The organism is Coralloluteibacterium stylophorae, from assembly GCF_018122625.2.
GTDB classification, from domain to species: domain Bacteria; phylum Pseudomonadota; class Gammaproteobacteria; order Xanthomonadales; family Xanthomonadaceae; genus Coralloluteibacterium; species Coralloluteibacterium stylophorae.
In genome coordinates this window covers 395458-451957 of the sequence record NZ_JAGQFT020000001.1, presented here as the reverse complement: position 1 = coordinate 451957, position 56500 = coordinate 395458, and the positions used below count along the sequence as shown (strand labels likewise).

At 72.7% G+C, this 56500-nt stretch carries 49 protein-coding genes (2 of these 49 running past the window's edge); 25 read left to right on the top strand and 24 right to left on the bottom strand.

Annotated features, from left to right (window positions below):
• Both KB893_RS02005 and trxB read right to left on the bottom strand, forming a co-directional pair.
• Positions 1-390, bottom strand: partial view of a GNAT family N-acetyltransferase gene (locus KB893_RS02005; RefSeq protein WP_213173356.1) — the beginning only. 801 nt of this gene lie to the left of the window's left edge; only the first 390 of its 1191 coding nucleotides appear in the window; its start codon is at positions 388-390; its stop codon lies off the left edge, out of view.
• A gap of 10 nt (positions 391-400) precedes the next feature.
• On the bottom strand, positions 401-1366 hold the full coding sequence (trxB, locus tag KB893_RS02000; protein WP_211926972.1) for a thioredoxin-disulfide reductase: 966 nt from the start codon (positions 1364-1366) through the stop codon (positions 401-403).
• A 206-nt stretch (positions 1367-1572) separates the two neighbouring features.
• Between trxB and KB893_RS01995 the strand changes: the two genes are divergently transcribed.
• The 5 genes from KB893_RS01995 to crcB all read left to right on the top strand — a co-directional run bounded on the left by KB893_RS01995 (position 1573) and on the right by crcB (position 7646).
• Positions 1573-2640 carry an alanine dehydrogenase gene (locus KB893_RS01995; RefSeq protein ID WP_211926973.1) on the top strand — a complete coding sequence of 356 codons (1068 nt, stop codon included), beginning with the start codon at positions 1573-1575 and terminating at the stop codon, positions 2638-2640.
• A gap of 44 nt (positions 2641-2684) precedes the next feature.
• Positions 2685-5018 carry a DNA translocase FtsK gene (locus KB893_RS01990; RefSeq protein ID WP_211926977.1) on the top strand — a complete coding sequence of 778 codons (2334 nt, stop codon included), beginning with the start codon at positions 2685-2687 and terminating at the stop codon, positions 5016-5018.
• 83 nt (positions 5019-5101) lie between these two features.
• Complete coding sequence (lolA, locus tag KB893_RS01985) at positions 5102-5764, top strand: outer membrane lipoprotein periplasmic chaperone LolA (RefSeq protein WP_211926974.1); 663 nt, start codon at positions 5102-5104, stop codon at positions 5762-5764.
• A 119-nt stretch (positions 5765-5883) separates the two neighbouring features.
• A complete protein-coding gene (locus KB893_RS01980; protein ID WP_211926978.1) occupies positions 5884-7170 on the top strand; it encodes a replication-associated recombination protein A in 1287 nt (428 codons plus the stop codon).
• 74 nt (positions 7171-7244) lie between these two features.
• A complete protein-coding gene (gene crcB, locus KB893_RS01975; RefSeq protein WP_211926975.1) occupies positions 7245-7646 on the top strand; it encodes a fluoride efflux transporter CrcB in 402 nt (133 codons plus the stop codon).
• 740 nt (positions 7647-8386) lie between these two features.
• Here the strand turns inward: crcB and KB893_RS01970 are convergent.
• Positions 8387-9751: an FAD-dependent oxidoreductase gene (locus KB893_RS01970; RefSeq protein ID WP_213173355.1), complete on the bottom strand. Its 1365-nt coding sequence runs from the start codon at positions 9749-9751 to the stop codon at positions 8387-8389.
• A gap of 11 nt (positions 9752-9762) precedes the next feature.
• Positions 9763-11037 (bottom strand): kynureninase, encoded by a 1275-nt coding sequence (kynU, locus tag KB893_RS01965; protein WP_213173354.1) that lies wholly within the window; start codon positions 11035-11037, stop codon positions 9763-9765.
• Positions 11038-11399: 362 nt separating this feature from the next.
• Between kynU and folD the strand changes: the two genes are divergently transcribed.
• Positions 11400-12272 (top strand): bifunctional methylenetetrahydrofolate dehydrogenase/methenyltetrahydrofolate cyclohydrolase FolD, encoded by an 873-nt coding sequence (gene folD, locus KB893_RS01960; RefSeq protein WP_211926080.1) that lies wholly within the window; start codon positions 11400-11402, stop codon positions 12270-12272.
• A gap of 163 nt (positions 12273-12435) precedes the next feature.
• Here the strand turns inward: folD and KB893_RS01955 are convergent, their stop codons facing one another.
• Positions 12436-13197, bottom strand: a complete 762-nt coding sequence (locus KB893_RS01955; RefSeq protein WP_211926081.1) for a helix-turn-helix domain-containing protein — start codon at positions 13195-13197, stop codon at positions 12436-12438.
• Between the two features lie 85 nt (positions 13198-13282).
• Here KB893_RS01955 and hisS point away from each other — a divergent pair, with 85 nt between their 5' ends.
• From hisS to pdxY, 3 genes are read left to right on the top strand one after another with little or no spacing between them, the layout of a single operon-like run.
• Entirely contained in the window at positions 13283-14662 is a 1380-nt protein-coding gene (gene hisS, locus KB893_RS01950; protein ID WP_211926082.1) for a histidine--tRNA ligase, read from the top strand.
• Entirely contained in the window at positions 14638-14856 is a 219-nt protein-coding gene (locus KB893_RS01945; protein WP_211926083.1) for a hypothetical protein, read from the top strand. Before hisS ends, KB893_RS01945 begins: the two co-directional genes overlap by 25 nt.
• Positions 14857-14908: 52 nt before the next feature.
• Positions 14909-15796, top strand: a complete 888-nt coding sequence (gene pdxY / locus KB893_RS01940) for a pyridoxal kinase PdxY (RefSeq protein WP_211926084.1) — start codon at positions 14909-14911, stop codon at positions 15794-15796.
• A gap of 51 nt (positions 15797-15847) precedes the next feature.
• Here pdxY and KB893_RS01935 read toward each other — a convergent pair whose 3' ends face one another.
• The gene (locus KB893_RS01935; RefSeq protein ID WP_211926085.1) at positions 15848-16336 is read right to left on the bottom strand and encodes an RcnB family protein; all 489 of its coding nucleotides are present in this window, start codon (positions 16334-16336) and stop codon (positions 15848-15850) included.
• A 186-nt stretch (positions 16337-16522) separates the two neighbouring features.
• Between KB893_RS01935 and KB893_RS01930 the strand changes: the two genes are divergently transcribed.
• The 10 genes from KB893_RS01930 (at position 16523) to KB893_RS01885 (ending at position 25784) form a co-directional block, all read left to right on the top strand.
• Positions 16523-16849 carry a YerC/YecD family TrpR-related protein gene (locus KB893_RS01930; protein ID WP_211926086.1) on the top strand — a complete coding sequence of 109 codons (327 nt, stop codon included), beginning with the start codon at positions 16523-16525 and terminating at the stop codon, positions 16847-16849.
• Positions 16850-16904: 55 nt separating this feature from the next.
• Complete coding sequence (gene hisG / locus KB893_RS01925; RefSeq protein ID WP_211926087.1) at positions 16905-17804, top strand: ATP phosphoribosyltransferase; 900 nt, start codon at positions 16905-16907, stop codon at positions 17802-17804.
• Positions 17801-19129, top strand: a complete 1329-nt coding sequence (hisD, locus tag KB893_RS01920; RefSeq protein WP_211926088.1) for a histidinol dehydrogenase — start codon at positions 17801-17803, stop codon at positions 19127-19129. The genes hisG and hisD overlap by 4 nt, the downstream gene beginning before the upstream one ends.
• Positions 19126-20223 (top strand): histidinol-phosphate transaminase, encoded by a 1098-nt coding sequence (gene hisC, locus KB893_RS01915; protein ID WP_211926089.1) that lies wholly within the window; start codon positions 19126-19128, stop codon positions 20221-20223. The genes hisD and hisC overlap by 4 nt, the downstream gene beginning before the upstream one ends.
• Positions 20220-21332 (top strand): bifunctional histidinol-phosphatase/imidazoleglycerol-phosphate dehydratase HisB, encoded by a 1113-nt coding sequence (gene hisB, locus KB893_RS01910; protein ID WP_211926090.1) that lies wholly within the window; start codon positions 20220-20222, stop codon positions 21330-21332. The genes hisC and hisB overlap by 4 nt, the downstream gene beginning before the upstream one ends.
• Positions 21329-21928, top strand: coding sequence for an imidazole glycerol phosphate synthase subunit HisH (gene hisH, locus KB893_RS01905; protein ID WP_211926091.1), 600 nt, complete (start codon positions 21329-21331; stop codon positions 21926-21928). Before hisB ends, hisH begins: the two co-directional genes overlap by 4 nt.
• Entirely contained in the window at positions 21925-22695 is a 771-nt protein-coding gene (locus tag KB893_RS01900; protein WP_211926092.1) for a 1-(5-phosphoribosyl)-5-[(5-phosphoribosylamino)methylideneamino]imidazole-4-carboxamide isomerase, read from the top strand. The genes hisH and KB893_RS01900 overlap by 4 nt, the downstream gene beginning before the upstream one ends.
• Positions 22689-23471 (top strand): imidazole glycerol phosphate synthase subunit HisF, encoded by a 783-nt coding sequence (gene hisF / locus KB893_RS01895; protein ID WP_211926093.1) that lies wholly within the window; start codon positions 22689-22691, stop codon positions 23469-23471. Before KB893_RS01900 ends, hisF begins: the two co-directional genes overlap by 7 nt.
• Entirely contained in the window at positions 23468-24076 is a 609-nt protein-coding gene (gene hisIE / locus KB893_RS01890) for a bifunctional phosphoribosyl-AMP cyclohydrolase/phosphoribosyl-ATP diphosphatase HisIE (RefSeq protein ID WP_211926094.1), read from the top strand. The genes hisF and hisIE overlap by 4 nt, the downstream gene beginning before the upstream one ends.
• 181 nt (positions 24077-24257) lie before the next feature.
• Positions 24258-25784, top strand: coding sequence for a calcineurin-like phosphoesterase C-terminal domain-containing protein (locus KB893_RS01885; RefSeq protein WP_211926095.1), 1527 nt, complete (start codon positions 24258-24260; stop codon positions 25782-25784).
• 10 nt (positions 25785-25794) lie between these two features.
• On the opposite strand, the gene bglX is transcribed toward KB893_RS01885, so the two are convergent.
• The 6 genes from bglX to KB893_RS01855 form a co-directional block, all read right to left on the bottom strand.
• Positions 25795-27978: a beta-glucosidase BglX gene (bglX, locus tag KB893_RS01880; protein WP_211926096.1), complete on the bottom strand. Its 2184-nt coding sequence runs from the start codon at positions 27976-27978 to the stop codon at positions 25795-25797.
• A 96-nt stretch (positions 27979-28074) separates the two neighbouring features.
• On the bottom strand, positions 28075-28557 hold the full coding sequence (locus KB893_RS01875) for a YajQ family cyclic di-GMP-binding protein (RefSeq protein WP_213173353.1): 483 nt from the start codon (positions 28555-28557) through the stop codon (positions 28075-28077).
• Between the two features lie 99 nt (positions 28558-28656).
• Positions 28657-30066, bottom strand: coding sequence for a C13 family peptidase (locus KB893_RS18665; protein ID WP_213173352.1), 1410 nt, complete (start codon positions 30064-30066; stop codon positions 28657-28659).
• A 1-nt stretch (position 30067) separates the two neighbouring features.
• Positions 30068-30796, bottom strand: coding sequence for an acireductone synthase (gene mtnC, locus KB893_RS01865; RefSeq protein WP_211926098.1), 729 nt, complete (start codon positions 30794-30796; stop codon positions 30068-30070).
• Positions 30793-31347: a 1,2-dihydroxy-3-keto-5-methylthiopentene dioxygenase gene (locus KB893_RS01860; RefSeq protein WP_211926099.1), complete on the bottom strand. Its 555-nt coding sequence runs from the start codon at positions 31345-31347 to the stop codon at positions 30793-30795. Before KB893_RS01860 ends, mtnC begins: the two co-directional genes overlap by 4 nt.
• The gene (locus tag KB893_RS01855) at positions 31344-31973 is read right to left on the bottom strand and encodes a methylthioribulose 1-phosphate dehydratase (protein WP_213173351.1); all 630 of its coding nucleotides are present in this window, start codon (positions 31971-31973) and stop codon (positions 31344-31346) included. Before KB893_RS01855 ends, KB893_RS01860 begins: the two co-directional genes overlap by 4 nt.
• A 136-nt stretch (positions 31974-32109) precedes the next feature.
• On the opposite strand from KB893_RS01855, the gene KB893_RS01850 reads away from it, so the two are divergent.
• Positions 32110-33597, top strand: a complete 1488-nt coding sequence (locus tag KB893_RS01850; protein ID WP_213173350.1) for a DNA recombination protein RmuC — start codon at positions 32110-32112, stop codon at positions 33595-33597.
• 189 nt (positions 33598-33786) lie between these two features.
• On the opposite strand, the gene KB893_RS01845 is transcribed toward KB893_RS01850, so the two are convergent.
• On the bottom strand, positions 33787-35298 hold the full coding sequence (locus KB893_RS01845; RefSeq protein ID WP_213173349.1) for an amino acid permease: 1512 nt from the start codon (positions 35296-35298) through the stop codon (positions 33787-33789).
• Between the two features lie 171 nt (positions 35299-35469).
• Here KB893_RS01845 and KB893_RS01840 point away from each other — a divergent pair, with 171 nt between their 5' ends.
• Complete coding sequence (locus KB893_RS01840; protein ID WP_211927921.1) at positions 35470-36021, top strand: NUDIX hydrolase; 552 nt, start codon at positions 35470-35472, stop codon at positions 36019-36021.
• Between the two features lie 52 nt (positions 36022-36073).
• On the opposite strand, the gene yeiP is transcribed toward KB893_RS01840, so the two are convergent.
• The 3 genes from yeiP to KB893_RS01825 all read right to left on the bottom strand — a co-directional run bounded on the left by yeiP (position 36074) and on the right by KB893_RS01825 (position 38135).
• Entirely contained in the window at positions 36074-36637 is a 564-nt protein-coding gene (yeiP, locus tag KB893_RS01835; RefSeq protein WP_211927922.1) for an elongation factor P-like protein YeiP, read from the bottom strand.
• Between the two features lie 73 nt (positions 36638-36710).
• Entirely contained in the window at positions 36711-37481 is a 771-nt protein-coding gene (locus tag KB893_RS01830; RefSeq protein WP_211927923.1) for an SDR family NAD(P)-dependent oxidoreductase, read from the bottom strand.
• 81 nt (positions 37482-37562) lie between these two features.
• On the bottom strand, positions 37563-38135 hold the full coding sequence (locus tag KB893_RS01825) for a GNAT family N-acetyltransferase (RefSeq protein ID WP_211927924.1): 573 nt from the start codon (positions 38133-38135) through the stop codon (positions 37563-37565).
• Between the two features lie 227 nt (positions 38136-38362).
• Between KB893_RS01825 and KB893_RS01820 the strand changes: the two genes are divergently transcribed.
• Positions 38363-39601, top strand: a complete 1239-nt coding sequence (locus tag KB893_RS01820; protein WP_213173348.1) for a polysaccharide pyruvyl transferase family protein — start codon at positions 38363-38365, stop codon at positions 39599-39601.
• Positions 39598-40833 (top strand): glycosyltransferase family 4 protein, encoded by a 1236-nt coding sequence (locus tag KB893_RS18660; protein WP_211927720.1) that lies wholly within the window; start codon positions 39598-39600, stop codon positions 40831-40833. Before KB893_RS01820 ends, KB893_RS18660 begins: the two co-directional genes overlap by 4 nt.
• 10 nt (positions 40834-40843) lie before the next feature.
• Here KB893_RS18660 and KB893_RS01810 read toward each other — a convergent pair whose 3' ends face one another.
• The 3 genes from KB893_RS01810 to KB893_RS01800 form a co-directional block, all read right to left on the bottom strand.
• The gene (locus tag KB893_RS01810; RefSeq protein WP_211927721.1) at positions 40844-41746 is read right to left on the bottom strand and encodes a hydroxymethylglutaryl-CoA lyase; all 903 of its coding nucleotides are present in this window, start codon (positions 41744-41746) and stop codon (positions 40844-40846) included.
• Positions 41743-43740 (bottom strand): acetyl/propionyl/methylcrotonyl-CoA carboxylase subunit alpha, encoded by a 1998-nt coding sequence (locus tag KB893_RS01805; protein WP_246505164.1) that lies wholly within the window; start codon positions 43738-43740, stop codon positions 41743-41745. Before KB893_RS01805 ends, KB893_RS01810 begins: the two co-directional genes overlap by 4 nt.
• A gap of 90 nt (positions 43741-43830) precedes the next feature.
• Entirely contained in the window at positions 43831-44631 is an 801-nt protein-coding gene (locus KB893_RS01800) for an enoyl-CoA hydratase-related protein (RefSeq protein ID WP_211927722.1), read from the bottom strand.
• Between the two features lie 195 nt (positions 44632-44826).
• Here KB893_RS01800 and gyrA point away from each other — a divergent pair, with 195 nt between their 5' ends.
• The gene (gyrA, locus tag KB893_RS01795; RefSeq protein ID WP_213173347.1) at positions 44827-47481 is read left to right on the top strand and encodes a DNA gyrase subunit A; all 2655 of its coding nucleotides are present in this window, start codon (positions 44827-44829) and stop codon (positions 47479-47481) included.
• Positions 47482-47563: 82 nt separating this feature from the next.
• Complete coding sequence (locus tag KB893_RS01790; RefSeq protein ID WP_213173346.1) at positions 47564-48154, top strand: YrbL family protein; 591 nt, start codon at positions 47564-47566, stop codon at positions 48152-48154.
• 10 nt (positions 48155-48164) lie between these two features.
• Here KB893_RS01790 and KB893_RS01785 read toward each other — a convergent pair whose 3' ends face one another.
• From KB893_RS01785 to imuA, 5 genes are all read right to left on the bottom strand, one after another.
• The gene (locus KB893_RS01785) at positions 48165-49088 is read right to left on the bottom strand and encodes an oxygenase MpaB family protein (protein WP_213173345.1); all 924 of its coding nucleotides are present in this window, start codon (positions 49086-49088) and stop codon (positions 48165-48167) included.
• Between the two features lie 9 nt (positions 49089-49097).
• Positions 49098-49748: an OmpA family protein gene (locus tag KB893_RS18655; protein WP_211925952.1), complete on the bottom strand. Its 651-nt coding sequence runs from the start codon at positions 49746-49748 to the stop codon at positions 49098-49100.
• A gap of 662 nt (positions 49749-50410) precedes the next feature.
• Positions 50411-53923: an error-prone DNA polymerase gene (locus KB893_RS01775; protein WP_211925953.1), complete on the bottom strand. Its 3513-nt coding sequence runs from the start codon at positions 53921-53923 to the stop codon at positions 50411-50413.
• Positions 53924-54534: 611 nt separating this feature from the next.
• Entirely contained in the window at positions 54535-56196 is a 1662-nt protein-coding gene (locus tag KB893_RS01770) for a Y-family DNA polymerase (protein WP_211925954.1), read from the bottom strand.
• 7 nt (positions 56197-56203) lie between these two features.
• On the bottom strand, positions 56204-56500 hold the end of the coding sequence (gene imuA / locus KB893_RS01765) for a translesion DNA synthesis-associated protein ImuA (RefSeq protein ID WP_211925955.1). It continues 327 nt past the right edge of the window; the window shows 297 of its 624 coding nt (coding positions 328-624); the start codon falls outside the window, past its right edge; the stop codon is at positions 56204-56206.

Sequence of the window (56500 nt, the reverse complement as noted above, 5' to 3'; positions counted from 1 at the left end):
CAGCAGCGCTGCGCGCGCCTCGCGCGACGCCGCCAGCAGGCGCGGCCCGGTCACCGGGGAATAGGGAATCCCGATCAGCCACTTCGGGTAGTAGTCCAACCCGGCGCGGTCGTAGACGCTGGCCCAGGCGAAGTCGAACACGAACTCGCCGTGCGAGTTGCCCTTCAGATAGCCCGGCGCGGCGGCGACCAGCGTCTCGCCGTCCCACAGCGTGGCGTGGTGCGGCGTCCAGCCCCAGCTCGGGCGCAGGCAGCCGGTCTCTTCCAGGCCGGACAGGAAGGCGTGCGCGAGGAAAGGGTTGCCACCGTCGTGCAGCCCGTCCCACGCCGCGGCCGGGATCTCGGCCAGTGCGGCGTGGGTGCGCAGCGTCAGCGCGCGCGCGGACGGCATGTCCGCACTCTCAGGCGGTCTCGACGATGTCGAGGTCGAGGAACTTCTCGGCGTCGAGCGCGGCCATGCAGCCGAACCCGGCCGAGGTGATCGCCTGCCGATAGACCTGGTCGGCGACGTCGCCCGCGGCGAACACGCCCGGCACGCTGGTCGCCGTGGCGTCGCCGGCCAGTCCGCTGCGGATGGTGATGTAGCCGTTGTTCATCGCCAGCTGGCCCTCGAACAGGCCGGTGTTGGGCGTATGGCCGATGGCGACGAAGAAGCCCTTGACGTCGAGGTCGCGGGTCGAGCCGTCCTTGACGCTCCTGACGCGCAGGCCGGTCACGCCGGCGTCGTCGCCGAGCACCTCGTCGACCTGGTGGTCCCACACCAGCTCGACCTTGCCCGCTTCCGCCCTGGCGAAGAGCTTGTCCTGCATGATCTTCTCGGCGCGCAGGCTGTCGCGCCGGTGCACCAGGTAGACCTTGCGGCACAGGTTGGACAGGTACAGCGCTTCCTCGACGGCGGTATTGCCGCCGCCGACCACGGCCACGTCCTGGTCGCGGAAGAAGAAGCCGTCGCAGGTCGCACAGGCGGAGACGCCGCGGCCCTTGAAGGCCTCTTCCGACGGCAGCCCGAGGTAGCGCGCCGAGGCGCCGGTCGCGATGATCAGCGCGTCGGCGGTGTAGGTGCCGCTGTCCCCGGTCAGGGTGAACGGGCGCTTCGACAGGTCGGCCGTGTGGACGTGGTCGAAGATCATCTCCGTATTGAAGCGCTCGGCGTGCTGTTGCATGCGCATCATCAGGTCCGGACCCTGCAGGCCCTCCGGGTCGCCGGGCCAGTTGTCGACCTCGGTGGTGGTCATGAGCTGGCCGCCCTGCTGCAGGCCCGTGACCATCACCGGCTGGAGGTTCGCGCGCGCGGCATAGACGGCGGCGGCGTAGCCGGCAGGGCCGGAGCCGAGGATGAGAAGGCGGCAGTGCTTCGGAGCGCTCATGTATATAATCGACGGGCAGTTTCGGGAGTCGGATCGGCACCTTCGGAAGCGCTGCGACGCAGCGTGCTTCCGGTGCGATGGTCGATCAGGATGGGGGGCGGCGCCGGTCTAATCAAGGCGCAGACGCTCTGTCCCGCAACCCGCCCCCAGCGCCGCTTCCGCGGCGTTTTTTCGTGTCTGATCCCATCGAATCTCGGAGCAAGAACATGCGCATCGGCATCCCGCGCGAAACCAAGACCCTCGAAGGCCGCGTCGCCCTCGTTCCCGCCGCTTGCGCGGATCTCGTCCGCCGCGGCCACGAGGTGTGGATCGAGGCCCAGGCCGGCATCAAGAGCGGCTTCAGCGATGCCCAGTACGAGGCCGTCGGCGTCAACATCGCTCCGGACGCGGCCGCGCTCTACGAGAAGGGCCAGATGATCGTGAAGGTCAAGGAGCCGATCGAGGGCGACCTCCAGCACCTGCGCCGCGACCATCTGCTGTTCTGCTACCTGCACCTGGCCGCCGAGCCGGCGTTGACCCGGCGCCTGCTCGACATCGGCCTGACCGGCGTCGCCTTCGAGACCGTCGAGCTCGAGGACGGCGCGCTGCCGCTGCTGGCGCCGATGTCGATCATCGCCGGCCGCATCGGCGTGCAGGTCGGCACGCACCTGCTGCACCAGCCCATGGGCGGCAAGGGCAAGCTGCTCGGCGGCCTGCCGTCGACCGAGCGCGGCAAGGTGGTCGTGTTCGGCGCCGGCATGGCCGGCGGCAACTCCGCCGAGCTCGCGGCCTCCGGCGGCGCCAACGTGGTGGTGTTCGAGAAGCGCCAGGACCGCATGGCGCAGATGATGGCGCTGGGTGCCAACGTCACCGCGCTGTATCCGTACGAGGACGTGGTCGCGCGCGAGCTGGCGACGGCCGACATCGTGGTCGGCGCGGTGCTGGTCACCGGTGCGCGCGCGCCGCACGTGGTCACCCGCGAGATGCTCCGGGGCATGCAGGACGGCTCGGTGCTGGTCGACATCTCGGTCGACCAGGGCGGCTGCTTCGAGACCACCCGTCCGACCACCTGGAAGGAGCCGACCTACACCGAGGAAGGCATCATCCACTTCGCGGTGACCAACATGCCGGGCGCGGTGCCGCAGACCAGCTCGCAGGCGATCTGCGCGGCGATCCTGCCGTGGGTCGACAAGCTGGCGGGCGGCGACTGGCGCGGCAACCAGGCGCTGGTGCGCGGCATCAACCTCGACGCCGGTCAGCTGGTGCACCCCGCGCTGCAGGGTATGTCGCTCTGACGGAAGTGCGTAGAATCAACGGGTAAGCGCGACAACCTGAGGTCATCCGATACGTGGCGAGAGCAAGCGCGCAACGCGCACATCCCGGGCAGGAACAACGCCGGACGCTCCTGCGCGAACTGGCGCTGGTAGTGCTGGCGCCGGTGCTGCTCTATCTCCTCGCCAGCCTGGTGACCCACTCCACTGCCGACCCGGGCTGGTCCCGGGCCGGCAGCGTCACCGGCCAGGTCGAGAACTTCGGTGGCCTGGCCGGTGCCTACATCGCCGACGTCGCGTTCTACTTCTGCGGCTACGTCGCCTACCTGCTGCCCTTCGTGCTGGGCGGCATCGCCTGGATCGCGCTGTACGGCGCCCCGGCCGCGACCGACGCCCGCGCCGAACTGGGCCCGGCGCTGCGCCTGATCGGCATCGTCGCCCTGCTGGTGTCGGCGGCGGGGCTGTCTTACCTGCGGCTGCCGGCCGATACCACGCTGCCGGCCGGCAGCGGCGGCATCCTCGGACTGGCGGTGGGCAAGGGCATCGCACGCATGTTCGGCGCGATGGGCGCGAACCTGTTCCTGTTCGCCCTGTTCATGGTCTCGGTCACGCTCGCCACGGGGCTGTCGTGGCTGGCGCTGATGGACCGCATCGGACGCGGCGTATTCGCGCTCGGGCGTCTGTTCGGCAGCCGCATGAAGGAGGCCGGCGAGCGCCAGCGCACTCGTGCCCTGCGCGAGGAGCGCGAGGAAGTGCGCCGGGCCGACACGAGGAAGCGCGCCGCGCGCGAGCCGATCCGCATCGAGCCGCCGCCGTCGCCGGTGGTGGAGAAGAGCGAGCGCGCCAAGCGCGAGCAGCAGATGCCGCTGTTCAACGCGACGCCGGGCGAGGGCGGCATCCCCGCGCTGTCGCTGCTCGACGATCCCAAGCCGCAGCCGCCGGGCTACGATGCCGAGACGCTCGAGGTCCTGTCGCGGCAGATCGAGTTCAAGCTCAAGGATTTCCGCATCGAGGCCCAGGTCATGGGGGCGTTTCCGGGGCCGGTGATCACCCGCTTCGAGATCGAGCCGGCGCCGGGGGTCAAGGGCAGCCAGGTCAGCTCCTTGGACAAGGACATCGCCCGCGGCTTGTCGGTGAAGTCGGTGCGCGTGGTCGACGTGATCCCGGGCAAGTCGGTGATCGGCCTGGAGATCCCGAACACGAAGCGGGAGATGATCTATCTCTCCGAGCTGCTGCGCTCCCGGGAATACGACAAGTCCGCCAGTCCGCTGACCATCGCGCTGGGCAAGGACATCGGCGGTCGTCCGACCGTGGCCGACCTCGCCAAGATGCCGCACCTGCTGGTGGCCGGCACCACCGGATCGGGCAAGTCGGTCGGCGTCAACGCCATGGTCCTGAGCCTGCTCTACAAGGCCAGCGCCAAGGACGTGCGCATGCTGATGATCGACCCGAAGATGCTGGAGCTCTCGGTCTACGAGGGCATCCCGCACCTGCTGGCGCCGGTGGTCACCGACATGAAGGAGGCCGCCAACGGCCTGCGCTGGTGCGTGGCGGAGATGGAGCGCCGCTACAAGCTGATGAGCGCGGTCGGCGTGCGCAACCTGGCCGGCTTCAACCGCAAGGTGAAGGACGCGGAGGAGGCGGGCCAGCCGCTGATGGACCCGCTGTTCAAGCCGAACCCGGAGCTCGACGAGGCCCCGCGCCAGCTCGAGACGCTGCCCTACATCGTCGTCATCATCGACGAGTTCGCCGACATGATGATGATCGTCGGCAAGAAGGTGGAGGAGCTGATCGCGCGCCTGGCGCAGAAGGCGCGCGCGGCCGGCATCCACCTGATCCTGGCGACGCAGCGCCCGTCGGTCGACGTCATCACCGGCCTGATCAAGGCCAACATCCCGACCCGCATGGCCTTCCAGGTCTCTTCCAAGATCGACTCCCGGACCATCCTCGACCAGTCCGGCGCCGAGACCCTGCTGGGCCACGGCGACATGCTCTACCTGCCGCCGGGCACGGCGATCCCCGAGCGCGTGCACGGCGCCTTCGTCAGCGACGAGGAGGTCCATCGCGTGGTGGAGTTCCTCAAGCAGTCCGGCGGCGCCGACTACATCGAGGGGGTGCTCGAGGAAGTGCAGACCATGGCCGACGGCACCGTGGTCGGGCCGACCGGCCTGCCCGAGGCCGGCGGCGGGGGCGGCGGCGAGGACAGCGATCCGCTCTACGACGAGGCGGTCAAGATCGTCACCGAGACCCGCCGCGCCTCGATCTCCGGCGTCCAGCGCCGGCTCAAGATCGGCTACAACCGCGCCGCGCGCCTGATCGAGGCGATGGAGGCCGCGGGCGTGGTCAGCCCGCCCGAGCACAACGGCGACCGCAGCGTGCTCGCGCCGCCGCCGCCGAAATGACCGCCCCGCGCAGGGCCTCGCGGGCGCACGCGGCGTTCAGCCGCGCGGCGCGAGACTCCCGCCACCTCACCGCGAAGAGCTCCATGACTCCGATGCTGAAGTCGTCCGTCGCCGTCCTTCTCGCTGCCGCCGCCGGTTTCGCCCATGCCCAGGACGCGCGCGCGCGTCTGGACGCCTTCACCCAGGGGCTGGAGGGCCTGGACGGGCGCTTCCACCAGCGCGTGTTCGACGCCGACGGCCGCCTCACCGAGGAGTCCAGCGGCCGCGTCGCGCTGTCGGCGCCGCGCCAGTTCCGCTGGGAGTACGAGCGCCCGTTCCCGCAGCTCATCGTCGCCGACGGCGACCAGGTCTGGATCTACGACCCGGATCTCGAGCAGGTCAGCGTGCGCCCGCAGAGCTACGAGGAGCAGCAGAGCCCGCTCGCGGCGCTGATCGATCCGGGCGAGCTCGACCGCCAGTTCCGGGTCTCCGACGGCGGCAGCGCCGACGGCCTGCACTGGGTCGTGCTGGCGCCGAAGAAGGCCGAGAACCCGCAGTTCACCGAGGCCCGGCTCGGCATCGACGCGGGCGGCCTGGCGCGCATGACCATCGCCGACCCGCTCGGGCAGAAGACCGAGATCGCGTTCCAGAACTGGAAGCGCGACCCCGACTTCGCCGCCGGCACCTTCCACTTCGAGCCGCCGGAGGACGTCGACATCGTCGGCCAGCAGATCGACCGCGCCGAGATCACCCCGCTGCGTCCGTAGGCGCGCCGCGCCGCGACTAGAATGGCCGGGTGAAGCGCTCTCCCTCGTCTCCCGACGCGCCGCAGCTCGACTTCGGCACCGATCCCGCGCAGGCCGCGCTGAAGCCCCTGGCCGAGCGCATGCGCCCGCGCGCGCTCGACGAGATGGTCGGCCAGCACCGGCTGCTGGACGCCGGCAGCGCGCTGCGGCGCGCGGTCGCCAGCGGGCGGCTGCACTCGATGATCCTGTGGGGGCCGCCCGGCTGCGGCAAGACCACGCTGGCGCTGCTGGTCGCCGAGTACGCCGAGGCCGAGTTCCGCGCGATATCGGCGGTGCTCTCGGGCCTGCCCGAGGTGCGCAAGGTGCTGGCCGAGGCCGACGCCCGCTTCGCCGCCGGCCGCCGCACGGTGCTGTTCGTCGACGAGGTGCACCGCTTCAACAAGCTGCAGCAGGACGCCTTCCTCCCGCACATCGAGAAGGGCTCGATCCTCTTCGTCGGCGCGACCACCGAGAACCCGTCCTTCGAACTCAATTCCGCGCTGCTCTCGCGCTGCCGCGTGCACGTGCTGGAGGCGGTCTCGCGCGAGGACATCGTCGCCGCGCTGGAGCGGGCGCTGGACGACGGCGAGCGCGGGCTCGGCGGGCGCGGGATCGCGATCGACCCGGCCTCGCTCGCGCTGATCGCCGATGCCGCCGACGGCGACGTGCGCCGCGGCCTGACCCTGCTGGAGATCGCCGCCGAACTGGCCGAAGGCGAGGGCGGCCGCATCAGCGAGGCCACCCTGGCGCAGGTGCTGGCCGATCGCACCCGTCGCTTCGACAAGGGCGGCGAACAGTTCTACGACCAGATCTCGGCCCTGCACAAGTCGGTGCGCAGCTCCAACCCCGACGCCGCGGTGTACTGGCTGGCGCGCATGCTCGACGGCGGCTGCGACCCGGCCTACCTCGCCCGGCGCCTGACCCGCATGGCCGTGGAGGACATCGGCTTGGCCGACCCGCGCGCCCTGCAGATGGCGATCGAGGCCTGGGAGACCTTCGACCGCCTCGGCAGCCCCGAGGGCGAGCTTGCCCTGGCGCAGCTCGCGATCTATCTCGCCAGCACCGCCAAGTCGAATGCCGCCTACGTCGCCTGGAACGAGGCCCGCGCCGACGTCCGCCTGCACGGCACCCAGCCGGTGCCCCTGCACCTGCGCAACGCGCCGACGAAGCTGATGAAGGAGCTCGGCTACGGCGCGTCCTACCAGTACGACCACGACGCCGAAGGCGGCATCGCGCTGGACCAGACCGGCTTCCCCGACGCCATGGGCGAGCGCGAGTACTACCGGCCCGTGGCCCGCGGCATGGAGATCCGGCTCAAGGAGAAGCTCGATCCGCTGCGGCGGGCGCGGGCCGGGGCACGGGCCGCGCGTGGCGACGGGGCGGAGTGAGCGGGTGTCGCGCGTGGATCTGAATCTACATCAGCTATGCGGCGTAAAAGACTGCCTTCAAAGGGATTTTTTGCATGATAACAGGGGCGTGGTGGCAGCAGCTCGTGCTGGTCATGGCGGGCGGCGCGCTGGGCGCGGCCGGCCGCTTCTGGCTCGGCGGCGTGCTGCTGCGCCAGCTCGGCAGCGGCTTTCCGTGGGGCACCCTGGCAGTGAACCTGGTGGGCGCCTTCGCCGCCGGTTTCCTCGCGCTCTGGCTCGAAGGCCGCGGCGGGGCGGCCCTGTACTGGCGCGCGTTCCTGATGGTGGGCGTGCTCGGCGCCCTGACCACCTTCTCCGCGCTGATGGTCGAATGCCTGCTGTTCGCCCGCAGCGACCGCAGCGCGCTGATGCTCGGCTACATCGCCGCCAGCCTCGCCGGCGGCCTGCTGCTGGTCTGGCTCGGCTCCCGCGCCGCTCTGGCCCTGCGGGGCGGCTGAAGTCCGGCGGGGCGGGCCATCACCGCCCCGGTCGCGGCTGAAGCCGCTCCTACGGATCGGCGCAGCGTCCCCGGACCGACCTGCGCGAGACCGGCGCCCCCTCTGCAGGAGCGGCTTCAGCCGCGACTACCGCGCAGCGTCATCGGCAAGGAGGACTTCATCTCCAGCCATGCCTCGACCCGGGCGTTGCGCGCCGGCAGCGCACGCGCCTGTGGGAGCGGCTTCAGCCGCGACCGACGCCAGCGCCGGAACAGCACCTCCCGTCGGCACGGTGCTCCTGTGGGAGGAGCTTCAGCCCCGACGGCTGCGACGCGGCAACGCATCGGGGCTGAAGCCCCTCCCACAGCAGGTCGCGCGACCCCGCCGCAGCCCCCGTTGCGACTGAAGGCGCTCCTGCAGGGAGCGAGCCGGCCATGGTCGAACCGATGCTTCTCACGTCCGCACCCCGTGGGAGCGCTTCAGCCGCGACCGCCGCGCAACGTCTCCGTGCGGGTCGGCTTCATCCCACAGGGCGTGGGCCGGTATCTCGCGCCGGCAGCGCGTACTTCCTGTGGGAGGGGCTTCAGCCCCGACCAACGCGACGCGGCCCGCGTCGGGACTCAAGCCCCTCCCACACCAGGTCGCACGACGCAGCCGCAGCCCCGGTCGCGGTCGAAGCCGCTCCTGCAGGGAGCGAGCCGGCCATGCTCGAATCGATGCCCACGCCCGCACCTAAGCGGGCGCAATCGCTGGGCGGGGGCTCAATCCCGAAGCGGCGACAGCCCCTCCACGACGGCGCGCTCGGCGGCGTCGATGTCGACCTCCGCCAGCGTCGCCTTGCCCTTGGTCGCGTCGGTAAGGATGCGGGCGATCGTCTGCCCGCGCTCGAACGCCACGGCATAGGGCGTACGCCGGAAGCTCACCATCGCGTAGCGGCTCACGAAGCGCTGCGGCTGGCGCTCGGCCAGCACCGCGGACAGGGCGCGCTGCAGCAGGTAGTCGGCGTCGTCGACGCGGTCGCGCATCTCGACGTAGTTCTCCAGCGCCATCGCCTGGATCGCCGCCGCGTCCGGCCTGCGCTCGGCGGCGTAGGCGGCGAAGGCGGTCTCCAGATCCGCGTCCTGCGCGAGGTGCCGGTCCAGCGCGACGCAGTCCTCGAACGCGCAGTTCATGCCCTGGCCGTGGAAGGGCACCATCGCGTGCGCGGCGTCGCCCAGCAGCACGGCCCGGCCGCCGAGATGCCAGCGGTCGAGGTAGAGCGTGCCGAGGATGCCGACCGGATGCGCGTCGTAGTCCTCGACCAGGCGCGGGATCAGCGGCAGCGCGTCGGGGAACTCGCGCGCGAACAGCGCCTCCGCCGCGGCGCCGTCGGGCACGGTGTCGAAGCCCGGCGTGCCGAAGTTCGGCAGGAACAGGGTGACGGTGAAGCTGGCTTCCGCATTCGGCAGCGCGATGCACATGTAGCCGCCGCGCGGCCAGATGTGCAGCGCATGCGGCTCGATCCGGAAGCCGCCGTCGTCGCCGGGCGGGATCTCCAGTTCCTTGTAGCCGTGGTCGAGCGGCTCGATGTGCACGCCCAGCGGCGTCACCCGGTCCATCTCGAAGCGCAGCGCCGAGCCGACGCCGTCGGCGCCGATCAGCGCGCGGAAGCCGACCTCGTGCGTCCGCCCGGCGTCGCGCTTGTCCTGCAACACCGCGCGGCGGGCGTCGAAATCCACCTCGCACAGGCGGCGGTCGAAGTGGATCCGCGCGCCCGCGGCCTCGGCCGCGTCCAGCAGCATGATGTTGAGCGCGCCGCGGCTGACCGACCAGATCACCTCGCTGTCGTCGCGACCGTAGCGCTGCAGCGCCGGCGTCGCACCCTCGGCGTGGACCATGCGACCGCGCATCATCACCGCGCGGCGCATGACCTCGTCCTCGAGGCCGGCCAGGCGCAGCGCGTGCAGGCCGCGTTCGGCCAGGGCCAGGTTGATCGAACGCCCGCGCTCGGTGCCGTGGATGCGCGGATCCGGGCGGCGCTCGTACACCTCCACCGCCACGCCGCGACGCGCCAGCAGCGTCGCCATGAGCGCGCCGGCCAGGCCCGCGCCGACGATGGCCAGCGGGCGGGATGCGGGATCGTTCAAGACGCCGGCCTTCAGCGGGTATCGCGCCAGGCTTCGACGGTCGACACCAGGTGCTGCACGTCGGCGAAGCGGTTGTAGAGCGGAGCGGGCGAGATGCGGATCACGTCGGGCTCGCGCCAGTCGCCGATGATCCCGCGCGCGATCAGGTGGTCGAACAGCGCGCGGCCGGCGTCGCGTCCCGCGCGCACCCGCAGCGAGAGCTGGGCGCCGCGCTGCGCGGTGTCACGCGGGGTGACGATCTCCAGCACGTCGGCGATGCGCGCGTCGATCAGCTGCTCCAGGTAGCCGGTCAGCGCCAGCGACTTGGTGCGCAGCGCCGCCATGCCGGCCTCGGCGAACAGCGCCAGCGACGCGCGCAGCGGCGCCAGCGCCAGGATCGGCGGATTGCTGAGCTGCCAGCCTTCGGCGCCCGGCGTCGGCACGAAGTCCGGCCGCATCTGGAAGCGCGTCGCCTTCTCGTGGCCCCACCAGCCGGCGAAGCGGGGCAGCGTGGCGGTGGCATGACGCGCGTGCACGAAGGCGCCGCCGACCGCGCCGGGCCCGCCGTTGAGGTACTTGTAGTTGCACCACACCGCGAAGTCGGCGCCGGAATCGTGCAGCGCCAGCGGCAGGTTGCCGGCGGCATGGGCGAGGTCGAAGCCGACCGCGCAGCCCTGGGTCCTCGCCAGCCGCGCGACCTCGGCCAGGTCGAAGGCCTGCCCGGTGCGGTACTGGATGCCCGGCCACAGCACCAGCGCCACGCGCTCGCCGTGCTCGGCCAGCACCCGCTCGAGCGACGCCATCGAGACGTTGCCGCCGGGCAGGTCCGGCTGCACCTCGATCAGCGCGGTCTTCGGGTCGTAGCCGTGGAAGCGCAGCTGCGACTCGACCGCGTGCTGGTCGGACGGGAAGGCCCCGGCCTCGATCACGATCGCGTGCCGCTCCGGCGTCGGCCGGTAGAAGCTCACCATCATCAGGTGGATGTTCACGCTGAGCGTGTTCATCGCCACCACCTCGCCGGCCTCCGCGCCCAGCACCCCGGCCAGGCCGTCGCGCACCGCCTCGTGGTAGTCCATCCACGGCAGCCGGCCCTTGAAGTGCCCCTCGACGGCAAGCTCGCTCCAGTAGTCGAGCTCCGCGTTGAGCACCTCGCGTGTCGCCTTCGGCTGCAGCCCGAGCGAATTGCCGCAGAAATACGTCGCCTCGCCGTCCTCGTGCCGCGGCATGTGGAAGGCATCGCGGAAGCGCGCGAGCGGATCGGCGGCGTCGAGGGCGCGGGCGTGGTCTGCGGTGTGGAGGTCGGTCATCGTCGAAGCGGTCTCGCCTGCGGCGGAGGGCGCACCGGACACCGATGCGGCCGGACAGTGTAACGGCCACGCCGGGCGGTGCCGTCCGCCCCTCTCCCGCGCAGCAGGGGAAGGGGCCTGGGACTTGGCCCCTGGACAATGGAGGATGGGGTGGGCGCGCGGCGCAGCCGCGGGCTTCTGGCTGTTGGAGGCGCCGGATGCGCTGCGCGCTTCACCCCCATCCCGACCTTCCCCCGCAGGCGGAGGAAGCGGCAGAAGCTCGGCCCTCACTCCCGCACAACGGGGAGGGCCGGGAACGCAATCCAGCCTCCTTTCCACATGCGCGATAATCCCGCGCTTCCCGTTCCAGGCTACCCCGTCCCATGACCGACGCTCCGCATCCCGCCCGCATCCTCGACGGCCGCCGCATCGCCGAGGACCTGCTCGACACGCTCAAGGCGCGGGTCGATGCGCGGGTCGCGACGGGCCTGGCCCGGCCCGGGCTGGCGGTGGTGCTGGTCGGCGCGGACCCGGCCTCGGCGGTGTACGTGCGCAACAAGCGCCGCGCCTGCGAGAAGGTCGGCATCCGGGCGATAGACTACGATCTGCCGGCCGCGACGACCGAGGACGAGCTTCTCGCCCTGATCGACACGCTCAATGCCGATCCCGGCGTGCACGGCATCCTGGTCCAGCTCCCGCTGCCGCAGATCCCCGATGCCACGCGCCTGATCGCGCGCATCGACCCGCGCAAGGACGTGGACGGCTTCCACCCGCAGAACGTCGGCCACCTCGCCCTGCGCCAGTTCGGCCTGCGCCCCTGCACCCCGCGCGGCATCACCACGCTGCTGGCCTACACCGACCGCCCCGTCCGCGGTCGCAGCGCGACCATCGTCGGCGTCAGCAACCACGTCGGCCGGCCGATGGCGCTGGAACTGCTGATCGCCGGCTGCACGACGACCTGCTGCCACAAGTTCACCCCGCGCGACGAGCTCGAGCGCCGGGTCGGCGAGGCCGACATCCTTGTCGTCGCCGTCGGCAAGCCCGGCCTGGTCCCGGGCGAATGGGTGAAACCCGGCGCGGTGGTGATCGACGTCGGCATCAACCGCCTCGACGATGGCCGCCTGGTCGGCGACGTCGGCTTCGAGGCCGCCGCCCGGCGCGCGAGCTGGATCACGCCCGTTCCCGGCGGCGTCGGGCCGATGACGGTGGCCACCCTGATGCAGAACACCATCGAGGCCGCCGAGGCCGCGGACTGATTCGCCCGGCCCTCGGACGCTGCGGGACAACGCGCGCCGCGGCGCCAGCGCCTGCCGGACGGGCCGCCGCCCGCCGGAGCCCGCGTCTTCCGGCCGGATCGGGGCCGCGCCCGCGGAAGGGTGACGATGCCGCGGGCTTCGCTTCGAGGGCGCGTGCGGCCGCTCAGCCGCCGTGGGCGAGGCGCGCGAGGCCGGCGCGGTCGAGCAGGGTGACCGTATGCGCGTCGGGCACCGCGATCAGGTTCTGCTGGCGCAGCCTGGTGAAGCTGCGGCTGACTGTCTCGATGGTGAGGCCGAGGTGGTCGCCGATGTCGGCACGGCCCATCGGCAGCACCAGGTCCACGGCGTCGCCGGCCCAGCGCGCGCGGCGCTCGGCCAGGTCGAGCAGGAAGGCGGCCAGGCGCTCCATCGGGTTCAGGCGCGCCAGGCCGAGCAGGTTCTCGCGCGCGGCGTCGAGCTCGGTGCAGGCCCGGGCCAGCAGCTTGCGTTCGAGGTCGGGGAAATCGGCACGCAGGGCCTGCATGTCCTCGTCGCGGAACCGGCACAGGGTCGAGTCGGTGATCGCCTCGATGTCGTGGCGATGGGTCGTCGCACCGCTCAGGCCGATGAAGTCGCCGGGCAGCAGGAAACCGGCGATCTGGCGCCTGCCGTCGGCCAGCAACCGGACCAGGCGCAGCGCGCCGGCGGTGACCGTGTAGACCTGGCGCCGCGGATCGCCCTCGCGCACCAGGGTGCTGCCGGCGATCAGTTCCAGCGGAGCGACCACCGACTCCAGCGCCTCGACCTCGGCCTCCGGCAGCGCCGAGCACACCGCCAGGTGGCGGACGCGACAGCTCGTGCAGTCGACCGCGCCGGCCGGACGACGGCCCGGACAGTGGGCGCGCAGCGTTTCGCCGGGAGCGGGCGTGGTCTGGAGACGGGCCATGGCCGCCCATGATACGCCCGCCCGGCGCCGGAGCCATCGCGCCCCTTACACTATGCGGCTCGCTGTGCCCCTTCAGGAGTCGAGCTTGATCAAGCCCCGCACCATGCCCGGCGTCATGGAGCTCTTGCCCCGTGACCAGATCGCCTTCCAGCGCGTGCTGGACACGATCCGGCGCAACTACGAGCGCTTCGGCTTCCTGCCGGTCGAGACGCCGGTGATGGAGCTGTCGGACGTGCTCCTGACCAAGACCGGCGGCGAGACCGAGCGCCAGGTCTACTTCGTGCAGTCCACCGGCGCGCTGGAGAAGGGCGGCGAGGGCGTGCCCGAGCTCGCCCTGCGCTTCGACCTCACCGTGCCGCTGGCGCGCTACGTGGCCGAGCACGAGCACGACCTCGCCTTCCCGTTCCGCCGCTACCAGATGCAGCGCGTCTACCGCGGCGAGCGCGCGCAGCGCGGGCGCTTCCGCGAGTTCTACCAGTGCGACATCGACGTCATCGGCAAGGACAGCCTCTCGGTGCGCTTCGACGCCGAGATGCCGGCGGCGATCCACGCGGTGTTCTCCGAACTCGACATCGGCCCGTTCACCATCCAGCTCAACAACCGCAAGCTGATGCGCGGCTTCTTCCAGAGCCTCGGCATCGAGGACGCCGGCTTCCAGATGGACGTGCTGCGCGAGGTCGACAAGCTCGACAAGCGCGGCGTGGACGCAGTGCGCGAGACCCTGGTGGGCGAGCCCTTCGGCCTCGACGCGAGCGTCGTGCAGATGCTGCTGGACTTCGTCGCCGTGCGCTCCACCGGCTACGACGATGCCTTCGCCCGGCTCGACCGCCTCACCGGCAGCAACGCCGCGCTGGACGCCGGCGTCGCCGAACTGCGTGAGGTACTGACCCGGGTGCGCCAGTTCGGCGTGCCCGAGTCTGACTGCATCCTCAACTTCTCCATCGCCCGCGGTCTCGACTACTACACGGGCACCGTCTACGAGACCACGCTGGACGACCACCCGCAGATCGGCTCGATCTGCTCGGGCGGCCGCTACGACGATCTCGCCGGGCAGTACACGAAGTCGAAGCTGCCCGGCGTCGGCATCTCCATCGGCGTGACCCGGCTGTTCTGGCAGCTCAAGGAGGCCGGGCTGATCGACACCGCGGAGAGTTCGGTCGAGGCCCTGGTCGCGCTGATGGACGACGAGGGCCTGTCGCATACGCTCGACATCGCGCGCCGCCTGCGCGCCGCCGGCATCAACACCGAGGCGCAGATGGAGCCGAAGAAGCTCGCCAAGCAGTTCCAGTACGCCGACCGCGCCGGTATCCGATTCGTGGTGCTGGCCGGCAGCGACGAGGTCGCGCGCGGCGCGGTGACGGTCAAGGATCTGAAGCGCGGCGAGCAGTTCGAGGTCGCCCGCGAGGAGCTGGCCGGCAGCCTGAAGGTGGAACTCGAGCAGTGGCGCGCCACGCAGGGACGCTGATCCCCGTCGCGCTCGTCGTGGCGCTGGCCCCAGGCTGCGGCGTCGCCGACCAGGCCATCCTGCGCGCATGCACGGCGGCGCAGGCGGGCACGGCAAGCGGTGCCGGCGTCGCGCCCGAGCGCGTCGACTCCAGCCCGTCCCGCCCAGGCAGCCTGTTCGGCGGGTGCCTGCACGCCGGCGCGCTGCAGGCGTAGGCCAGCTGCGCCGGCCGAGCCCCCGTCCTCGCATTACCGGAGAACCGACGCCATGTCGCACGAGGCCGCACCGCCGCTGGTCCTGAGCATCCAGTCGCACGTCGCCTACGGCCATGTCGGCAATGCGGCCGCGGTGTTGCCGATGCAGCTCCTCGGCGTGCAGCCGCTGCCGGTGCATACGGTGCAGTTCTCGAACCACACCGGCTACGGCGAGTTCAAGGGCCAGGTGTTCAGCGCCGCGCACGTGCGCGACGTCCTCGACGGGCTGCGCGCGCGCGGGGTGCTGGCGCGGGTCGACGCGGTGCTGTCGGGCTATCTCGGCGACGCCGGCATCGGCGAGGTGATCCTGGAGGCCGTGGCCGAGCTGCGCGCGGCACGGCCGCGGCTGCGCTACCTGTGCGACCCGGTGATGGGCGACATCGGCCGCGGCATCTTCGTGCGGCCGGGCATCCCCGAGTTCCTGCGCCGGCGCGCGCTGGCCGCCGCCGACGTGATCACGCCGAACCATTACGAATTCGAACTGCTCTGCGGCGCCGGCTTCGCCAGTGTCGACGAGGTGCTCGCGGCCGCGCGTGGCCTGCTGCGCGATGCCGACGGCGCCGGGCCGACGCTGGTCGTGATCACCAGCCTGCGGACGCCGGATCTGCCCGGCGACCGCCTCACGACCCTGGCGGTGACGAGGGACGCGGCATGGCGGGTGGAGACGCCGCTGCTGGCGCTCGATCCGTTGCCCAATGGCATGGGCGACGTGTTTTCCGCGGTCCTGCTGGCGCGCCTGCTGCGCGACGAGCCGGTGCCCGATGCGCTGGCGCACACCGTCTCGGTGCTGTTCGGCCTGATCGCGCGGACCGCTCCGGGCGAGCGCGACCTGCCGCTGGTGACCGCGCGCGAGGAGATCGTCGTCCCGGCGCGCGGCTTCGCGGCGGTGGCGGTCGACTGAGCGACGCGCCGCGGCGGCGCGTGCGTGCGCCGCCGTGGACCGGGCGGACGGTCAGTAGAAGAGGTCGGCGACGACCTGGCTGACCAGCCCGGTCGCCAGCGCCACCAGGACCACGTCGTTGTCGACCCGCACCCAGTCGTGGCCGCGCGGCGGCACGCGCAGCCCGTAGCGGCGATGGTCGACGTGGTAGGGCCGGGCGTAGTACGCCGCTGGCAGGTACTGGCCGCTGCGCCAGCGCTGGACGCGATGGCCGACGGGCGCCGCGTACCGCACCGGGGCGCGGTAGCGCTGCACGACGACGCGGTGCTTCGGCGTGGGCGTGCGGTGCGCGGGACGGCGATGGTCCACGACGACGCGCCGCTGCCGCACGTCGTCGCGGTCGCGATGGTCGCCGCGGCGGTCGTCGTGGCTGCGGTTCCGATCGTCGCTGCGTCGTTCGCGGCGGTCCTGGTCGTGATGCGGTGCGACCGGTGCGGCCTCGGCCAGCACGGGTCCGGCGGCGAGCGCGGCGGCGAGGGCGGCTGCGAGCAGATGCTTCATGACGTCTCCAGATGTGTCCGAGGACGGGTCTTCGAACGCTGCGGATGCCCGCGTCCGTTCCTCCTCGTCCCCGCGCGCATACCGGGTTCAGCTACATGGGGCGTGACTGAATGGGGAAAGACATGGCCCAGCACCGTCGGCCTCGTCGTTGCGTGTTAATGCGTTAACACGTAGCATGCGCGGGCCATGAAACGCCGCACCGCCGACGCCACCGATGCACCCGACCTCGCGCTCGACGCCCTGAGCGAGGCGCTGTGCCGCCTGCGCAGCGTCGAGGAGGTGCGCGCGTTCCTCGTCGACCTGTGCACGCCGGCGGAGCTGCAGGCGATCTCCGACCGCTGGCGGGTGGTCCCGCTGCTGCTGGACGGCGTGACCTATCGCGAGATCCACGAACGCACCGCGGTCAGCACCACCACGATCACCCGCGTCGCGCGCACGCTGGCCTCGGGCGAGGGCGGCTATGCCGTTGCCGCACGCCGCCTGCGACATCGCCCTCAGGCCCAGCGCGCCTGAGCGCGCCCGCATCCGCAGCAACAGCAGTCCTCTTCCCGTACATCCTGGAGTCGCCATGAAGGCGCGCGACCGTCTCCGTATCGCCATTCAGAAGTCCGGCCGCCTGGCCGATCCCGCCCGCGAACTGCTCGCGCGCATCGGCCTGTCGTTCCGCGAGAGCCGCGACCGCCTGTTCTGCTACGGCGAGTCGCTTCCGATCGACCTGCTGCTGGTCCGCGACGACGACATCCCGGGCCTGATCGCCGAGGGAACCTGCGATCTCGGCATCGTCGGCCGCAACGTGCTGGCCGAGCAGGCCGAGAACCGGCGCGCGGCCGGGCAGGCGGAGGCCTACCGCGAGCTGCGCACGCTCGGCTTCGGCAGCTGCCGGCTGTCGATCGCGGTGCCGCAGGACGACGCCGGCCAGCCGGCATCGGCGCTGGCCGGCAAGCGCATCGCCACCAGCTACCCGGGGCTGCTGGAGGCCTGGCTGCGCGAGCGCGCCATCGATGCCGAGGTGGTGCTGCTGTCCGGGTCGGTCGAGATCGCGCCGCGCCTGGGCAAGGCCGAGGCGATCTGCGACCTCGTCTCCACCGGCGGTACGCTCGCGGCCAACCAGCTGGTCGAGAGCGAGATCGTGTTCGAGAGCGAGGCGGTGCTGGCCGGGCCGCCGGACGGCTTCGGCGACGAACGCGCCGGACTCGCCGCGCTGTTCCTGCGTCGCCTCGACGGCGTGCTGCGCGTGCGCGACAGCAAGCTGGTCATGCTGCAGGCGCCCCGCACCGCGCTGCCGGCGCTGATCGGCATGCTGCCGGACGCCGAGCCACCGACCCTGACCCGCATCGACGGCGATGCCGACGACGTCGCGCTGCAGGCGATCTGCCGCAGCGCCGTCACCTGGCAGCACCTGGAGGACATGAAGCGCGCCGGCGCGCGCGGGCTTCTGGTGCTGCCGGTCGAGAGGATGCTGGCATGAGCACGACCGCTCCCGTGCTGCCGCAGGTCGTCGATTGGGACGGGATCGACGCCGACGCGCGCCGCATGCTGCTGCGGCGGCCGACGGCTTCGCTCGCCGCCGCGCTCGACACCGCGGTCCGCCGCACCATCGCCCAGGTCCGCGCCGACGGCGATGGCGCCCTGCGCGCGCTGACCCGGCGCTACGACCACGCCGAGCTCGACGCGATCGAGGTCGACGCCGGGGCCTTCGCCGTCGCGCGCGCCGCGCTGCCGGAGGACCTGGTCGCCGCGCTCGAGGAGGCCGCGGGCCGGATCGAGGCCTGGCACCGCGCCGGCATGGCCGGCGACTTCGAGATCGAGACCGCGCCGGGCGTCCGCTGCGGACGCATGCTGCGCGGCATCCGCCGGGTCGGCCTGTACATCCCGGCGGGCAGCGCGCCGCTGCCGTCGACCGCGCTCATGCTCGGCATTCCTGCGCGGCTGGCCGGCTGCGAGGAGATCGTCGCGTGCACGCCGCCGCGTCCGGACGGCAGCGTCGACCCGGCCGTACTCGCCGCCTGCGCGATCGCCGGCGTGCGTCGCGTGTTCCGCATCGGCGGTGCGCAGGCGATCGCCGCGATGGCCTACGGCACCGCCAGCGTGCCGCGCTGCGACAAGCTGTTCGGCCCCGGCAACGCCTACGTCACCGCGGCCAAGCAGGTGGTGGCGCAGGACGCCGATGGCGCGGCGATCGACATGCCGGCCGGTCCCTCCGAGGTGTTGGTGATCGCCGATGCCGGCGCGCGCGCCGACTTCATCGCCGCCGACCTGCTCTCGCAGGCCGAGCACGGCCCGGATTCGCAGACCATCGCGATCAGCGACGACCGCGGCCTGCTCGAGCGCGTCGCCGGCGAGCTCGGCCGCCAGCTCGCGGCCCTGCCGCGCGCCGACATCGCCGCGCGCGCGCTGGAGGCCTCGCGCCTGCTGCACGTGGCCGATCTCGAACAGGCCTTCGCGATCAGCAACGACTACGCACCCGAGCACCTGATCCTGCAGCTGCGCGCGCCGGAGCCCTGGCTCGACCGCGTGCGCGCGGCGGGTTCGGTGTTCTGCGGTGACCATGCGCCGGAGGCGCTCGGCGACTACTGCAGCGGCACCAACCACGTGCTGCCGACCGCCGGCCACGCACGCGCGCTGTCGGGCGTGTCGGTGGCGAGCTTCCAGACCGCGATCAGCGTCCAGCACGTCAGCGCAGCGGGCCTGCGCGCGATCGGGCCCTGCGCCCTGAGGATCGCGCAGGCGGAGGGCCTGGATGCGCACGCGCGTGCCGTGTCGGTGCGCCTGGACGCGGAGGTGGAGGCATGAGCGTGCTCGATCTGGTGCGCGAGGACCTGCGCGCCTTCGGCGGCTACAGCTCGGCGCGCCGCGAGGGCGGGCAGGGCCGGGTCTGGCTCAACGCCAACGAATCGCCCTGGCGCGCGGTCGCCGATTCCGATCCGCAGTCGCCCGGGCTCAATCGCTATCCGCAACCGCAGCCGGAGGCGCTGGTCGCGCGCCTGGCCGCGCTCTACGGCGTGGGCCCGGGACGCCTGGCGGCGACGCGCGGCAGCGACGAGGGCATCGACCTGCTGGTCCGCGCGCTGTGCCGGGCCGGTCAGGACGCGGTGCTGATCGCGCCACCGACCTTCGGCATGTACGCCGTCGCCGCGCGCGTGCAGGCCGCCCCACTGGTCGAGGTGCCGCTGCGGGAGACGGACGCAGGCTGGGGCGTGGATGCGGAGGCGGTCGTCGCCGCCGCACGCGAACGCAACGTGCGCCTGGTGTTCCTGTGCTCGCCGAACAACCCGACCGGCGAGATCGTGCCGCTGGCCACGGTCGCGGGCATCGCCTCGGCGCTGGCCAGGCAGGCGGTGGTGGTGGTGGACGAGGCCTACGCCGAGTTCGCCGATCCCGGCGCCAGCGCCGTCGGCCTGCTCGGCGCGCATCCCAACCTCGTGGTGCTGCGCACGCTGTCCAAGGCGCACGCGCTCGCCGGTGCCCGCATCGGCAACGTGCTCGGCGATCCGGCGCTGGTGCGCGTGCTGCGCAACATCTCGGCGCCGTATCCGTTGCCGGCACCGTCGGTGGCGCTGGCCCTGGCGGCGCTGGACGATTTCGCCCTGCAGTCGACGCGCTCGCGCATCGGCCAGGTCGTGCACGAACGCGAGCGGCTGGCCACGGCGCTGGCCGCGGCGCCGGGCGTGCGCCGGGTGCATCCCTCGGACGCCAACTTCCTGCTGGTGCGCTTCGCCGATGCCGATGCCGCGCTGCGCGCGCTGGCCGACGCCGGCGTGGTGGTGCGCGACATGCGCCACCTGCCAGGCCTGGACGACGCGCTGCGCATCACCGTCGGTGCGCCGCTGGAGAACGATGCCGTCCTCGACGCGCTGGGCGTGGTCCGGCAGGCGGGTGCGGCATGAGGAAGATCCTGTTCGTCGACCGCGACGGCACCCTGATCCACGAACCGGACGACTTCCAGATCGACCGCTTCGAGAAGATCCGCTTCGTCGACGGCATGCTGCCGGCGCTGCTGAAGCTGCAGGAGGCCGGCTACAGCCTGGTGATGGTCAGCAATCAGGACGGGCTCGGCACCGACGCCTTTCCGCAGATCACCTTCGACGGTCCGCACCAGTTGCTGATGCAGCTGCTGGAGTCGCAGGGCGTGCGCTTCGACGAGGTGCTGATAGACCCGAGCCTGCCGGCCGACAACTCGCCCAACCGCAAGCCGGGTACCGGCATGCTGCGCCACTTCCTGGGCGACGACGGCTGGTCGCGCGCGCGCTCGGCGGTGATCGGCGACCGCGACAGCGACGTGCAGCTCGCGGCGAACCTCGGCGTGCGCGCGTTCCGGATCGGCCCTGAGCTGGGCTGGCCGCAGATCGTGCATGCGCTGGTGAACGCGCCGCGCACCGCGCGCGTGGAGCGCAGGACGAAGGAGACCCGCATCGTGGTCGACCTCGACCTCGACCGCGCCGCGGAGCCGCAGGCCCACACCGGGCTCGGCTATTTCGACCACATGCTCGAGCAGATCGGCAAGCATGCCGGCATCGCGCTCACCGTACGCTGCGAGGGCGACCTCCATGTCGACGAGCACCACACCGTCGAGGACTGCGCGCTCGCGCTCGGCCAGGCGCTGCGCCAGGCCCTGGAGGACAAGCGCGGCATCGGCCGCTACGGCGACGGCGACGCCGACGGCGGCGAGGCCGGCGTGGCCGCGATCGGCGCCGCGTCGGTACGGGTGCCGATGGACGAATCCCACGCCAGTGCCGCGCTCGATCTCTCCGGCCGCCCCTACTTCGTGTTCGAGGGCCACTTTCCGCGCGAGCGGGTGGGCGAACTGCCGACCGAGCTGGTGCCGCACTTCTTCCGTTCGCTGTGCGAGACCGGGCTGATGTCGCTGCACCTGAGCGTGCGAGGCGAGAACGCGCACCACATGGTCGAGGGCTGCTTCAAGGCGGTGGCGCGGGCGCTGCGCACGGCGGTGGCGCGCAGCGGCAGCGATTTGCCGAGCACCAAGGGGGCGCTGTGAGCCTGGTCCTGGTCGATTCCGGCGGCGCCAACTTGGGCTCGGTGCAGTACGCGCTGCAGCGCCTCGGCATCGACGCGCCGCTGGTCAGCACGGCGGCGGAGATCGAGGCGGCCGAGCGCGTGATCCTTCCGGGCGTCGGCGCGGCGGGCCCGGCCATGGCGCGCCTGCGCGAGCTCGACCTGGTCGGGACGATCCGCGGCCTGCGCACCCCGCTGCTGGGCGTGTGCGTGGGGATGCAGATCCTGTTCGAGGCGTCGGAGGAGGGCGGGGTCGACTGCCTCGGCCTGCTTCCCGGGCGAGTGCGGCGCCTGCCGCAGGCGCCGGGCGTGCGCGTGCCGCACATGGGCTGGAACCGGGTGCAGCCGCATGCCGACAGTGCGCTCCTGGCCGGCATCGATGCCGGCGCCTGGGCCTACTACGTGCACAGCTTCGCCGCGCCGGTGACCGCCGACTGCATCGCCGCCAGCGTGCACGGCGAGCCCTTCGCGGCGGTGGTGGCGCGCGGCAACGTCGCCGGTGCGCAGTTCCATCCGGAGCGCTCGGCGGCGGTCGGTGCGCGCCTGCTCCAGAACTTCATGACGTGGCGACCCGAATGAGCGACGGCCAGGACTTCACCCTTCTTCCCGCGATCGACGTGCGCCACGGTCGCGTCGTGCGTCTCGCCCAGGGCGACTACGCGCGCGAGACGCGCTATGCGGACGATCCGCTGGCGGTGGCGGAGGGCTTCGCCGCGGCCGGCGCGCAGTGGTTGCACCTGGTCGACCTCGACGCCGCCCGCCATGGCGGCTGGAGCCTCGCCGCGCTGGTGCCGCGGCTGCGCGACCTCGGCCTGCGCGTGCAGAGCGGCGGCGGCGTGCGCAGCGCGGAGATGCTGGCGCAGATGTTCGACGCCGGCGTGGAGCGGGCGGTGGTCGGCTCGCTGGCCGTGGCCCAGCCGGAGCTGGTGTGCGAATGGGCCGGCGTGCACGGGGCCGGGCGCATCACCGTCGCCCTCGACACCCGCCGCGATGCCGACGGGCGCTGGCGGTTGCCCACGCACGGCTGGACCCGCTCGGATCCCGATGCGCCGTTGCTGGAGACGCTGTGCGGGCGCTTCGCCGGCGCCGGGCTGCGCCACCTGCTGTGCACCGACATCGACCGCGACGGCATGCTGTCGGGCCCCAACATCGAGCTCTACCGCGGCCTCGCCGCCCGCTTCCCGAGCCTGCGGATCCAGGCCTCCGGCGGCGTGCGCGGGCTCGACGACGTCCGCGCCGCGCGCGCGGCCGGCTGCGGCGGCGCCGTGCTCGGCCGCGCCCTGCTCGAGGGCCGTCTCGACCTGCGCACGGCGCTGCAGGACCGCCCGGAGCAGTCGCCATGCTGAGCCGCCGCATCATCCCCTGCCTCGACGTGCGCGACGGCCGCGTGGTCAAGGGCGTGCGCTTCCGCGACCACGTCGACATGGGCGACATCGTCGAGCTCGCGGTGCGCTACCGCGACGCCGGCGCCGACGAACTCGTGTTCTACGACATCACCGCCAGCCCGCAGGGCCGCACCGTCGACCGCGGCTGGGTCGAACGGGTGGCGCGCACGCTCGACATCCCGTTCTGCGTCGCCGGCGGCATCCGCAGCGTCGAGGCCGCGCGCGCGGTGCTGCACGCCGGCGCCGACAAGATCTCGGTCAACACCCCGGCGCTGGAGCGGCCGGAGCTGGTGAGCGAGCTCGCCGACGCCTTCGGCGTGCAGTGCGTGGTGGTCGGCATCGACTCGCTGCGCGACGCCGACGGCACCTGGCGCGTGCGCAGCCATACCGGCGACCCGGATGCGACCCGTGCGCTCGCGCGCACCACGCTCGAGTGGGTGGCCGAGGCGCAGCGCCGCGGCGCCGGCGAGATCGTGCTCAACTGCATGGGTTCCGACGGCGTGCGCCGCGGCTACGACATCGAGCAGCTCCGCGCGGTGCGCGCGGTCTGCGCGGTGCCGCTGGTGGCCTCGGGCGGCGCCGGCAGCGCCGAGCACTTCGTCGAGGCCTTCACCGTCGCCGACGTCGACGCCGGTCTCGCCGCCGGCGCCTTCCACGACGGCAGCATCCGCATCGACGCGCTCAAGCGCACCCTGCGTGGCGCGGGCATCGAGGTGCGCGACATGGAGGCGGCATGACCCTGGACACCATCGACAGCCTGGCCTGGGACAAGGCGGCGGACGGCCTGCTGCCGGCCGTGGTGCAGGACGCGGCGACCCTGCGCGTGCTGATGCTCGGCTACATGGACCGCGCCGCGCTGGCGCGGACGCTGGACACGCGGCAGGTGACCTTCTTCAGCCGCAGCAGGCAGCGCCTGTGGACCAAGGGGGAGACCAGCGGGCACGTGCTGGACCTGGTCGCGGTCGACGTCGACTGCGACCGCGACACCCTGCTGGTGCTGGCGCATCCCAACGGGCCGACCTGCCACCTGCAGCGCACCAGCTGCTTCCCGGAGGCCCCGGGCGAGTTCCTGGCCGAGCTCGATGCGCTGGTCGCGGAGCGCGCACGCGCGCGCCCGGACGGCAGCTACACCACGCGCCTGTTCGACGGCGGCATCCGCCGCATCGCGCAGAAGGTGGGGGAGGAGGGCGTGGAGACCGCGCTCGCGGCGGTGGCGCAGGAGGATGCGGACCTGCTCGGCGAGGCGGCCGACCTGGTCTTCCACCTGACCGTCCTGCTGCGCGCGCGCGGCCTTGGCCTCGAAGACGTGCGCCGCGTGCTGCGCGACCGCCACCGGGGATGACGCATCTCGCGTGGGAGCGGCTTCAGCCGCGACCGCGGGTGGACGTCCTTGCTTCGATAGGCGTCGGGGCTGGAGCCCCTCCCACACGTCGCGCCTGGAGCCGCTCCTGCAGGCGCAAATGCCGCAGGCGCGTCATCGGGGTCGGTGATAATGCCGGCATGTCCCTGCTCCGGATCCATCGATGCGCCGCCTCGTCCCGTTCGCGCTGATCCTCGCCGCCCCGTCCCTGCACGCGGCGACGCTTTCCGGGCGGGTGCACGACGGCGGGGTCGGCGTGGCCGACGTGCAGGTCTCCAACGGCCGCGACATCGTGCCTACCGATGCGGCCGGTCGTTTCGCGCTCGAGGCGGGGCAGGGCGACACCGTCTTCGTGATCAAGCCGCCGCGGTGCAGCCTGCCGGCCGGCGACGACGGCCTGCCGGCGTTCTGGCGCCACGGCGGCATCGCGCCGAGGCCCGGCGACGCGGGTGCATGGGACTTCGCCCTCGACTGCGCGGATGCCCCCGGCCCGGGGCCCTTCGACGTGCTGGTCTTCGGCGACACCCAGGTCGCGCGCGAGGCCGACGTCGGCCACTACGCCACCGACGTGGTCGAGCCGATCCGCACCGGTGCCGTCCCCGGCCGCGACGCCCGTTTCGGGATCACCCTGGGCGACGTCGTCGACGACGACCTGTCGCTGTACCCGGCGATCAATGCCGTCACCACGCGCCTGGGGATGCCGTGGCTGCACGTGCCCGGCAACCACGACATGGACCTGGATGCCGCCGACGACGCGCACGCGCTGACCGGCTTCCGCCGCACCTATGGGCCCGACACCTACGCCTGGGAGGAGGGCAACGCGCGGGTGGTGGTGCTCGACGACGTGCTCGCGCATCCGGGGCAGCGTCCGGCCTACCACGGCGGCCTGCGCGAGGATCAGTTCGCCTTCATGGAGCGCTATCTGGGCGGCATCGACCCGGACAACCTGGTGGTGCTGGCGATGCACATCCCGCTGTATCCGCGCGACCGCCATGACGATTTCGACCCGGTCCAGCGCGAACGCCTGTACCGCCTGCTCGAGCGCTTCCCGCACGTGCTCGTGCTCACCGCGCACAGTCACACCCAGCAGCACTGGTTCCACGCCGAGCAGCAGGGCTGGCGCGGCGCCCGTCCGCTGCACGAGTACAACGTCGGTGCGGTCTGCGGCGCCTTCTGGAGCGGCGTACCCGACGCGCGCGGCGTGCCCGACGCGACCATGGCCGACGGCACGCCGAACGGGCATGCGCTGATGCGGGTGGGCGCCGACGCCGGCTACGCGCTGCGCTACTACGCGGCCGGTGCGCCGCCGGAGCAGGGCATCGCGCTGCATGCGCCGAAGGTGCTGCGGCGCGGGGCCTGGCCGGGCGTCGGCATCCACGCCAACGTGTTCATGGGCATCGACGGCGACCGGGTGGAGATGCGCATCGACGGCGGCGAGTGGATGCCGATGACCCGTGTCGACGCGCCGGACCCGCGCCTGGTCGCGGTCAATGTCGCCGACGATGCGGCCGCGGCGCTGCGCGGCTTCGACCGCGCCCCGCAGGCCGAGACCTCCGCGCATCTGTGGCGTGGCGGCCTGCCGACCGATCTGGCGGCAGGCACGCACGAGGTGGAGGTGCGCGCCTTCGACCGCTGGCGCGGCGAGCTGCGCGCGACGACGCAGTACCGGCTCGAGGACGCCGCGCCCTGAGGCGCGGGTCTCAGCCCGGCAGCAGCTCGAACTGCACCGGCTCGCCCTCGGCCGAGGACGGCGCAACCCACACGTCGAACAGCCCGGGCTCGGTCACCGGCTTCGCGTCGACGCCGTGGAAGGCGAGGTCCTCGCGGTGCAGGGTGAACTCGACCTCCGCGCTCGCGCCCGGCTCGAGCCGGATCTTGCGGAAGCCCTTGAGCTCGCGCACCGGCCGCACCCGGCTGGCGACGCGGTCGTGCACGTAGAGCTGCACCACTTCCTCGCCGGCGCGCTCGCCCACGTTGCCGATCCGCGCGCGCACCGTCAGCGTCTCGTCCCAGCCCAGGCGGGTGGTGCTGAGCACCGGCGCGCCGTAGGCGAAGCGGGTGTAGGTCAGGCCGTGGCCGAACGGATAGCGCGGCGCGTCGGGGATCTCGCGCCAGCGCGCCTTGAACGCCCACGGCTGGCCCGGGATCTCCGGACGGCCGGTGCGCGGGCGGTTGTAGAAGAACGGCTGCTGCCCGGCGTCGAGCGGGAAGCTCACCGGCAGGCGCGCCGACGGGGCGTAGGCGCCGAACACCACGTCGGCGATGGCCGGTCCGGTCTGGGTGCCGAGGAACCAAGTCACCAGGATCGCCTGCGCGTCGCGCACCGCGCCCTCGAGCGCCAGCGCGCGGCCGTTGCGCAGCAGCACCACCACCGGCGTGCCGGTGGCGGCGACGGCTTCGGCCAGCGCCTGCTGCGCCGGCGGCATCACGATCTGGGTGCGCGACTGCGCCTCGCCGGTGAAGCCCTGCGGTTCGCCCACGGCGAGCAGGACCACGTCGGCTGCGCGCGCCGCGGCGACCGCGGCCTCGATGCCGCCCTCGACCGGCGCCTCGAAGTCGCAGCCCCTGGTCACGGTCAGCAGCGATTCGTCCTCGATCGCCGCACGGATGCCGTCGGCGATGCCGACGTAGCGGCTGCGGTCGCCGAACAGCGTCCAGCAGCCCTCGATGTTGTCGCGGTCCTCGGCGAAGGGCCCGATCAGGGCGATCCTCTGGCCCGAGGCGCGCAGCGGCAGGACGTCGCCGTCGTTCTTCAGCAGCACGATCGAACGCCGTGCGGCGTCGCGGGCCAGCGCGTCGTGCGCCGGGAGGTGCGAAGTGTCGGCCTCGCGCTCCGGGTCGAGCGAACGGTAGGGATCGTCGAACAGGCCGATCGCCGCCTTGACTCCGAGGATCCGGCGCACGCCCTCGTCGATCGCGGCCATCGGCACCTCGCCGGACTCGACCAGGGCCGGCAGGTGGGCGGCGTAGAAGCCGCTCTGCATGCTCATGTCGACGCCGGCGGTGAAGGCCAGGCGGGTAGCGTCGCGGTCGTCGGCGGCGTAGCCGTGGGCGACCAGCTCCATGTCGGCGGTGTAGTCGGAGACGACGAAGCCCGTGAATGCCCATTCGCCGCGCAGCAGGTCGGTCATCAGCCAGCGGTTGCCCGAGGCGGGAACGCCGGCGATGTCGTTGAAGGCGCTCATCACGGTGACCGCGCCGGCGTCGAAGGCGGCCTTGAACGCCGGCAGGTGGATGTCGCGCAGCGCGGCCTCGGAGATGTCGACGCTGTTGTAGTCCATGCCGCCCGACACCGCGCCGTAGGCGGCGAAGTGCTTGGGCGTGGCCAGCAGGCAGTCGTGCGCGGCGAGGTCTTCGCCCTGGAAGCCGCGCACCCGCGCGACCGCCATGCGCATGCCGAGGTGGACGTCCTCGCCCGAACTCTCCGCGACGCGGCCCCAGCGCTGGTCGCGGGCGACGTCGACCATCGGGGCGAAGGTCCAGTGGATGCCGGCGGCGGTGGCTTCGACGGCCGTGGCACGCGCGGTGCGCTCGGCCAGTTCCGGCTCGAAACTCGCCGCCTCGCCGAGCGGGATCGGGAACACCGTGCGCATGCCGTGGATGACGTCGGAGCCGAACAGCAGCGGGATGCCGAGCCGGCTCTCCTCGACGGCGACGCGCTGCGCCTCGCGGCCCTCCGCCGCACCGACCCCGTTGAACAGCGCACCGACACGGCCGGCGCGGATCTGCTCGAGGACTTCGTTGGCGCCGCGGGTGTTCACCTCCGGATTGATGTCGGGGATGAACGGCCGCACCGCGTCCGCGAACACGCCCAGCTGTCCGACCTTCTCGTCCAGCGTCATGCGGGCGATCAGGTCCTCGATCCGGGGATCGCGTTGGCTCATGCAGTCACTCCCTGGGCCGCTCCGGGCCATCATGTAAACGTTTACATCATACCGCCTGCGCAGCGCCGGCTCGCGCCGGACGGCACAGGCGGCGTTTCAGTCGCGGAAATTGTCGAACTGCAGTGGGACGTCGAACTCGCCCGCGCGCAACTGCGCGATGGCGGCCTGCAGGTCGTCGCGCTTCTTGCCGGTCACCCGCAGCTTGTCGCCGTTGATCTGCGCCTCGACCTTGAGCTTGGCCGCCTTGAGCGCGGCCACGATCTTCTTGCCCGTCGCCTGCTCGATGCCCTGCTTGACCGTGATCTTCTGCCGGCTGCCGGCGACATTGGTCTCCGGGTCGGCGACGTCCAGCGCGCGCACGTCGATCTTCCGTGCGATCAGCCGCGCGCGCAGGATCTCGAGCATCTGCTGCAGCTGGAACTCGCTCGGCGCGCTCTGGGTGATGGTCGACTCCTCGAGCTCGAACTTCGCGTCGCTGCCGCGGAAGTCGAAGCGGTTGCCGAGTTCGCGGTTGGCCTGGTCGACCGCGTTGGTGAGTTCGTGCTTGTCGACTTCCGAGACGACGTCGAAGGAGGGCATGGCGGCGGCCGTGACTGGAGGGGCGCCATAGGGTAGGGCGCCAGGCCGCGCGGCGAAACCGCGGGCGCGGTGTCCGGCGGTCTTGTTTCCGTGGCGCGATCAATCCTGCACGCTGTGCGCGGGTGGCGCGAAGGGAACCGGCGGCGCATGGCCGTCGAGCGTCCTGCGCCAGCGCGCGAGGTGGGCCTCGATGCGCCGGCCGGCGACGTACTGCGGTTCCGACGGCGTCTCGCCCTCGCGCGCTTCCCAGGCCGCGACCTGCTCGCGCGCGATGCGGAAGGCTTCGGGCAGCGAGCTCGTGCGGTTGAGGCCGTGGACCAGGAAGGCGTCGCCGAACCATGTGATGTCGGCCTCGGCGCCGCAGCCGAACGAGCTGCGGTCGGCACGGGCGGCGGTGATGACCAGCGTCCGTGGTGCCGCCAGCGCGTCGACGAAGCCGCCCGAGAAGCAGGCGGAGACGACCACCACCCGCCAGCGGATGCCGGCCTCGTCCAGCGCCTCGCGCAGCATCCGCGGCGAGACCTGGGCCAGCGGCAATGGCGGCAGGTCGACATAGAGCCGGTGGTCGGCGCTGCCGTGGCTGGTCGCGAACAGCAGCAGGATGTCCTCGTCCACGTCCATGTGCCCGGCGATGCCGGCCAGCGCACGGCGCAGGTTGGTGATCGTCGCCAGCGGCAGGCGGTCGACGGTGTCCGGCGCGTTGACCAGGCGCAGGGTGCGGCCGGCGGCGTCGAAGCGGCCGGCGAGCAGGCGCGCGAGGTAGTCGACCTCGTTGCGGAACACGCCTTCGTTGCCGTCGCCGGCGAAGCCGATGGCGAACAGGTCGATGCGCCCCGGCGTCTGCGGGCGCAGGCGCCCGAGCGCCGCATCCACCAGCGCCGGCTGCGCGGAGAGCACCGCCTCGGGATCGAAGGCAGGCGCGGGCGCGGCGTCCTCGACCAGGGGCACGTGCTCGTACCAGAACGGCTCCGGCGGCAGCGCCGCGTTCGGCGCGGCCCACAGCAGGCACAGCGCCGCCCAGGCCGCGAGCCGGCGAGCGAACTGCGCGCCCGCGGCCACGCCCTGCACGATCCTCGCGACCACCGGGAGCAGCAGGACCGGGCCCAGCCACGCCGCCATGTCCAGCCAGCCGGCGTCGCTCCACGCCAGCAGCAGGTCGGTCGCGATCCGCAGCGGCATCTGCGCGGCCAGGAGCAGCGCAGCCAAGGCCAGCCAGTGCGCCGGACGGTCCAGCAGGTGCGCCGTCGCGCGCCCCGCCACCAGCGCGAACACCAGCGACAGCGCATGGCCGCCGAAGGCGGGAACGAGGAACTGCCGGGGCTCGGGAACCAGCCAGGCGTCGAGCGCCAGCGCCCACGCCACCGGCAGCAGGCCGGCGAGGAAGACCGCCAGCGGCGGCGCCGGCGGCAGGCGCGGAGGCGGCGGGACCAGGATCCCCGCCAGCAGGCCGCGCCACGGCCAGCGCAGGGCGGCGATGGCGCGGGACGGGCAGGAGCCGCGTGCGGGCACCTCAGGCGGGATCGGGTTCGACCACGTTGGGGTCGATCTCGATGAAGCTCTCCACGCGGGCATGGCCGTGGGTGGCGGTGCCCTCGCGCGGCTCCGGGTAGTCCTCGCGGCGGTCGACCAGGACGGTGGCCATGCCGGCCTCGCGGGCGGCGTCGAGTTCCTCGACCACGTCGGAGACGAAGGTCACCGCCTCGCCGTGCACGCCGAGCTCGGCGAGGATCGCGCGATAGCTCGCCACCTCGCGCTTGGCGCCCACGCCGGTGTCGAAGTGGCCGCTGACGATGCCGGTGAGGTCGCCGGCGGCGGTATGCGCGAAGAACTGCCGCTGTGCCTCGACCGAACCCGAGGAGTAGACGTGGATGGGGTGGCCGGCGTCGTGCCATTCGCGCAGCTTGGCCACCGCGTCGTCGTAGAGGTGGGCGACGTAGGCGCCGCTGGCGTAGCCGTCGCGCCAGATCAGCCCCTGCAGCGCCTTGAGCGCGGTGTGCTTGCTGTCGGCGTCGATCCAGCCCTGCAGGGTCTCGATGATGGTGCCGTCGCTGGTGGTGCCGATCTCGGCGGCGACCGAGTCCAGCAGGGCCCGCACCTCGGGCTCGCCGCCGCGCGCCCGCACGAAGGCCGGCAGCGCCTGCCGCGCGTAGGGGAACAGGGTGTCGCGCACGAAGGAGATCGAGCCGATGGTGCCTTCGACGTCGACCAGGATGCTGCGCTTGCCGGTGGCGGTGGTCATCGGGCGATCTTCTCGTAGCGGGGGAAGGTCCCGGCGATGTCGGTGCCGGTGAAGTGCCCGACCCAGCCGTCGGGCTCGGTGAAGAAGCGGATCGCGACGAAGGACGGCTCCGGCCCCATGTCGAACCAGTGCCGGGTGCCGTCGGGCACCGCGATCAGGTCGTTCCTGACGCACTCGACCTCGTAGACCTTGCCCTCGACGTGCAGGGTGAACAGCCCCGAGCCGTCGACGAAGAAGCGCACCTCGTCCTCCTTGTGGAAGTGCTCGTCGAGGAACTTGGTGCGCATGGCCTCGCGCTGCGGGTTGTCCGGCGCGATGCTGACCACGTCGACCGACTTGAAGCCGTTCTCGGCGACCAGGCGGTCGACGTCGGCGCGATAGGCCTCGAGCACCTCCTCCTGGCTGGCGCCGGCGGCGACGGGGCGGCTCGCCTCCCACTGTTCGAAGCGCACGCCGATGCGGCCGAGCTGGTCGGCCATCTCGGCGTGGTCGCGGGTGTCGAGGACGGGGGCGGAGGGATCGTCCGCGGCGAAGATGCGCAGGCGGCTCATGACAGTCTCCTCAGGTCGAGCTCGCAGGCGAGCAGGAATTCGAACGCGTCGAGGTGGCGCCGGGCCTCCTTGAGGTCGCGGCCCCAGGCGTAGAGCCCATGGCCGTCGATCAGGTAGCCCCACAGCGGACCGGCGTCGAGCAGGCGCTCGACCTCGGCCGCCAGCGCCGGCATGTCCTGGGTGTTGGGCAGGACCGGGATCTCGATCGCCGCTTCGTGGGTGGTATTGCCGGCGAAGGCCTTGATCAGCTCGTAGCCCTCGATCCGCACGCGGCCGGCGCGCGCGAACAGCCGCGAGGCCACCGTCTGCGTGCGCGAGTGGGTGTGCAGCACGCAGCCGGCGAGGTCGCGGGCGTAGAGCTGGGTGTGCAGCAGGGTCTCGGCCGACGGCCTCAACGCGCTGGACACGGGCGCGCCGGCGAGGTCGACGGCGAGGAAGTCGCCCTCGGTCAGTCGTCCCTTGTCCGCACCCGAGGCGGTGATGACCGCGTGCGAGGCGTCGAGCCGCTGCGAGAAGTTGCTGCTGGTCGCCGGTGTCCAGCCGAGCGCGGCGAGCTCGGCGGTGGTCGACATCAGCGCCTTGGCCGCGTCGCTGAACGCCGCCTGGGAGTAGGGGAGACTGGACATGCCGCGCAGTGTAGCGACGGCGCCGTCGGCTGTGCGTGGGCGTGGGGCGACGCAGCGTCGCGTCGCGGCGGGTGAGACGGCGTCGCTAGACTCTGCGCCCGGCCCGTTGCCGCGTCTGCCTGGAGTTGCGCTTCCGATGTCCCCTGTCCCGCTCGCCATCCTCGCCTTCCTCGCCGGCTCGGTCCTCGCCGCCGTCGTTCTGCTGCCGCTGCTGCGGGCCCGTGCGCTGGCCGCGCGCGAGCAGGGACGCCGCGACCGCGAGCCGGACGTGGCCACGCTCGCCGCCGGCCGCGAGGCGTTCGAACGCCAGCACGAGGAGGCGCGGGCCCAGCTGCGCGACCGCGATGCGGAGATCGCCGAGCTGCGCACGCGGCTGGAGCGCAGCGGCATCGAGCTGGCCGGCGCGCAGGCCCGGCTGCAGCGGATGGATGCCGTCGCTCGCCAGCTCGATGCCGCGCAGGCCGAGCTCCGCGAGCAGGCGACCGCGCTGCGGGGCGCCACCGCGCAGCGCGCCGAGCTCGCCGCGCGCCTGGAGGAGCAGAAGGCCGCTGCCGACGAGCGCCTGCGCGAGCTGGAACAGGCGCGCGCGCGCATGACCCACGAGTTCAAGGCGCTGGCCGCCGAGATCCTGGAGGACAAGTCGAAGCGCTTCAGCGAGCAGAACAGCGCGCAGATCGGCCAGCTCCTCGGGCCGCTGCGCGAGCAGATCGGCGACTTCCGCAAGCTGGTCAGCGACTCCTACGACAAGGAGAACAAGGACCGCGCGGCGCTGCAGACCGAACTCAAGCAGCTGCTCGACCTCAACCGCAGGCTGTCGGACGAGGCCCACAGCCTCACCCGCGCGCTCACCACCGAGAACCGCACCCAGGGCTACTGGGGCGAGCTCAAGCTCGAGCGCCTGCTGGAATCCGCCGGGCTGGAGAAGGGCACCCACTACCTGACCCAGGAAAGCTTCCGCGACGGCGAAGGCGACCGCTACCGGCCCGACGCCATCGTGCTGCTGCCGGGCGACCGCCACATCGTCATCGACGCCAAGATGAACCTGGTCGACTACCAGCGCGCCTGCGAGGAGGACGATCCCGAGGCGCGCGCCGCCTGCATGGCCAGGCATGCGCTGGCCATGCGCACCCATGTGCGCCAGCTCGGCGACAAGGACTACAGCCGCCTCGAGGGCCTGCAGAGCCCGGACCTGGTGCTGATGTTCGTGCCGATCGAGGCGGCGTTCCTGGAGGCGGTGCGCGCCGACACCTCGCTCTACGACACCGCCTTCAAGCAGAAGATCATCCTGGTCGGCCCGGGCAACCTGCTGGCCTCGCTCAAGCTGATCGGGCAGATCTGGCGCACCGAGGACCAGAACCGCAACGCCAAGGCGATCTCCGACCGCGCCGCCGCGCTCTACGACAAGTTCGTCGGCTTCGTCGAGGACCTCGACAGGATCGGAGACGCGCTGGGCCGTGCGCAGAAGGCGCAGCAGGACGCGCTCGGCAAGCTGACCCAGGGCCGCGGCAACCTCGTCGGCCAGGTCGAGAAGCTCAGGCGCCTCGGCGCCGCGCCGAAGAAGCAGCTTGCGCAGCCGCTGCTCGATGCCGTCGGCGACGACGCCGACGGTGATGCCGACGAGTAGATCCGGCAGCGTTCCCTAGGAGCGGCTTCGGCCGCGACCGGCTCCGCCGAACCGGAAGACTGTCGGGGCTGAAGCCCCTCCCACACAGGCGCGGTCGCGGCTGAAGCCGCTCCTACGCGACTTGGCTACCGCTCAAATGGAAACGGCGCGGATGTCCGCGCCGTTTCCGTACCGGAGTTCGCGCCCGGCTCAGGCGCCGGTCGTCCCCTGCCGCAGCTTGCTGTTGCGGTAGCCGAAGCCGAGGTAGATCGCCGCGCCGATCATGGTCCACACCAGCAGCACCATCCAGTTCAGCAGCGGCATGATCGCGATCAGGCCGAGGCAGGTCAGCACGCCCAGCGGCGCGACGATGCCCACCAGCGGCACGCGGAACGGGCGCGCCAGCTGCGGCTGGGTCCGGCGCAGGACGAACACGCCGAGGCAGACCGTGGCGAACGCCACCAGGGTGCCCATCGACACCACGTCGCCCAGCAGCTGGATCGGCAGCAGGCCGGCCATGGTCGCGGCGACGATGGCCACCAGCACGGTGCCCTTGTGCGGAGTCTGGTGCTTCGGGTGCACGGCACCGAAGAACTTCGGCAGCAGGCCGTCGTTGGCCATCGAGTAAAAGATGCGCGGCTGGCCCATCAGCATGACCAGGATGACCGTGGTCAGGCCGGCGATCGCGCCGATCTCGACGAAGGTCTTCAGCCAGCCCAGCGACGGGTAGGCCGCGAGCGCGGTGGCCACCGGCTTGGCGGTGCCCAGCTCCGTGTAGGGCAGCATCCCGGTGAGGATGGCCGAGACCACGATGTAGAGCACCGTGCACAGCACCAGCGAGCCGAGGATGCCGATCGGCATGTTGCGCTGCGGATTCTTGACCTCCTGCGCCGCGGTCGAGACCGCGTCGAAGCCGATGTAGGCGAAGAACACGATCGACGCGCCGCGCAGCACGCCGGCCCAGCCGAAGCGGTCGGCGCCCTCGTTGGCGGGGATGAAGGGGGCCCAGTTGGCGCTGTCCACGTACTGGCTGCCGAAGCCGATCAGCAGCAGGATCACCAGCACCTTGATCGACACCACGATGGCATTGACCGTCGCCGACTGCCTGATGCCGCGGTAGCACAGCCAGCCCACCGCGGCCACGATCAGCACCGCCGGCAGGTTGAACAGCGAACCGGTGAGCACGAAGGTGTTGTATTCGCAGCTGCCGGCCTGCGCCGCCTCGTGGGTGCAGAAGTTGATCGGCGCCTGGGTCAGCGCCGCGGGCAGGTGGATGCCGAGCGTCTCCAGGAAGCTCGTGGTGTAGCCCGACCATCCGACCGCGACCGTGGAGGCGGCGAACAGGTATTCGAGCACCAGGCTCCAGCCGACGAACCAGGCCAGCGCCTCGCCCAGCGTCGCGTAGGTGTAGCTGTAGGCGCTGCCCGAGGCCGGGATCATCGCCGCGAACTCGGCGTAGCACAGGCCGGCCATGGCGCAGGCGAAGCCGGCGATGACGAAGCTCAGCATGATCGCCGGGCCGGCGTGGTTGGCCGCGGCGGTGCCGGTGATCACGAAGATGCCGGCGCCGATGACCGCGCCGAGGCCCAGCATCACCAGGTGGCGCGCGGTCAGGGTGCGCCTGAGGCCGACCTCGCCGCCGAGGCTGCCCTCGACCGGTTCGCCCGCGTCCACGTGCGGCTGCGCCTCGATCGGCTTGGTGATCATCAGATGTTTCAGCATGGGGCTCCCCGGCCAGAAAAGCGGCCGCGGGAGGGCGGCCGGCTGTCACGTCGTTGTCGCGTGATCGAAACCGTCCGACCATATCGGATGCGCCATGGCAGCCACAAGGCACATCGGCCGGCGCGCTATGCTGCGCCGCATCGTCCGTCTCCACGTCCGTTGCCGTATCCCATGCCCGATCTCGCCACCGCGCTGGACGCCTATCGCGCCGCGCATCCAGAAGAAGCCGCGGCCATCGACCTGTTCCTCGCGTTCCTGCGGTCTTCCGCATACGTATTCGAACGGCGCCACGAGGTCGGCCACTTCACCGGGTCGGCCTGGCTGGTGAGCGCCGACGGCCAGCGCGCGCTCCTGATGCACCACCGCAAACTCGATCGCTGGCTGCAGCCCGGGGGGCATGCCGACGGCGATCGCGACCTCGCCCGCGTCGCGCTGCGCGAGGCCGCGGAGGAGACCGGCCTGGCCGACCTGTGCGTCGAGCCGGCGATCCTGGACGTCGACCGGCACCGGATCCCGGCGCGCGGCATGGAGCCGGCGCACTGGCACTACGACGTGCGCTACGTCGTGCGCGCCGGCGGCAGCGAGGCCTTCTCCCGCAACGAGGAATCGCTGGACATGACCTGGCGCGAGGTGCGCTCCCTGGCGGTGGATACCGAAGCGGAAGGCTCGGTCCGGCGCATGGCGCGCAAGTGGTTGGCGCGCTCCGGCCGGCGGAGCGCGTAGCCGCAGGCATGGAGGATGCGCGGCGCGCGCCGGGCGTGCCGGCGCGGGATGCTCAGGCGCGGCCGGCGAACTCGCCGGTCGTGGTGTTGACCAGGATGGTCTCGCCGTTGGTGACGTACTCCGGGACCATGATCTCGATCCCGGTCGCCAGCGTCGCCGGCTTCGGGCGCTTGGTGGCGGTGCCGCCCTTGAGTTCGGGCGGGGTATCGGTGACCTCCAGCGCCACGGTCTGCGGCAGCTGCAGGGCGACCGGCGCGTCGTCGATGATCTGCACGTAGCAGCCTTCCAGGCCCTCGGTGATGTAGCCGGCGTCGTCGCCGACGACCTCCGCGTCGAGCTGGTAGGGCGTGTAGTCCTCGGCGTCGAGGAACACGAACGCCTCGCCGTCCTTGTACGAGAAGCTGGCCTGGCGGCGGCTGAGCTCGACCTCCCTGAGGTCGTCCTCGGCGCGCAGGCTGAGGTCGAGCTTGGCGCCGCCCGGCACGCTGTACAGGGTGAAGCGGAAGGTCACGTTGCCGCCGCGGCCCTGCGGCGAGCTGCGCTCGATGTCGCGCACCTGGTAGACGCCGCCGTTGTGCTCGACGACGTTGCCCTTCTTGATGTCCGAGGCCTTCATTGCGATCTGCTGTCCGATGCGGGGGAGGGATGCGGGATGGCGGGGCGGTGCGGCGCGTCGGCACCGCCCGCGGTCACTTCGGCTGCAGGCGCACCGCGCCGTCGAGGCGGATGGTCTCGCCGTTGAGGTAGCCGTTGTCGAGGATGAAGGCGACGGTGCGCGCGAACTCCTCGGGCTTGCCCAGGCGCGAGGGGTAGGGGATCGAGGCCGCCAGCGACTCCTGAACCTGCGGCGGCATGCCGTCGACCATCGGCGTCCAGAAGATGCCGGGCGCGATGGTCATGACGCGCACGCCGATGCGCGCGAACTCGCGGGCCATCGGCAGGGTCATGCCGACGATGCCGGCCTTGGAGGCGGAGTAGGCGGCCTGGCCGATCTGGCCTTCGTAGGCGGCGACGCTGGCGGTGTTGACGACCACCCCGCGCTCGCCGTCCGCGCCCGGCGCGTTGTGCTGGAACTGCTCGGCGCAGGCCTTGGCGACGTTGAAGCTGCCGACCAGGTTGACCATCACCGTGCCCGAGAAGGTCGCCAGCGGCATGGTGCCGTCGCGGCCGAGCACGCGGCCGGCGCCGATGATGCCGGCGCAGTTCACCGCCACGTTGAGCCCGCCAAGGAAGTCCCTGGCCGCGGCCACGTTGGAGACCACGCCGGCCTCGTCGGTGACGTCGGTATGGAAGTAGCGCGCGTTGGTCTCGCCGAGCAGCTCCAGCGCGGCCGCGGCCTTGTCGTCGGCGACGTCGAACAGCGCGACGCGGCCGCCGGCGGCGACCAGATGCCGGGCGACGGCGAGGCCGAGGCCGGAGACGCCGCCGGTGATGACGGCACGGACGTCGATGGACTGCATGGGCGCTCCTGGGAGTGGATCCGGGCCGGCGATTCTAGCCGCAGGCCGCGGTCGCATCGCCCGGTGCCGGCGTTCCCGCGTTCAACAGCGCGCGGCGAGCAGGCGGTCGAGGTCGTCCGTGCCTGCGAGGCGGGCGAACGGCGTGGTCGGTACGGGCGGACCGGGGGCGTCGCGCAGCTGGCGCTGCCACACGCCGACGTCGTGCCAGGCGCCGAGCTTCCAGCCGCTGGCGCGCCACACACCCGCCGGCGCGAAGCCCATCGCCTCGTGCAGCGCGACGCTGCCGTGGCCGGGAAGGGTGATCACGCCGACGGCCTGGGTGAGGCCCTGCAGGGCCAGCACGTCGAGCAGCACGCCGTAGATGTGCCGGGCGAGCCCGCGGCGGCGGGCATCGGCATGGGTGTAGACCGAGGTTTCGGCGATCCAGTCGTAGGCCGCGCGTTCGCGGAACCGCGAGGCATAGGCGTAGGCGAGCACGCGCCCGTCCTCCTCCAGCACCAGCCACGGGTAATGCTCGAGGCGGTCGAGCATGCGGGTGCGCATCGCCGCCACGTCCGGCACCTCGGTCTCGAAGGTGAGTGCGGAACCGGTCACGCAGGGCGCGTAGATCGCCTGCACCGCCTCCGCATCCCCCGCCCGGGCGACCCGGATCATGGTGCGCGCTCCCGCTGCTGGGCGGTCATCGGCGCTGCTCCGCCCTGCGGATGACCTGCTCCGGGAGTGGCGGTCGTAACCATCGACGGGGCATAGTGCAGAGCAGCATTCATGCGCGGAGGGATCATGCGGGTGCGAGCTGCCTCGCGGTTCGAAGACGTCCCGGACTCCCGCGCGCCCGATGATGGACGGAGCGGCCGGAGGCTCGTCGGATAGGTGAAGAAGCCATGAAGCGTATCGCGATCTTCAGCGTCAAATACAGCGCCAACCTGGGCGACGGGCTGCTCTCGGAATGCCTCGAGCGCGAGATCCTGCGACAGCGTCCCGACACGCACATCGTGCCGCTCGACCTGGCCGGGCGCAGCGGCTACGGCACCGGCAGCAGGCATCGCGGCAAGGTGCTGCGCGTCCTGGAGGCGCTGCCCGGCCCGGTACGCCGGCTGGCGGTCGCGCAGATGCTGGGCATGCTGGTGCGCAGCCGCCTGCGGCCGCGCTGGCGCCGCGCGCTGGCCAGGGTCGACGGGGCCATCCTCGGCGGCGGCAACCTGATCGCCGATGCCGACCTCAACTTTCCGTTCAAGGTCAACGCCGCGCTCGGCGAGACCGCGCGCAGGTCGCTGCCGGTGGCGGTGTTCGCCGTGGGCGTCAGCGACAACTGGACGCGCCGCGGCCACCGTCTCTTCGCCGACGCCTTCCGGCGCAGCCGCATGGTGCGCGCGACGGTCCGCGACGAGCGGTCGCGGTCGGTATGGAACCGGCGCCTGCGCCCGGAGGAGGTGCCGCCGGCCAGCCTGGCGCGGGACCCGGGCGTGCTCACCGCCGACCACTTCCCCGCGCGTGCGAACGCCGGCTACATCGCCCTCGGCCTGACCGATCCGGTTCTGCTGCAGTACCACGCCACCGGTCCGTCCGACTTTCTGAGCCTGGACGACTGGCTGGTGGAGGTGGTCGCCGCACTGCGCGCCCTCGGGCGACCGATCCGCCTGTTCACCAACGGCAGCCCCGAGGACCGCGACTACCTGGAGCGGCTGACACCGCGCCTGCAGGAGGCCGCGCCCGGGCTGGTCGCCGCCGAGCCGGCGTTCGCCGATCCGGACGCCTTCGCCGGCTTCGTCTCCGCCAGCGCCTTCCTGATGGCGCACCGGATGCATGCCTGCATCGCCGCGTGGTCCTACCGCGTGCCGCATGTCGGCTTCTCCTGGGACATCAAGCTGAACAGCTTCTTCGAGAGCGTCGGTCGCGGCGAGTGGGTGGTGGATCCGGCGGAACTGGAGCCGGCCGCGCTGCTCGCGCTGGTGGCGAGGGGCCTCGGCGAGGGCATCGACGAAGCCGGGCACGCGCGCGTGGTGGCGGAGGCGCGGCGCGACGTCGGCGCCATCCTCGGTGCGCTGGAGTCGGCGGTGGCGGCACCCACCGCCGGACGCGTGCCGGTGGTGATGCCGGAGACCAGGGACAGCCGCGCGTGAGGCCCGGCCGCATCGTCGTCCTCAACGACATCGCCGTACCCAAGGGCGGGGCGACCGCGCTGGCGCTGGCCTCGGCGCGCGCCTTCCGCGAGCGCGGCGAGGCGGTCACCTACCTGTGCGGCGACGAGGGACGCAATCCGGAGCTGGCCGCCCTCGGCGTCGACCTGGTGGGCCTGGGCAGCGCACGCCTGACCAGCCTGTCGCCCGGCCGCGCCATGGTGTCGGGCCTCTACAACCGTGAGGCCCGCGCGCTGGTCGAGCGCTGGATCGCCGCCCACGACACGCCGGATACGGTCTATCACCTGCACGGCTGGGCGCAGATCCTGTCGCCGTCGGTGTTCGCCGCGCTGCGGCCCGTGCTCCCGCGCACCCTGCTGTCGGCGCACGACTTCTTCCTGGCCTGCCCGAATGGCGCCTACGCCTTCCTCAAGAGCGGCGCCGTGTGTCCGCTGACCCCGTTGTCGCCGGCCTGCATCCGCGCCGACTGCGATCGCCGTTCCTATCCGCACAAGCTCTGGCGGGTGGCTCGGCAGGCGGTCTACCGCAACCTGTTCGACGTGCGGCGTTCGCCGCCGGTGCTGGCCATCCACGAGGCGATGCGCCCGTTCCTGATGCGCGGCGCGATCCCCGACGCGGCGATCCAGACGCTTCCGAATCCGGTGCGGCCGTGGAGCGACACGCGGATCCGCGCCGAGGACAACCGCGGCTTCCTGTTCATCGGGCGGCTGGAGGACACCAAGGGTCCCGACCTCGCCTGCGCGGCGGCGCGCGCCGCGGGGCAGACGCTGACCCTGGTCGGCGACGGCGTGCTGCGCGAGCGGCTGGCGGCGGAGTATCCCGAAATGCGCTTCCTCGGCCAGCAGCCGCCGGCGGCGCTGCCGGATATCGTCCGCGGCCACCGCGCGCTGCTGATGCCCAGCCGTTATCCCGAGCCCTATGGACTGGTGGCGACCGAGGCGCTGTGGAGCGGCCTGCCGGTGATCGCCGCGGACACCGCCTTCCTGGCCGCCGACATCGTCGACGCCGAGGCCGGGCTGGCGGCGCCGCCGCGCGACACGCCACGCCTGGCCGGGGCCATGCGCCGCATCGCCGACGACGACCTGCTGTGCGCGACGATGAGCCGCAACGCCTTCGAGCGAACGCGGCACCTGGGTCTCGGCTTCGACGCCTGGATCGACCGCCTGCTGGCGTCCTACGCCGCGCGTCTGGAGGCCGCGGCGCTCGCCGCCTGAAGCGGCCGGCTCAGCCCGCGGGCGTGCCGCGGCCGGCGCGCCCGACGCTGCTGGCGTTCTCGCGTCCCAGCAGCGCCGACAGCCAGCGCCCGGTGTCGATGAGGGCGTCCAGGTCGACGCCGGTGTCCATGCCGAGCCCCTCGAGCATGTAGACCACGTCCTCGCTCGCCACGTTGCCGCTGGCGCCGCACGCATAGGGGCAGCCGCCGGTGCCGGCCACCGCCGCATCGACCACGCGTACGCCGTCCTCCAGGCACGCGAGGATGTTGGCCAGCGCCTGGCCGCGGGTGTCGTGGAAGTGGACCGCGAGCGCCGCCATCGGCACCTCCGCGGCCACCGCACGCAGCATCTCGCGCGCCGCGCGCGGCGTGCCGATGCCGATGGTGTCGCCGAGCGAGACCTCGTAGCAGCCCATCGCGTGCAGCGCCCGCGCGACGCGCACGACGTCGGCGACCGGCACCACGCCCTGATAGGGACAGCCGAGCACGGTGGAGACGTAGCCGCGCACGCGCACGCCGTCGGCGCGCGCGCACTCCAGCACCGGCGCGAAGCGCTCCAGCGAGGCGTCGATGGAGGCGTTGACGTTGCGCTGGTTGAAGGCTTCCGAGGCGGCGGTGAACACCGCGATCTCCTCGACCCCCACGGCGCGGGCACGCTCGTAGCCGGTCGCGTTCGGCACCAGCACCGGGTAGTGCACGCCAGGACGACGCGCGATGCCGGCGTAGACCTCGGCGGCGTCGGCGAGCTGCGGCACCCACTTCGGGCTGACGAAGCTGGTCGCCTCGATGCTGCGCAGGCCGGTGGCCGAGAGGCGGTCGACCAGCGCGATCTTGTCGGCCGCGGCGATGATCGCCTTCTCGTTCTGCAGGCCGTCGCGGGGACCGACCTCGACGATGCGCACGCTGTCGCTCATTCGGCCTCCAGCGCGACCAGCACCGCATCGGCCTCGACGAAGTCGCCGACGCCCGCGCGCACCTCGGCGACGGTGCCGGCGCGCGAGGCCTTGAGGCTCAGCTCCATCTTCATCGCCTCGATCACCGCGACCTCGTCGCCGGCGGCCACCGCGTCGCCGGGTGCGACGCGCACCACCACCACCCGTCCGGGCATGGGTGCGACGACGCGGTCGTCGCCGGCGCCGGCACCGGCCTCCTCGTGCCGGTACAGCGGCACCGGCTCGACCTGCAGGCGCCGGCGGCCGTCGTGGACCACGAGCCGGTGCGGCTCGGCCGCGACCCGCATGCGGCGGCCGACGCCGTCGATGCGCAGGCTGAGCGCGTCGCCGTCCAGGCGCGCACCCTCGACCGTGGTCTCCCTGTCCTCCACCGTCAGCCGATAGGTGCCCGCCGCGCCATGCGCGCGCACCGCGATGCGGCGCTCGCCGTGCAGGAGCGCCAGGCTGCGGCCGCCGCGGTGGCCGAGGCGCCAGCCGTCGGCCGTCGCCCACGGCGAGTCGGGTTCGTTCGAGGCGGCGGCAACGCGTTGCGCGAGGCGTTCCTGTTCGAGCAGGCGGACCACCGCGGCGGCGGCCGCCAAATCGGCGTCGATGTCCGCGGCCGGCATGAACTCGTCGAGGTGGCGATCGAGATAGCCGGTGTCGATCGTGGCCCCGACGACCGCCGGATGCCGCGCCAGCCGCTCGAGGAAGCCGATGTTCGACTTGGGCCCGACGATGTCGCAGGCGGCCAGCGCCGCGCGCAGGCGCGCCAGCGCGCGAGGGCGGTCGGCATCGTGGACGATCAGCTTGGCGATCATCGGGTCGTAGAAGATGGTGACGGTGTCGCCCTCGACCACGCCGGAATCGATGCGCACGTGCGCATCGGGCGCCGGCAGGCGTAGCCGCTCCAGGCGTCCCGAACCGGGCAGGAATCCGGCTTCCGGGTCTTCTGCGTAGAGCCGCACCTCGATCGCGTGCCCGCGCTGGGCGATCGCCTCCTGCGCCAGCGGCAGGGGCTCGCCCGCGGCAATCGCGAGCTGCCAGGCGACCAGGTCCAGCCCGGTCACCAGCTCGGTCACCGGATGCTCGACCTGCAGCCGCGTGTTGATCTCCATGAAGTAGAAGCCGCCGTCGGGGGCGACGATGAACTCGACCGTGCCGGCGTTGACGTAGTCGATCGCCCGCCCGGCCAGCACAGCGGCCTCGCCCATCGCGTGGCGCAGCGCGGGCGTCAGGAAGGGCGAGGGCGATTCCTCCAGCACCTTCTGGTAGCGGCGCTGCGCCGAGCACTCGCGCTCGTTGAGATGGACCATCCGGCCGTGCGCGTCGCCGAAGATCTGGATCTCGATGTGGCGCGGGCTCTCGACGTAGCGCTCCAGCAGCACGCGGTCGCGGCCGAAGGCGTTGCGCGCCTCGCGCTGGCAGCTCTCCAGCGCCGCGGCGAACCCGGCGGACGCGCGGACGATGCGCATGCCCTTGCCGCCGCCGCCATGGGCGGCCTTGATCATCAGCGGATAGCCGATACGGTCGGCCTCGGCCTGCAGGCGCGCCGGCGCCTGGTCCTCGCCGGTGTAGCCGGGCACCACGGGCACGCCGGCGGCCTGCATCAGCTCCTTGGCGCCGGCCTTGCTGCCCATCTTCCGCATCGACGCCGCCTTCGGGCCGATGAAGACGATCCCCGCGTCCTCCACCGCCTCGGCGAAGTCGGCGTTCTCGGACAGGAAGCCGTAGCCCGGATGGATGGCCTGCGCGCCGGTGCGCCGCGCGACCTCGATGATCGCCTCACCGCGCAGGTAGCTGTCGGCGGGCCGGGGCCCGCCGATGCAGTGCGCCTCGTCGGCCTGGCGCACGTGCTGCGCGTCGGCGTCGGCCTCCGAATACACGACGACCGTGCGGATGCCGAGTGCGCGGCAGCTGCGGATCACGCGGCAGGCGATCTCGCCGCGGTTGGCGATGAGGACGGTGTCGAACATGCGGGAAGCCGGCAGGGAAACCCGCAGAACGTTAGCCGCCGCGCCCGCGTCCGTCGACGGGCGGCGCAGCATCCGCGCCTGGACCGCGGCTCAGACGGTCCAGGCCGCGGCGCGCTTGTCGAGGAAGGCGCCCAGGCCCTCCTGGCCCTCGGGCGAGACGCGCAGGCGGGCGATCAGCGCGGCGTTGCGCGCGTCGAGGTCCGCGGCGTCGAGGTCCAGCGCCACCTCGCGCGCCAGGCGCTTGGCCTCGGCGACGGCGATCGGCCCGGCCTTGGCCAGCAGCGCGCACTGGCGGTCCACCGCCGCGTCCAGCGCATCGGCCTCGACCACCTGGTGCAGCAGGCCGATCCGCAGCGCCTCGGCGGCGTCGAAGACCTCGGCGGTCTGGAACCAGCGCCGCGCCTGGCGGCCCCCGATCGCGGCGATCACGAACGGCGAGATCGCCGCCGGCACCAGGCCGAGGCGGGTTTCGGTCAGGCCGAACCTGGCGTCCGGCACGCCGACGGCGATGTCGCAGCAGGCAACCAGGCCGACCCCGCCGCCGAAGGCCGCGCCGTGCACGCGGGCGATGGTCGGCTTCGGGAACGCGTCGAGGCGGCGCATGAGCGCGGCCAGCGCCGCGGCATCGGCGCGATTGTCGGCCTCGGAGGCCGCGGCCATGCGCCGCATCCAGTTGAGGTCGGCGCCGGCGGAGAAGGACGCGCCGTCGCCGGCCAGCACCACGGCGCGCACCGCCGGGTCGCGCTCCAGGCGCGCCAGCGCCTGGTCGAGCGCGGCGATCAGGGCGTCGTCGAAGGCGTTGTGCAGCGCCGGCCGCGCGAGGGTGATGCGGGCCACGCCGGCATCGAGCGCGAGCCGGATGCCGGAGGCGGTGTCGGGGGTCTCGGTCATGCGTCGGCCTCGGGGTTCTGACACGGGCCCGCGATGGTAGCGGCGTTGCGCTCCGCGGCGCCGCCGGCGGGGTCTGGGCAGCGCCGCGCGTGCTAGAATCACGCGCTTTGCACGCGCACCCCGGGGCTCCGCCGCGGGCTGCGCCTTCCACCCGCCAGGGGAGCAGGCAAGTGCCTGCGCAACAACGGATTCCTGATGGTCGAGCACGCGAAGGAAATCATCCCGGTCAACATCGAGGACGAGATGCGCCGCAGCTATCTCGATTACGCCATGAGCGTGATCGTGGGCCGCGCGCTCCCCGACGTGCGGGACGGTCTCAAGCCGGTGCACCGGCGCGTGCTCTACGCCATGAACGAACTCGGCGCGCACAGCAACAAGCCGTACTACAAGTCGGCGCGCATCGTCGGTGACGTCATCGGTAAGTACCACCCGCACGGCGACGCCTCGGTCTACGACACGCTGGTGCGCATGGCGCAGCCGTTCTCGCTGCGCTACATGCTGGTCGACGGGCAGGGCAACTTCGGCTCGGTCGACGGCGACTCCGCCGCGGCGATGCGCTACACCGAGGCGCGCATGGCCAAGCTCACCCACGAGCTGCTGGCCGACATCGACAAGGAAACCGTCGACTTCCAGCCGAACTACGACGAGAAGGAGCTCGAGCCGTCGGTCCTGCCGGCGCGGGCGCCGAACCTGCTGATCAACGGCTCCGCCGGCATCGCCGTCGGCATGGCGACCAACATCCCGCCGCACAACCTCTCCGAGGTCATCAACGCCACGCTCGCGCTGATCAACGACCCCGAGCTGTCGATCGACGACCTGATCCAGTACATCCCGGGCCCGGATTTCCCGACCGCCGGCATCATCAACGGCACCTCGGGCGTGCACCTGGCCTACCAGACCGGCCGCGGCCGGGTGCGCATGCGTGCGCGCGCCGACATCGAGGTCGACGACAGGTCCGGCCGCGAGGCGATCGTCGTCACCGAGATCCCGTACCAGGTCAACAAGGCGCGGCTGATCGAGAAGATCGCCGAGCTGGTCAAGGAGAAGCGGATCGAGGGCATCTCCGAGCTGCGCGACGAGTCCGACAAGGACGGCATGCGCATCTACATCGAGGTCAAGCGCGGCGAGTCCGCCGAGGTCGTGCTCAACAACCTCTACGCGCAGACCCAGATGGAGTCGGTGTTCGGCATCAACATGGTGGCGCTGGTCGACGGCCGCCCGCAGCTGCTGAACCTCAAGCAGATCCTCGACGCCTTCATCCGTCACCGCCGCGAGGTGGTGACCCGCCGCACCATCTTCGAGCTGCGCAAGGCGCGTGCCCGCGCCCACATCCTCGAAGGCCTGACCGTCGCGCTCGCCAACATCGACGAGATGATCGAGCTGATCAGGACCTCGGCGAACCCGCAGGAGGCGCGCGAGCGCATGCTGGCCAGGCGCTGGGAGCCGGGCATGGTGCGCAGCCTGCTCGACGCCGCCGGCGCGGACGCCTCCAAGCCCGAGGACCTGCCCGCCGGCGTCGGCCTGCTCGAGGGCGGCTACCAGCTCACCGAGATCCAGGCCAAGGAAATCCTGGAGATGCGCCTGCACCGCCTGACCGGGCTGGAGCAGGAGAAGCTCACCGACGAATACCGCCAGCTGCTGGAGACCATCCGCGGCCTGATCGAGATCCTGGAGAATCCCGACCGCCTGCTCCAGGTCATCCGCGAGGAGCTCGAGAACCTGAAGGAGGAGTACGGCGACGCCCGCCGCACCGAGATCCGCCCCGCCGAGGAGGATCTCGACATGCTCGACCTCATCGCGCCCGAGGACGTGGTGGTCACGCTGTCGCACGCCGGCTACGCCAAGCGCCAGCCGGTCAGCGCCTACCGCGCGCAGAAGCGCGGCGGCCGCGGTCGCGCGGCGGCCTCGACCAAGGACGAGGACTTCATCGACCGGCTGTGGCTGGTCAACACCCACGACACCCTGCTGACCTTCACCAGCGCCGGGCGGGTGTTCTGGCTCAAGGTCTACCAGATCCCGGAGGCCGGGCCGAACGCGCGCGGCCGGCCGATCGTCAACTGGATCCCGCTGGCCGAGGGCGAGCAGGTCCAGGCCGTGCTGCCGGTGCGCGAGTACCGCGACGACTGCTACGTGTTCTTCGCCACCCGCAACGGCACGGTCAAGAAGACCCCGCTGACCGAGTACGCCTTCCAGCTGCAGCGCGGCAAGATCGCGATCAACCTCGATGCGGACGACGCCCTGGTCGACGCCCGCCTCACCGACGGCGCGCGCGACATCATGCTGTTCGCCTCCAACGGCAAGGCGGTGCGCTTCGCCGAGGACAGCGTGCGCTCGATGGGCCGCACCGCCACCGGCGTGCGCGGCATGAAGCTCGTGCCCGGCGAGACCGTGCGCAGCATGGTCGTGCTCGAGGGCGACGGCGACATCCTCACCGCCACCGAGAACGGCTTCGGCAAGCGCACCTCCGAGTCGGAGTACCCGCGCAAGGGCCGCGGCACCCAGGGCGTGATCGCGATCCAGACCAATGCCCGCAACGGTCAGCTGGTCGGCGCGATCCAGCTCACCGAGTCGCACGAGATCCTGCTGATCTCCGACCGCGGCACCCTGGTGCGCACGCGCGCCTCCGAGGTCTCGCACGTGGGCCGCAACGCGCAGGGCGTGACCCTGATCCGCCTCGGCGAGGACGAGAGCCTGCAGGGCGTGGCCGCGGTCTACGCGCTGGCCGACGAGGAGAACGGCGAGGACGAGGCGACCGTGGTCGAGCACGCCAACGAGGCGGGCGCCGGCCCGGCCGACGTCGCCGCCGACGCGGTGGCCGAGAAGGAACAGGACGACACGCCGGCGGAGTGATGCCGAGCGACCTGCGCCTGGCCTCGACGACGCCGCCGGACCGATCCGGCGGCGTCGTGCGTTGCGGCGGTCCGGCACCGCGATGAGCGACACCTGGAACGGCTATCGCGTGCTCGCGCGCGGGCTCAACCGGCTGGTGGTGGCGGACCCGGACGATCCGGAGGCCTGCCTCAAGTTCGAGAACGGCGGCGATCCCCGGTCCGGCGGGCACAACGCGGTGGAACTCGCCGCGCACGCGTGGCTGGCCACGCGCCTGGCGGACCACGACTGGCCATGGTTCGCGCGCTGTCGCGGACCGCTGCGCACGCCCCATGGCAAGGCGCTGCAGTGCGCGCGCGTGCGCCATGCCGACGGACGCGATGCCGTGGACCTGCAGACCTGCCTGGCCGCGCGCCGCTACGACGCGGATACGCTGTGCGCGGCCGCCGAGCGCCTGCAGGCGGTGGTCCTGCGCAACCGGCTGCCGCTGTTCGACGTCAACCTGATGAACCTGGTGCCGCGCGAGGACGCCTCCGGTGGCGTCGAGCTGGTCTGCGTCGACGTCAAGAGCCTGGTCCAGCGCAAGGAGGCGCTGCCGCTGTCGCACTGGATCGCCCCGCTGCGCGCGCGCAAGGTGCGCCGCCGCTTCGCGCGCCTGCGCCGGCGCATCCGCGAGGCGCTGCAGCCGGGCTGAGCGGCAGCGTTCACCAGTGCCGCAGGATCGCCGGCGACAGGCCCATGCGCCGGCAGCTCCGTGCCGCCACGCCTTCGGCCAGCGCGCCGCGCACCGCCGGTGCGGCGAGCGCGAGGCTGCGTGCGGCGACCGCATCGCCCACGCGCTGCACACGCGAGCGGCCGAGCAGGGCGCAGGCCCAGTCCGGCAGCAGCGCCGCGCCGGCACCGAGGAACACCGGCCGGATCGCACTGCCCATCGGCACCGGCAGTTCGGCCCGGTCGAGCACGCCCAGCACCGTCGCCGAGCGCGCGTCGTAGCGCAGTTCCGGCCGCACCCGCCGGAAATAGAGTTCGACCGCGGCACGCGAGCGCGGCACCCCGCGCGCGCCCAGCGCCTCGGCGATGCACGCGGTCTCGTCCCAGTAGCGGTCCTGGATCGCGGCCGGCACCGGCTTCACGTAGCGGCGGTAGCCCTGCAGGAAGCTCCACATCTCGGTGCAGTGCACCCAGGTGAGCAGGTCCGGATCGTCGGCCCGGTAGGGCGTGCCGTCGGCGGTGACGCCGCCGATATGGGTGTGGATGCCGCGCACGCGCGCGATCAGCGCATCGGCCGCGGCGGTCGGCGCGAAGCTGGTGCCGCCGACGAAGATCGTGGTCCGGCGCAGGCGGCCGAGCAGGTCGTGGCGGAAGTCGGAATGGTCCCAGACCCCGGCCAGCGCACGCGGATGCAGGGTCTGCAGCATCAGCGCGCACAGGCCGCCGGCCATCATCGCCGGGAAGTCGGCATGGATGCGCCAGGTCGCGCTGTCGGGACCGAACAGGCCCGGGTCGCCCACCGGCGCGGCGTAGTCGATCCCGGTGGTACGCGAGTCCGAGACCACGCCGACCACGAGGCGGCGGATGCCGGCGTGGAGCAGGGCGGTGGGATGCAGGCGGGCCGCGGACGGAGGCATGCGGCGGGCTCAGTCGCGGCCGATCACCACGGCGATGCGGTCGCGCGGGCCGTCCTGCGCATCCGGTTCGCCGGTGACCGGCGGGCCGTCGCCGTCGAAGCCCTGCGCGCGCAGGCGTCCGGCCGGGACGCCACGGCCGGTCAGCCAGTCGCGCACGGCCAGGGCGCGGCGCTCGGACAGCGCCTGCCGGTAGGCCGTGCTGGCGCCGGTGTCGGTGTCGCCGTGGATCGACACCGGACCGTCGGTGGCGCGGATCAGGGCCGCGAGGGTCTCGAGATCCTGCTGCGCGGTCAGCGTCAGTTCGGCCCGGTCGAACTCGAACAGCACTTCGGAGGGCAGGTCGACGCGGATGGCGCGATCGTCGATGCGGCCGCCGAGGCGCTCGACCAGGGTCTGCGGCGACGCCTCTGCCAGGGCGGCCTGCGTCGCAGCGTTCGAACCGGGCGCGCGTGGTCGCGGTGCGGGCGCAGTCGCCCGCGGCTCGTCGTCCGCGCCGGCCGGGCCGACGGCGTCGTCGGCATCGACCGGGCGGATGCCCGGGCTGCTGACCGGCGCGGCGGGCTCGTCGGTGGTCGGCGGGCCGCCGGTCTCGGGATCGCGGCAGGCGGCGAGCGCCAGGCACAGGACGAGGCAGAACAGGACGGGCGCGGCGTTGGACACGGTGGATCCCCGGGGAGGCTCGCGCGCACATGTAGCAGCGCGGCCGTCAGTGCGCGGTTAATCGGCGGGGGCGGTGAGGCGGTCGCACGATCCCGCGGCCGTGGACCTCCGTAGGAGCGCTTCAGCCGCAATGGGGACGGGCGTTGCGGTGATGGTGGAGCGGGAGTCGGGAATGCAGACCTCGCGGTTGCAGGTATCCCATGTGGGAGGGGCTTCAGCCCCGACGTGGCGTCGGAATCTGGCGGCAGGCCCAGTCGCGGCTGAAGCCACTCCTACAGAAGCCCGCGTCATCGCCCGCGGCCATGACCCTGCGTAGTAGCGGCTTCAGCCGCAATGGGGACGGGCGTTGCGGTGATGGTGGAGCGGGAGTCGGGAATGCAGACCTCGCGGCTGCAGGCATCCCATGTGGGAGGGGCTTCAGCCCCGACATGGCGTCGGATCTGGCGGCAGGCCCGGTCGCGGCTGAAGCCGCTCCCACAGAAGCCCGCGCCCAAGCCCCAAGCCCCAAGCCCCGAGTCCCGAGTCCCGAGTCCCGAGTCCCGAGTCCCGAGCCAAAGCCAAAGCCAAAGCCAAAGCCAAAGCCAAAGCCAAAGCCAAAGCCAAAGCCAAAGCCAAAGCCCCAGGTCCCGATTCCCGCTTCCCGCTTCCCGATTCCCCACCCACTAATGAAAATCCCGCGACACCGGCCCGATGCCCGGCAGCAGGTCGCCGTAGTCGTGCAGGCGCTCGGCGATCAGGTGGCTCACGCCCTCGCGGTGGTCGACGCGGCCGTCGACCGCGAGCAGGACCGCGCCTAGCAGTTCCGCGCGCTGCCGCTCGGCGACGCTGCGGCGGACGATGACGTTGACCACGCCGGCCTCGTCCTCGAGCGTCAGAAAGGTGATGCCGCTGGCGGTGTCGGGGCGCTGGCGCAGGATCACCAGCCCGGCGCAGCGCACGCGGCTGCCGCTGCGCAGGCGCGGCAGGCGGTCGCTGCGCTGCACGCGGCGCCCGGCGAGCGGGCGGCGCACCAGTTTCAGCGGATGGGTGCCGAGGGTGAGGCCGAGGGTCGCGTAGTCGGCGTGGGTGTCCTCCGCCACCGTCGGCGGGCGCAGGGCGAGCGCGCCTTCCGCGGTCGGCACGTCCAGCAGCAGGTCGCGACGCGAGGCGCTGCCGGCGATCTCCCACTGCGCGCGATGGCGATGCCCGGCCAGCGCACGCAGCGCACCGGCGTCGGCCAGGCGGTTGCGCGCATGGGCGTCGAGGCGGGCGCGGGCGACCAGGTCGGACACGTCGCGGAACGGCCGCTCCGCGCGCGCGGCGACGATGCGCGCGGCGCTGGCCTCGTCCAGGCCCGAGATCAGCCGCAGACCGAGCCGCAGCGCATGCGCGCCGTGGTATCGCCGCGCGTCGCGGCCGAGGCCCGACTGCGCCTGCGGCAGCAGCTCCAGCGTGGAATCCCAGTCGCTCGCGGCGACGTCCGGCGGGCGCACCTGCACGCCGTTGCCGCGCAGCTCCGCGACGATCTGCGCCGGCGCATAGAAGCCCATCGGCTGCGCGTTCAGCAGACCGCAGGCGTAGGCCGCCGGGGCGTGGCACTTCAGCCAGCAGCTCACGTAGGCGAGCAGGGCGAAGCTCGCCGCATGCGCCTCGGGGAAGCCGTAGCTGCCGAAGCCGCGGATCTGCTGGAACACCTGCTGCGCGTACTCGAGGCTGTAGCCGTTGCCGGTCATGCGCTCGATCACCATCGGCTCCCAGTCGTCGAGGCCGCCGCGGCGTTTCCATGCCGCCATCGCCCGGCGCAGCCGGTCGGCCTCGCCGGGGTCGAACTTCGCCGCCACGATCAGCAGCTGCATCACCTGTTCCTGGAACAGCGGCACGCCGAGCGTCTTCTGCAGTACGGCCTGGATCTCCGGCTTCGGGTAGACGATGGCCTCCTCGCCGCTGCGGCGGCGCAGGTAGGGATGCACCATGTCGCCCTGGATCGGACCCGGGCGCACGATCGCCACCTGGATCACCAGGTCGTAGTACCTGGCGGGCTTCAGCCGCGGCAGCATGCCCATCTGCGCGCGCGACTCGATCTGGAAGGTGCCCAGCGTCTCGGCGCGCTGGATCATCGCGTAGGTCGGCGCGTCGCCCTCGGGGATGCCGGCGAGGGTGAGCGTGTCGCCGTGGTGCCTCGCGATCAGCTCGAAGCCCTTGCGCAGGCAGGTCAGCATGCCGAGCGCGAGGCAGTCGACCTTGAGCAGGCCGAGCTCCTCGAGGTCGTCCTTGTCCCACTGGATCACGGTGCGGTCGGGCATCGAGGCGTTCTCGACCGGCACCAGGTTCCACAGCGGTTCGCCGGAGATGACGAAGCCGCCGACGTGCTGCGACAGATGCCGCGGCTGGCCCATCAGCTCCGCCACCAGGGCCACCAGCAGGCGCATCTCGCGCGCGTCCGGATCGAAGCCGGCCTCGCGCAGGCGCAGGTGCAGGGCGACCTCGCCGTGCGCCCAGGAGAAGGCGTGGGCGAGGCGGTCGATGCCGTCCTCGCCGAAACCCAGCGCGCGCGCCACGTCGCGCGCCGCGCTCTTGGCGCGGTAGCTGATCACCGTCGCCGCGAGCGCCGCGCGCTGGCGCCCGTACTTGGCGAAGACGTACTGGATGACCTCCTCGCGGCGCTCGTGCTCGAAGTCGACGTCGATGTCCGGCGGCTCCTTGCGCGCCTTGGACACGAAGCGCTCGAACAGCATCTCGATGCGGTCGGGGCCAACCGAGGTCACCCCCAGGCAGTAGCAGACGATGGAGTTGGCCGCCGACCCGCGGCCCTGGCAGAGGATGCCGCGCCCGCGCGCCCAGCGGACGATGTCCTCGACGGTGAGGAAGAAGGCCTCGAACCCGCACTCGGCGATCAGCGCGAGCTCCTTCTCGATCTTCTCGCGCGCCGCTGGCGGCACGCCCTGCGGCCAGCGCCGGACGGCGCCTTCCTCGGTCAGCATGCGCAGGTGCCCGGTGGGGGTCCGGCCCGGCGGCACCAGCTCCTGCGGATAGTCGTAGGTGAGCTGGCGCGGCGAGAACGTGCAGCGCGCGGCGACCGCGAGCGTCTCGCGCAGGGCAGCGTCCGGGTACAGCGCGGCCAGCTCGGCGATCCGGCGCAGGTGGCGCTCGCCGTTGGGAAACAGCGCGTGCCCGCAGTCGGCGACGGGCCGGCGCAGGCGGATCGCGGTCATCACGTCCTGCAGCCGGCGCCGGCTGCGGCGGTGCATGTGCACGTCGCCGGCGGCGACCAGCGGCAGGCCGGAGACCTGCGCCAGGTCGTGCAGGCGGGCCAGGTGGGCGTCGTCGCCGGCGCTGCGGTGGAGCTCGAGCGCGATCCAGGCGCGCCCGGGGAAGCGGGCCGCCAGCCAGGCCAGCTCCTCGCGCTGGGCCGCGAACTCCGCAGGCACGGCCTCGGCCGCGATGGGTACGGTGGCGCGGTGCCGGTGGGACGGGGATCGGGAATCGGGACCTGGCGGCCGCACGGCTCCGCGGCCATGGGCCTCCGGAGGAACGCTTGCAGCCGCGACCGGATCGTCGCCTCCGGATGTGGCGCAGGTCGCGGCCGAAGCCGTTCCCACGGGGGCGTCCGCGGCGCGCGGCGGCAGCCACAGCGCCAGCAGGCCGTCCAGCGGCTGCGCGTCGAGATCGGCGCGGGTCAGCCGGTAGTCGCCCTTGCCGGCATTGCGGCGCGCGGTGGTGATCAGCCGGCACAGGTTCGCGTAGCCGGCGCGGTCCGCGCACAGCAGCACCAGCCTGGGGCCATCGACCAGGGCGAACTCGCTGCCGACGATGAGCTTGAGCCCGCTTTCCTCGCTCGCCTCCAGCGCCCGCACCATGCCGGCGACCGAGCACTCGTCGGTGATCGCCAGCGCCGCATAGCCCTGCGCCTTCGCGGTGTGGAACAGCTCCCTGGCGGTGGATGCGCCGCGCTGGAAGCTGAAGTTCGACAGGCAGTGGAGCTCGGCATAGGCGGCGGCGCGCCGCGGCACGCGCGGCGGCTCCCCGGCCGCACCGACCGGCTCGCCCGGCCGGCCCGCCTCCACCCGGCGCAGCGGGGTGACCGTGCCGCCGCCCTGCGATCCGGCCCCCGCAGGCGCCCGGTCGTCGCCTGCAGGAGCGGCTTCAGCCGCGAGCGCAGCGGGGTGTCGCGTGACGTGGTCCTGGCGACGCGGCATGCCCGGTTCGAGGCGGGCGCTTCCGGTCGCCTGCGATCGCTCGTGCAGGCCCCGCTGCCGCACCGCGCCGGCCCCGGCACAGGTCACCGGCCGTTGCGGTTGCTGTTGCGGTTCCCGGTGAGGCGCTTGGCCATCCCCTGTAGGAGCGGCTTCAGCCGCGACCGCACCGGGGGAATCGGTGACCAAGCCCGCACGGTGCCACGTGACCGAATCGAGGCGGACGCTTCGAGTCGCCTGCGATCGCTCGTGCAGGCCCCGCTGCCGCACCGCGCCGGCCCCGGCACAGGTCACCGGCCGTTGCGGTTGCTGTTGCCGTTGCCGTTCCCGGTCCCCGTGAGGCACGGCGGACGCCTGGAGGATCAGCCGCGCAGCGGGCGCGGGCAGGGACGCCCGGAAGGCGCCCGCGCACCCGCAGGTGCGGAGCACCGGAGGGCGGGCCGCCCGGGGTGCCCTTTCTTCTTGGTTACTTCTTTTTTGGGCAAGCAAAGAAGAAGTGACCCGGAGCCCGCAGCGCTTCGGAAGCCGTTGCGGCTGCCGTCGATCCAACAGTGGATCGGGCGCGGGCCGCCTGTGCCATGCCTCGCAGGAGCGGGCGAACAGCCACGACCCGCTCATGCGAACCACCCATGCAGCATCCAGCCCTCGCCGCCGGCCTCGCGGTAGAGCCAGGCGCGCTGGCCGGTGTCGAGGTCGGCGGCGACGTAGTCGCGGCGGGCGTCGGCGTCGTCCCACCAGCCGCTCTCGATGCGTTCGCTGCCGCCGACGAGGCGCACGATGCGGGCGCGCAGCGGGACCGGCTCGGGCAGCAGCCACAGCGGCCGGCGCGCGACCGGCGCGGAGTGGACGCGCGCCCCGTGGGCATCGTTGGCCGGGTGGGGCAGGAAGCCGTGGGGGCGCGCCGGCGGGAGCAGGTGGAGACTGGTTGCCTCGTGGTGGCGTCGCGGCGGCGAGGGCGATGCCGGCTCCGTTCGCGCATCCGCTGCTGTGGCGGATGCCGGTTCCGATGCACGCTGCAGCGCGGCCGGTGTGTCGTGCGCTTCCGTCGGCAGGGCGCGCGCGGGCCTGCGCCGACGCGACGGCGCAGCCGGCCTGCGGGTGGTCTCGCCTGGCTCCAGCACCCGCCAGGCGCGTTCCGGGCGGTGGTCGGCGGCCACCGCCAGGCTGCGCACGCTGTCGTCGCCGAGGCGTGCGCGCAGGTGCTCGACCAGGGCGTCGTGGTCGAGCGCGCCGCGGCTGCCGGCCTCGAACAGGTCGCGCAGTTCGGGCATGAACGGCGGCAGGTGCTCGGCGACCAGCTGCAGCCCGTGCGCGGGCGCGGCCAGGGCATGGCGCTCGAGCCGGCCGCGGGCGGCGTCGAACAGCGCCTGGGAGGCGCGCATGGGCTTGCGCAGGCCGACGGCGAGCTCGGTCCGCGGCGCGCCCTCGTGCACGAACCGCAGCACGAAGCGCGACACCCCGCCGTCGCGGGCCGACAGGAACGCAGCGAGCGCGTCGACCAGCCGCCTGAGCGGGAACAGCAGCGCGCCGCTGTCGGCGATGCCGTATTCGAACTCCATCCCGCGCTCGAAGCGGTCCGGCGGGCGGTACAGCGTGCGGATGTCCTCGGCGCGTCCGCACAGGCGGTCCAGGTGCAGGCCGACCGGCTTGCCGACTCGGCGCAGCAGGTCGGCGCGCGGCAGCGCCAGCACCTCGCCCAGCCGGCGCAGGCCGGCGCGGGCGAGCAGGGCGGTGGCCTCGACGGGCAGGCCGGCGGCCTCCAGCGGCAGCGTGCGCAGGGCCGCCGCGAGCGCTCTGCGGTCGCCGAGATGGCGGCCGTCCTCCAGGCTGGCGAAGGCGTGCGCGGCGGCCGGCGTCGGCGCCACCGCGATCCGGTGCGCATGCCCGAGCCGCGACAGCCCCTCGCGCAGGCCGGCGTCGATCGCCGTCCAGCCGCCGAACAGGCGCAGGCTGGCGCCGACCTCGAGCAGCACCGCGTCCGGCAGGGCGATGGCGACCTGGCCGCTGAAGGCGTAGGCCATCGCCGCGGCCGTGGTCAGGCAGGCGCGCTCGGCGGCGGGATCGCGCGGGCGGACGGCGAGGTCGGCGGCGAGCGCGCGGGCGGTGGCGCTGGTCAGGCCGGGATGGATGCCGAGCGCCTGCGCCGCCGGATCGGTCCCGACCAGGCGGCGGTGCCGGTGCGCCGGGTCGTGGACCGCGCGCGGCGCGTGGTCGTCGCGGTCGGCGAAGACCGCCTCGACCGCCAGCGCGGGGAGATGGAGACAGGCCCAGAGCATCGCCGGCTCAATGCGCACGCGCCGCGTGCAGCGGCTGGCTGGGGGCCACGGCGCCGCGGCACTTGAGCACGCGGATCTCCAGCCCGTCGCCCTGCGCCGCCAGTGCCAGGCGCAGGGCGGCCGGACTCGGGTTGCGCGCATGCCGCAGCGGGCGCAGGGCGATGCCGAGCGCGCTGCCGTCGGTGGCGGCGACCTGCAGGCGGCGCATGACGCGGTCGTCGCCGCTGCCGACCCAGCCCAGGACCGCGCCGAAGCAGCCGGCGCGCAGGCATTGCTCGCTGGCCCAGGCCGCGCGCGGCGGCGG

Bases quoted from the DNA above. Each gene is read 5' to 3' on its own strand.
- KB893_RS01930 (WP_211926086.1), top strand. From the start codon at position 16,523: ATGAAACGCCGCACCGCCGACGCCACCGATGCACCCGACCTCGCGCTC.
- KB893_RS01860 (WP_211926099.1), bottom strand. From the start codon at position 31,347: ATGAGCCGCCTGCGCATCTTCGCCGCGGACGATCCCTCCGCCCCCGTC.
- KB893_RS01900 (WP_211926092.1), top strand. From the start codon at position 21,925: ATGAGCGACGGCCAGGACTTCACCCTTCTTCCCGCGATCGACGTGCGC.
- KB893_RS01845 (WP_213173349.1), bottom strand. From the start codon at position 35,298: ATGCTGAAACATCTGATGATCACCAAGCCGATCGAGGCGCAGCCGCAC.
- KB893_RS01875 (WP_213173353.1), bottom strand. From the start codon at position 28,557: ATGCCCTCCTTCGACGTCGTCTCGGAAGTCGACAAGCACGAACTCACC.
- KB893_RS01885 (WP_211926095.1), top strand. From the start codon at position 24,258: ATGCGCCGCCTCGTCCCGTTCGCGCTGATCCTCGCCGCCCCGTCCCTG.
- yeiP (WP_211927922.1), bottom strand. From the start codon at position 36,637: ATGAAGGCCTCGGACATCAAGAAGGGCAACGTCGTCGAGCACAACGGC.
- KB893_RS01805 (WP_246505164.1), bottom strand. From the start codon at position 43,740: ATGTTCGACACCGTCCTCATCGCCAACCGCGGCGAGATCGCCTGCCGC.
- KB893_RS01790 (WP_213173346.1), top strand. From the start codon at position 47,564: ATGAGCGACACCTGGAACGGCTATCGCGTGCTCGCGCGCGGGCTCAAC.
- KB893_RS01820 (WP_213173348.1), top strand. From the start codon at position 38,363: ATGAAGCGTATCGCGATCTTCAGCGTCAAATACAGCGCCAACCTGGGC.
- KB893_RS01785 (WP_213173345.1), bottom strand. From the start codon at position 49,088: ATGCCTCCGTCCGCGGCCCGCCTGCATCCCACCGCCCTGCTCCACGCC.
- KB893_RS01830 (WP_211927923.1), bottom strand. From the start codon at position 37,481: ATGCAGTCCATCGACGTCCGTGCCGTCATCACCGGCGGCGTCTCCGGC.
- KB893_RS01800 (WP_211927722.1), bottom strand. From the start codon at position 44,631: ATGACCGAGACCCCCGACACCGCCTCCGGCATCCGGCTCGCGCTCGAT.
- gyrA (WP_213173347.1), top strand. From the start codon at position 44,827: ATGGTCGAGCACGCGAAGGAAATCATCCCGGTCAACATCGAGGACGAG.
- KB893_RS01825 (WP_211927924.1), bottom strand. From the start codon at position 38,135: ATGATCCGGGTCGCCCGGGCGGGGGATGCGGAGGCGGTGCAGGCGATC.
- folD (WP_211926080.1), top strand. From the start codon at position 11,400: ATGACCGACGCTCCGCATCCCGCCCGCATCCTCGACGGCCGCCGCATC.
- KB893_RS01955 (WP_211926081.1), bottom strand. From the start codon at position 13,197: ATGGCCCGTCTCCAGACCACGCCCGCTCCCGGCGAAACGCTGCGCGCC.
- trxB (WP_211926972.1), bottom strand. From the start codon at position 1,366: ATGAGCGCTCCGAAGCACTGCCGCCTTCTCATCCTCGGCTCCGGCCCT.
- KB893_RS01995 (WP_211926973.1), top strand. From the start codon at position 1,573: ATGCGCATCGGCATCCCGCGCGAAACCAAGACCCTCGAAGGCCGCGTC.
- hisB (WP_211926090.1), top strand. From the start codon at position 20,220: ATGAGGAAGATCCTGTTCGTCGACCGCGACGGCACCCTGATCCACGAA.
- mtnC (WP_211926098.1), bottom strand. From the start codon at position 30,796: ATGACCACCGCCACCGGCAAGCGCAGCATCCTGGTCGACGTCGAAGGC.
- hisC (WP_211926089.1), top strand. From the start codon at position 19,126: ATGAGCGTGCTCGATCTGGTGCGCGAGGACCTGCGCGCCTTCGGCGGC.
- hisD (WP_211926088.1), top strand. From the start codon at position 17,801: ATGAGCACGACCGCTCCCGTGCTGCCGCAGGTCGTCGATTGGGACGGG.
- lolA (WP_211926974.1), top strand. From the start codon at position 5,102: ATGACTCCGATGCTGAAGTCGTCCGTCGCCGTCCTTCTCGCTGCCGCC.
- KB893_RS01935 (WP_211926085.1), bottom strand. From the start codon at position 16,336: ATGAAGCATCTGCTCGCAGCCGCCCTCGCCGCCGCGCTCGCCGCCGGA.
- pdxY (WP_211926084.1), top strand. From the start codon at position 14,909: ATGTCGCACGAGGCCGCACCGCCGCTGGTCCTGAGCATCCAGTCGCAC.
- KB893_RS01770 (WP_211925954.1), bottom strand. From the start codon at position 56,196: ATGCTCTGGGCCTGTCTCCATCTCCCCGCGCTGGCGGTCGAGGCGGTC.
- hisG (WP_211926087.1), top strand. From the start codon at position 16,905: ATGAAGGCGCGCGACCGTCTCCGTATCGCCATTCAGAAGTCCGGCCGC.
- hisIE (WP_211926094.1), top strand. From the start codon at position 23,468: ATGACCCTGGACACCATCGACAGCCTGGCCTGGGACAAGGCGGCGGAC.
- KB893_RS01850 (WP_213173350.1), top strand. From the start codon at position 32,110: ATGTCCCCTGTCCCGCTCGCCATCCTCGCCTTCCTCGCCGGCTCGGTC.
- KB893_RS01810 (WP_211927721.1), bottom strand. From the start codon at position 41,746: ATGAGCGACAGCGTGCGCATCGTCGAGGTCGGTCCCCGCGACGGCCTG.
- hisF (WP_211926093.1), top strand. From the start codon at position 22,689: ATGCTGAGCCGCCGCATCATCCCCTGCCTCGACGTGCGCGACGGCCGC.
- kynU (WP_213173354.1), bottom strand. From the start codon at position 11,037: ATGACCGACCTCCACACCGCAGACCACGCCCGCGCCCTCGACGCCGCC.
- KB893_RS01840 (WP_211927921.1), top strand. From the start codon at position 35,470: ATGCCCGATCTCGCCACCGCGCTGGACGCCTATCGCGCCGCGCATCCA.
- KB893_RS01775 (WP_211925953.1), bottom strand. From the start codon at position 53,923: ATGCCGCGTCGCCAGGACCACGTCACGCGACACCCCGCTGCGCTCGCG.
- bglX (WP_211926096.1), bottom strand. From the start codon at position 27,978: ATGAGCCAACGCGATCCCCGGATCGAGGACCTGATCGCCCGCATGACG.
- crcB (WP_211926975.1), top strand. From the start codon at position 7,245: ATGATAACAGGGGCGTGGTGGCAGCAGCTCGTGCTGGTCATGGCGGGC.
- KB893_RS01980 (WP_211926978.1), top strand. From the start codon at position 5,884: ATGCGCCCGCGCGCGCTCGACGAGATGGTCGGCCAGCACCGGCTGCTG.
- KB893_RS01855 (WP_213173351.1), bottom strand. From the start codon at position 31,973: ATGTCCAGTCTCCCCTACTCCCAGGCGGCGTTCAGCGACGCGGCCAAG.